The sequence below is a fragment of the Bradyrhizobium sp. 132 genome (genome assembly GCF_023074185.1).
Lineage (GTDB): Bacteria > Pseudomonadota > Alphaproteobacteria > Rhizobiales > Xanthobacteraceae > Bradyrhizobium.
The window spans coordinates 1-41874 of sequence record NZ_JADPKY010000153.1; the positions used below are offsets into that span (position 1 = coordinate 1).

Genomic DNA, 41874 nt, shown 5'->3' on the forward strand with positions numbered 1-41874 from the left:
AAGCTAACCCAGCGGCGCATCCCGCACGCCTATATCCTCGCATGGTCGTCCTGGCGCAGGGCTCATCAGGCCAACGCGCGCAAAGCCCACCTCAAAAAAACTGCAACTGTAATGCTAGTACGGTTGATGCTTTTCCTTTGGGCTGAGGAAGGAACCCCGCCCGATCAACTCGGGCGGGGCATTGGACCGAGCCTCACTCCCCGGTCTTGCGCGGCCGCGACCACAAGAGCGTGTAGCCCTCGCCGCCTTCGTCGTCGAACAGGTTCGCGTAGATCGGCGCGTTGAACGAGGGATCGTCAAGCTTGAGCGAGAGGTAATCGCGGCCCTCCTCGGAGCGCTTGGACCAGGCCGCCCCGATCTCCGCCCGACCCACATAGATGCGGTGGCTGGGAGCGTTGTCGTTGGAGCGGTTGGTCTCGGCGACGATGCGGACGCCCTTGGCCTGCAAACTCAGGGTGACGATCTCGCCCTGGAAATCGTTGCCGACTTTCTTGAAAGAACCGATGTTAGCCATGTCACTTCTCCTGTTGTGTTTCGAGCCCGCGACCACCGCGGCCTCGATGGCGATCTAAAGGCCGAAGACGATCGGCGACGCACCCGCTGGCGGGCCGGAGCGCAGCGGAGGACGCCGTTGGAGCGACTTTCTTGTCTCGCGAGGAATGGGCGCAAGCCCAGGGGAAGAAAGTCGCTCCAACGGCGTTGCGGCTCAGACGATCGAGGCGCAGCCGCTCTTGGGCCAGATCGAGCCATCAAAGAGGCCACGTGCGTCCGCGTGCTGAACCGCAATCTTAAGGAGAAGATTTGGCGAATCTCGGTTGTGCTGAGCAAGAGGTCGGTACGGATCCGCGCAGAAGGAGAAACAATCTGCCGCAAAGGGCGGTATCGTCCCCGCAGAAATGATCGAGCGCGGCGCGCCTCATCGCAGCTATGCGGGCCAGACAGAGATTGGTGGGGCTTGCTTAAAGGGTTCGAGGAGAAACGCGGTTACCTTTCGCTCAATCTCGCCCCCCTCTCGTTCAACCTGGTCTCTGTGCGAGCTTGCTGGACCTGATGGCGACGAAGCCTCATCGCTCGTGCGTGGCGGCGGTAAGAACTGGTCGAGGTGTATTCTCCACCACTCCGGCCGAGTCCGACGGGCGGGTCCTCGCGAAAACGGTCAAACGCGCCCATGCCGTGCCGCCGATGCAAAGCGCACCTACGCAAGCGAAGGCCTCGCGCCAGCCCGGCGAACGCACCCCGATTTGCGACAGGGCAAACACCACTTGATAGCCAGCGATTGCCGCGGGGACCGCGAATACGGTTGCGATCGCGACGCGCAAGGTCGAGGACCGACTAACGGTGAGGGTGAGCTGACCCGCGGCAAGCGTCAGCGCGCCAGAAACAATTCCGATAAGCAGCGCGCCGAAGACGCCCGCGCCATCACGAAATGCCAACATTCCGACGCTGAGTGCGACGAAAAACGGCAAGGCATAGACCGCCAGCACAAAGATCAGCCAGCAGAATAAACCGATGCCGAGCGTGTTCAGGACAAGCCCGAGGGCGAGCATGGCGGTGGCTCCAATGCACAGACGTATTGGTCGCGCCTCCACCACCACCGCGGCGCGGCTTTGCACGTAAAATCGAAACGAGGCGGAGTTGCGGCGCGCAACGCCATCTTGGTCGGCTTGGAGGCGAGTAGACGGCGCTCATGCGCCGCCGAACTTCCAAACGGGAATACCGAGCCGCTTCGCCTTGTCAGCGAGATTGTCCTGAATTCCCGTGCCCGGGAAATGCATGACGCCGAGCGGCAGGAGTTCGAGCATCGCGTCGTTTCGCTTGAACGGCGCCGCCTTGGCGTGCCTGGTCCAGTCGGGCTTGAAGGCGATCTGTGGCACTTTGCGGCTGGTTGCCCATTTGGAGGCGATCAGTTCGGCACCCTTCGGAGAGCCGCCATGCAAGAGGACCATGTCGGGGTGCTTGGCATGAACCTTGTCGAGGCGATCCCAGATGAGGTTGTGGTCATTGAAGTCGAGCCCGCCGGTGAGTGCGATTTTCGGTCCTGGTGGCAACAAGACCTCGGTCTCGGCGCGTCGTTTGGCGGCAATGAAGTCGCGGGAGTCGATCATTGCCGCGGTGAGCGTGCGGTGGTTGACCAACGATCCCGATCGCGGCCGCCAGGATGCGCCGGTGTTGACCTCAAATCGTTCGATGGCCTGGTCGCGAAAGAGCTCCAGGCAGTTGCGGCGCTCGATCAGCGTGATGCCTTCGGCTGTCAGGCGCTCAAGCTCGACCGATCGCACTTCGGAGCCGTTCTGCTCGCGTTGGCTCTTCTGCTGCGCCTGTTCGTTATTATCGAGCTGCCGCTCGATGCGGTCGACGGCACGATGGAACAGGTTGACTGTCGACCAGAGCAGATCGTCAAGATCCGGCTCAAGCCGCGTGTCGCTCAGGGTCGCGACCAGGGCGTCGAATATATCTGCGACGGCGCCGCCAATCATCTTGCCCTCGGGGAGCGGTCTTGGATCGGGCTGGTCGTTGAATGGACGATGGCCGAAGAGCTGTAGTTCGGTGATGACGTGGTCGGTCGGAGAAGAGTTGTGCGGCGGTTCGATGTCGTCATGGTCGGTCATGGGAAGAGGTCCTTGCCGGATCGGCCGCGACCATCGCGGCCTTCGTGGCGATCCTCTGACGGCGGGCGGAGCGTGCCAGAACCCGAAAGGGCCGAAGCGGCAGCGGAGGATGGCGAAGGCCGGCTATTTTGCTTCGCGATGCAAAGCGCGCTAGCCAAACGTACGATGTGTCTTCACATCGCCGGCGCGCGGCGGAAAATAGCCGGACGCAGCCATTGCCGGCCCGCACCCGCTTGCCGTCCCATCGCCCTCTAGAAGGCCGAGGTCGCGTCCTCTTCCGGTATTGGCCTCGCCTATGACTGGCCCATCAACGTCGATTGAAGACCGGGAGCTATTCCGCGGGCACCGTCGAGGAATGCAGGAAGCGAACGACGTCCTCTGGCACGAGCTGGAACCGCAACGCTGCTCGGACGGCATCGAGGCCGAAGACATGGAGATCTTCGTTGAAGTCGCCCAGCCGGGGCGACAGCGCGATTGCTTCAATGCCGGCGTCCGCTGCGCGCTGGCTGAGAGTCGCCTGCACCACATCGCCAGCAGGATCGAGATCGCGGGAGATGTAGAGCCGGCGCAGCCCATTGGGAAGCATCATGGCTGAGAGGTGATTAGCCGAGAGCGCAGCCGCCATGGGCATGCTCGGCAGCACGTAACGTAGCGATAGCATGGTTTCGATTCCCTCGCCGGCAGCGAGCACGTCGTCCACCACGCCGAAGCGAACCGCGTTGCCGAGGAGATCGCCCATCGCGCGTCGTGGGGTATCAATCGGAGCTTTGCCCAGCCGAATGCGATCAAAGCCGTCCGGGTCGAGCCAGGTGCGATGCACGCCAGTGATCCTGCATTCGAGATCCGTGACGCAGGCGATCATCGCCGGCCAGGTCTCGGCTGGCAGGTGTCCGTCGGGCCGATAATAGCAGCGCGGATGGAAGCGCAGACTGCCACCATGGTGCACGTGGGCGATCCCGCGACGCTGCAAATATGTCTCCACGAGCGTCCCCTCGATCGGTTGGGATATCATGAAGAGCCGTCTCGCCGCCTCTTGCGATCCAGCCGGTGCTAATGGACGAACGGGTTTCGGGGCGACCTCCGGTTCACTACGAGCCAGCCTCAGAAAGCGCCTCGCCTCCTCTGCGACGTCCCGGAAATCGCGCAAGCCGCAGGTTTCACGAATGACGTCGAGAAGATCGCCATGCTCGCCGGTTGCGGCGTCGGTCCATTTTCCGGCAGGGCCTTTCGGCAAATCCTTGAGCCGCACAAACAACGAGCGGCCAGGGGTGTTGTGGACATCCCCGACCAGCCAGTACCGGCCCTGCCGCTTGCCGTTGGAGAGATAGTGTCGGCACACCGCCTCGGCCTCGCGCGCGAGGCGGCGTGCCAGTTCGCAAGGCTCGCGACGCATCAGGCGGCCTCCCGCTCACTGGCACGCTCGACCGGATAACGGTCGAGTACCTTGGACAGAATCTCGACACCGCTCCGGTCCGTGGGCACGAACATGCGCAGCTTCCAGGAGATGATTTGTCCAAAGAGGCCGTAAGCCCGCAAGCGATCGCGCATGGTGTCGTTGAAGCCCGCCAGTTCGATGCGGTGTGCGCCCATCACCCGGACACGGCGAAGCTGGAGACCCTCCGCAAGTTCGAGGACGGTCCGCCCCTCCATCAGCGCGGCGAAAGCGGCGTCTGGCGCGAGCGCCGGCGCGTCAGCCGCAAGGACATTCGTGACCCAGGTAACCGAGACCTTGCGGCCGACGATCCGCTCGCCCGCGTCGCTCTGCAGCCGATAGACGCGCGTCGACTCGTTCGGCAGCCGCTTCCAGATCGGCAGCAGCAACCCGGTCACGATGTGGATCGTGCTTTCCGTGAACGCTGGGATCTCGGTAAGCTCCGCCAGCCAGGCCGCGGCGAAGCGTCCGCGGTCCACTTCGACCCAATGGCTTTCCGCCATCATTCTTAAGGGGACGCTATGCTGTTCCACGGGCCGGATCAGGCGGACGCGCCGCTCGATCTCGCCGTCATCAAGCATGAAGCTCGGAGCCGCGACCTGCACCGCTGCTCGTCCCGAGCGCTCATTGATTAACAGGATGGCTCGAGGATCGGAAACATGAGCGAGAGCGTCATCCAGGCTCACAGGATGATTGCGCTGGCGCTGGGTGATCGTGAGAAGCTGCGTCTCGGCGCCAGTGCCCGGATGGACATAGATCGTCCGCCGGTCGGTGACGGCAAAGCTCTCGGCGCTGAGCCTTTCCAGTCCGACGTCATAGCTGCCCGAGGCGACCGCGCCCTCGATCCGGGCGGTCAAGAGCTGCTCGAAGGCGGTGAACAGAACGTTCTGAAGATCGATCGTGAGCGCCAGCAACCTGTTCAGGAAAGTCGTGATCGGAGGCAGGTCATCCTTGAGCCCATTAGCATCCGTGAGCTTCAGGCCGGTCGCATACTGGAACCGCTCGAGCGAGCAGCCGTCGACCTTGCCCCGCGCCAGCAGCGTATAGAGTTGGCGCAACGCGTCGCGGCCGTAATGGCTTTCGAGATTGTCCTCGGGCCGGAACAGGCCCTGCCCTCCGGTCTGGCGTTGGCCACGCGTGATGGCGCCCAACGTATCGAGCCGGCGCGCAATGGTGCTGAGAAAACGCTTTTCGGCCTTCACATCGGTCGCGATGGGACGAAACAGTGGCGGCTGCGCCTGGTTGGTCCGGTTGGTGCGGCCGAGCCCCTGGATCGCGGCGTCCGCCTTCCAGCCGGGCTCGAGCAAATAGTGGACCCGCAGGCGGCGATTCCGCGCCGACAGCTCGGCATGGTAGCTCCTTCCCGTGCCGCCCGCGTCGGAGAAAACGAGAATCCGCTTGACGTCGTCCATGAAGGCCGAGGTCTCGGCGAGGTTGGCCGAACCGGCCCGGTTTTCGACCACCAGCCGGTCGCCCTTGCGAACGATGCGGCGTGAGCGGCCTGTGACCTCAGCGACCATGTTGGTGCCGAAGCGCTGGATCACCTGGTCCAACGCGCCCGGGACCGGAGGCAGCGACGCGAGCTTCTCGATGAGGCGGTCGCGGCGAGCGACGGCCTCCCGGCTCTCGACCGGTTGGCCGTCGCGATAGACGGGCCGGGAGCAGAGATTACCCTCCTGGTCGGTGAAAGGCTCGTAGAGCTGCACCGGAAAGGAGTGGGCGAGATAGTCGAGGACATACTCGCGCGGGGTTATGTCGACCCGGACGTCGCCCCACTCCTCGGTCGGGATCTCGGCGAGCCGGCGCTCCATCAGCGCCTCGCCGGTCGAGACGATCTGGATGACAGCGGCGTGGCCGGCGTCAAGATCGCGTTCGATCGAGCGGATCAGCGACGGCGTCTTCATCGAGGTCAGCAGGTGACCAAAAAAACGCTGCTTGGCGCTCTCGAACGCAGATCGCGCGGCCGATTTGGCTTGGCCGTTCAACGTGCCGGTCTCGCCGGTGATATTCGCGGCCTGCATTGCTGCATCGAGATTGTTATGGATGACGCTGAACGCTCCGGCGTAGGCGTCGTATATCCGAACCTGCTCGGGCGTAAGCTGGTGCTCGACGAGTTCGTACTCGACGCCCTCGTAAGAGAGCGAGCGTGCCGCGTAGAGACCGAGCGCCTTGAGGTCGCGCGCGAGTACCTCCATCGCCGCGACGCCGCCCTGCTCGATGGCCTCGACGAACTCGGCGCGGGTGGCGAACGGGAAATCGTCGCCGCCCCATAAGCCTAACCGCTGGGCGTAGGCGAGATTGTGGACTGTCGTGGCGCCCGTCGCCGAGACATAGACGACGCGCCCATTCGGCAACGCGTGCTGGAGCCTGAGCCCGGCACGCCCCTGCTGGGATGCCGCCTGGTCGCCGCGCTCGCCCTTCTGGCCTGCCGCGTTCTGCATCGCGTGGCTCTCGTCGAAGACGATCACTCCGTCGAAGTCGGAGCCCAACCATTCAACGATCTGCCGCACGCGCGAAAGCTTCTCGCCACGCTCATCGGTGCGCAGCGTAGCGTAGGTGGTGAAAAGGACGCCTTCCGCGAGCCGGATCGGTGCGCCCTGGCGAAACCTTGACAGTGGCGTCACGAGCAACCGCTCCATGCCGAGCGCGGACCAGTCGCGCTGCGCGTCTTCGATCAGCTTGTCGGATTTACTGATCCAGACCGCGCGGCGGCGGCCCTTGAGCCAGTTGTCGAGCAGGATACCGGCGACCTGCCGTCCCTTGCCCGCCCCGGTGCCGTCGCCCAAGAACCAGCCGCGGCGAAAGCGGACGGCATTTTCTGCATCGTCGCGTGCGGCCGCCACAACATCAAAGGTTGGATCTATCGTCCAGGAGCCCGCAAGAAATTCGGAATGCGCTTCTCCGGCATAGATGACGCTCTCAAGCTGGGCGTCGGAGAGGATGCCATCCGCCACGACATTGGCCGGCAGGTGGGGCCGGTAAGACGGCTTCGGCGGCGCGACCGAGGCCATCGCGGCGGACTGCACGAGCTTGGTCGGATGCGCATGCGCGTCCGGAATACGGATCGCATGCAGCGCGTATTCCTCATAAAGCGCGTCGGTCAGTCGAGCGCCTTCCGGAGGCGTCCACTCGACAGTCTCGTAAGTGAGCTCGACGCCCTCGGTCGCGACATTTCCCGAAGTCGACCATGGTCGCGGTGCAAAGGTGCCGACCGGCCACGGCGTCGCGGGGCGCTTGATGACGTCGACCACGACGGGGGTGGCGACCGGCAGCCTTGGAGGCACATGCTGGCTCACCCAGCCGAGCAATGTGGCGATATCGCCCGCCATGCCCAGCGACTCCGGAAAGACCTTCGGATCTGCGGCAGGCTGCTTGTCGATCACGAGCAGCCTTGTGTCGGTCTGCGTTCCGTGTTTCGCGTAGACCGCGCCATCGATGGCGGCAGAAAACACCACTCGCCCGCGCTCCTGGAGTCGAACGAAGGCATCTCGCCATGCCGGATTATCGGGCGTAAGGCTCGCGCCGGTAATGGCGACCAGACGACCGCCGTCGCAAAGACGCGCGAGGGCTGAGGCGATGTGCCGGAAAGCCGCGTCCGCCATCCGTCGATCGACGTTCGCCAATGCCGAGAACGGCGGGTTCATCAGGACGACGCTCGGTACGACACCCGCACCGAGGTGATCATCGATCTGGGTAGCGTCGAATCGCGTGACCTTAACCTTGGCGAACAGTTGCTCGAGCAATGCGGCGCGGGCCTCGGCCAGCTCGTTCAATGCCAAGGCGCCGCCGGCGAGCTCGGCAAAAATGGCGAGCAAGCCGGTCCCCGCGGAGGGCTCCAAAACCCGATCGGACGGCGTGATGCCGGCCGCGGTGCATGCGGCGAGCCCAAGCGGGATCGGCGTCGAGAATTGTTGAAGGGCCTGACTGTCCTCGGAGCGCCGCGTGTGGGTCGGCAGACGGCGCGCGATTCTCGCGAGCATCAGCAGCATGGCGGCCGTCGAGCCGGCCTCGACACGAATTGCGGGACCAAACTTGCGAAGGAACAGAACAGTTGCCGCCTCGCAGACATCATAGGCGGTTTTCCAGTTCCAGACGCCAGTGGCGTCGGAAGCGCCGAAGGCAGCTTCCATGGCGCTACGCACGACAGTGGCATCGATGCGACGGCCGCGCTCGAGGTCAATGGCGAGCTGTCGCGCGGCCCTGACGGCGGCGGAGGTGAGTGTTGCAGCGGCGCGCACCGAGAGCGGCGCGGCGGCAGCGCCGCCGGCGAGAGATTCGGTCATGAGAGGGTTTCTTTCGGAGAGCAGGAAAGGATCGAACCATCAGGCGCTCTCCTTTGACCCCGACGGCTCAAAACCCTTTCCCGGCCCGGCTCTCCCTCTCAGCGCTCGCCCAGAAAAATGGGACCGGCGCTGCACAGCGGTCCCCAAGCACCTACGGACGGCCAGAGCCGTCCAACTCCATGATCTCACTCAGCGGCGTCGAGTTGTTGCGGATCCTCATCCTCGTTCGCGTTCTCCCGATCCTCGTCCTCTCCGAGGAATTCAGGCAGCGGGCCCGCTTCACTCTCCTGCTCCAGTGACGATACGCCGGACTCGACGACACGCAGCGGCTCCGGCAACCAGCCCGAACCATCGAGAAGGCGCTCAGCCTCCTTGGCCATGTCGGCCTTCTTCAGGTGGTCGATCAATTGTGCGGACGATTCGCCTCTTGCTTCCCGCACCGCCTCCAGGATGCGAGGTTTGGTGACCCGGCCGAGATAGTTGTCGACGGAGGGCTTCCAGCCCGCTCGGACCATGTCGAGGCGGACGGCGCGCGCGAGCACATCCGCCTGGTCGAGCCGGGTGCGGTCGCCGTGGGCGGAGACGCGGCCCTGATTGTAGCGGTTGGCCGGCTCAAAGACGGCGTTGACCGCGAATGACGCACAGTGAGCGAACAGGGACGCCTGTGCGCCGCAATCGAGAGCTGCGAGCGCATCCCAAAGATCGTTCTCGCTGTTCGGCAATCGTGCTTTCCAGGACTCATGCCGCGCCTCAACGGCCTTCGCGGACGCGCTTTCCCTCAAGCCAGGCGCTTGAGCCGGAAAGGTCGGCGTGCGAAGGCCGATCTCAAGGCAGCCGCCGGACGATGCGAAGCGGTAAAAGGCCGTCAGCACGAAGTTGTGCAGCACCGCCTGAAACGCGATCGCAGGATTTTCTGCCAGCGCATCCCGCAACGCCAGCGTGCGATGTGCCGTCAGCTCGGTGATCAGCCGATCCGGCAGAGGTTTGGTCGCATGCTCATCATCTTCTTCCACTTCAGGAGCGCCACCCGAAATGGCAATGGCCGTGCGCTGGACGGGATTGCCAGCCGCGTTCCCCTCGATGGACTGCGTGTCGGCGCCCTGCCCGACACCAGGATCGGCTGCGGGCACGTCGTCCTCCGCGCGGACGTAACCCCGATCCACCGAGAGGCGGCCTTCGGAATCGATGCTGACGAAGACGCCGGCGCGGACGATCTCGGCCGGATCGTAAATCATCGGCCGGTCTTCGAGCGCGACCAGTGCCGCCTCGATCTCGCCGAGACGCTGATCAACCTCATCGGGCAACTCGTCAGCATCCTGATAATCGGATTCAAGCTTGGCTTGCTCCGCGTTGAGGGCGTCGATGGTGGCCTGCTCCTCCGGGGAGAGATCGACAGGTTTGCCCTCGATTTCGCGCAGGCCCTCCGTGTGGCCGTAGGGGAAATCGACGGCGAGCGAAATCCACTTCCAGCCTTCGGCTGCAATCGTCTCGGCTTCGGCTTTGAGCTTTTCCGTCACGAGACGATCGAGCAAGGCAGTGTCCTGGAGCCAGCCGCCATCATCGTGCTCGAACAGATCCCGCAAAACGCCGCCACCAGCCTGCTCGTAAGCATCCAGGCCAATGAACTGAACGCGGCGGTCAGACGCGCGTACGGTATTTTCGGTGAGCATTCGCCGGATCTGATAGGGTTCATCATAGCCGGATCGGCTGACATTCTCCCAGACCTGCTCCTGGCGCGTGTGATCCGCCGTGACCGAGAAGGTCATGAGCTGCTCGAGAGTCATGCCGTCCTCGGCATAGACCTCGTGCAGCTTTGGCGACACGGACGCCAGCCGGAGCCGTTGCTTCACGACGGCCGGCGTCACGAAATGGCGGGCAGCGATATCCTCGTCGGATAACCCGGCGCCACTCAAGGTCTGAAAGGCTCGGAACTGATCGAGCGGATGAAGCCCTATCCGCTCGTCATTCTCAGCAAGCGAGTCATCCTCAGCCATGCCACCCTCGCGCACGACACAAGGAACCGCCTGCGTCTTTGCCATGCGCTTCTGCTTGACGAGAAGCTCCAGCGCGCGACAGCGCCGTCCGCCGGCCGGCACCTCGAACATGCCGGTCTCATTGCCTTCAGTGTCCACGACCGCCCGCACGTTGAGACTTTGCAGGAGCGTACGCTGCGCGATGCTTTCGGCGAGTTGCTCGATGGAAATGCCCGCCGTCACATGCCGGACGTTGGACTGGCTCAGCACCAGCTTGTTGAACGGAATATCACGCGAGGGCGACAAGGTGATCTTTTGGACAGCCTTCGTCATGTCGATTCTCCACGACGGGCGGCCGAGAGCCTCTCTCTCGACCTCCAACCCGTCGCGGAAAACGACCCCGCCCTCTCACTCTCGTGCCCGCGGTGACCCGGTGGAGTCTCACGCCGCTTCCTGGTCCGCTTTTTCCGCCTTCATGTCGGAAGCGGGTGCTGGCAAGAATCCAAGGAGATAGTCCGCGACCTTGCTGGCCTGTGAAGCGGCCCGGACAATTGCACGATTGTCCTCGCGCAACACATCGAGCCACGAGCCGATATAATCGGCGTGCCGCACCGTCGGCACGATACCGAGCGACGCGCAACCGAACGCAGAGGCAATTTCCGCGACCAACTCCTCAAAGGCGTACTTCTTGGTGCCAAAGCTGCCCGACAAGTCGCGGTTGAGACGTGACGGATGGCCGCTGGCATGCGCCAGCTCATGCAAGGCCGTTCGATGCCAGTTGATCGGCTCGAAATAGGCTTGCGGTGGCGGCACCTGCACATAATCTTCTGTCGGCGCATAAAAGGCGCGGTTGCCGCCGATGCGGAAGTCGATGCCAGTCGCCTTGATGAGCTTGTCGACCTGCGGCTCGATCAGGTCTGGCGGCGGAGGCGGCGCTGTTGTTGCGATCTCCGGAGGCAAGCCCTCGCATTGATCGATGTTGAAAAGTGTGAAGCGCTTGAGGAACGGAATGGTCTGCGCTTCCTCACCGTTCTCGCTCGCGCGGCGCTGTTCGTCGACCGGCACAAAGCGGTCGGCATAGACGACGGTCGTGCCGCGCTCGCCCTTGCGAACGTGACCACCGAGCGATAGCGCCTGGCGGAATGTGAGCCAGCTCTGACCTGTGAATGCGTGTTCAGTGGCAGCCCCCCAGAGAATTAGTATGTTAACGCCGCTGTATTGGCGGCCGGTCGCGGCGCTTTTCGGCATGGCCAAAGGCGCCTTCGCCGCCGCGGTGCCCCAAGGCTGCACCCACGGCACACGGCCGGCCTCCAGCTCGGCGATGATCTTGTTGGTGATGTCGTCATAAAGGCTCGTCCGGTCCTCACCGGTGCGCGCCCGAGGATGATGTCTGGACATCGCGGATCTCCGCGACGGGCGCCGCGAGCCTCTCTCGCAGCCTGTAACCCGTCACGGCAAAACCGCGCGACACTCTTACTCTCAGCCTCTAATTCAGAATGCGACATTTGCGACCCGGTCCGCCTTCCGTCCCAAGCTTTCAGGGCTAGATACTGAGATGCCTGGGGCCGCAGGCCCGACCGGGCATGCGCCAAGGGCGCATCGCCTCGATGGGAAATGGCACCCGGAGAGCGTGAGCATAGCGACCCGAAGGGGCACGCGGGTCCGAGTGCAGCGACGAGACCGGTTAACAGCGGCACCCGGGAACGGGGCAGTGATAGCGATCGCCGAAGGCGAGCCCCTTTCACGAGTGCCCCCGGCGAGGAGCTCCGCAGCTCTTGCGCGAGGGATTCGAAGCCGCACGGCCGAGACGCCACGCGGCTCGGTTCAACGAGAGCCCGATGCGGCGGAAGCCGCTCGCGCGCAAGCGAAAGAACATCGCCAAGACTCGAGCCGGAGGACCTAGATTTCCTCGCGCGCGTTGGTCTGCGCGTCATAGATCCTGATCTGAAGCACGGGAAAACGCTTCTTTAGTTCTTCGCCACCTGCCCTGGCGCCGTCTCTGGTTGCAAATTCGGCTTTGAACCGGCCGTCCACTTCAAGCGCGTAACCAGAGGCCGGCAATTCACCGGTGGCTGCAACCATTTCATTCCCATGGCGATTGGAAATGATGGGTAGCGTGAGCAGCCCAAACGGCGCCAGAGCCACCTGCCCAAGTGCCGTGATTGGCTAACGCCCGTTCTGGATTGGTGCCTTGCAGGAATCGCATAAAGGATGGGCATTTGCATCGTCCGAACAGGCGGACGGCTTTCCACTTGCGCGGATGCATGCACGATAGAGCCACGGCTCGACATAGCTGCCCTTCCAGAGTCCTCGGCCCGCGCGCTCAGCCTCGCGCTGAGCTTCGTGATACCTGCCCTTCGAGTATTGGGGCCAATCCAGCGCAAGACCGTTGCGTACAAGCCAACCACCGAGATCCTTGCCTGCGACCGAGCAGGTCGCGACCGTGCGGCCATACGGGTCGAGGCTGACTGGAACACAATTGACGGCACTGCGGCCAATGAAGGCATCAAGGTCGTTCGCGGCCTGAGCACCACACCGATATTGCAAGCTGTCGTCGCCACGGCACAGCTGGCTGCTCTCCGGTGCATCGATGCCCCAGAGCCGGATGCGCACTCCATGTATTTCCAATGTGTCGCCGTCGATAACACTGGCCTGGCCGACAAAATCGTCGGCCAACGCTACGCTCGACAGCATGGCGATAATCAATGCGACAGAGGTTCGACGCATTCCAATGACCTTCTAACTACCGCAAATCTCGCGGCTTGAGTTTTGGCCAGTTCTCATGTGGCTTCAGTGCCGGCAGGTTTGCTAGCCGCTCGGGATAATGAAACTCCGTGCGGCGCCGCGAGCGTCCCTCGAAGCGATCCCAGAGTAAAATCGCGTCCATCTGCCAAGTGAATTCATAAACCTTCCAGACGCCGTCATTCTTTATAGCTTCGCCGGTCGCGTTGGTTGCCCGCTGTTCAGCCGGCGAAGCGCGTAAATTCGTCCCAGCGCGCCCCTTTCGGAGGACGCAAGGCGCTGCAGCGCCCTTTACCAGACGAGGGGCTGAACGTCGTCATGCGCGACGCGGACAAGGAAGACAAGATTGCTGCGTGGCCGGTTTTGCACAGGATTGCGGAACACGTGGACAAGCACCTGCCCCGATGATTTGGAATCCCTGCTCTGTGTTAGCAGCCGGAACGAACCGAGGGCTGCAAGGATTCGTCCCTCGCGGAGGAGCGATCTTGATGCTGATGACCAAGGAGAGGCGGACGGCGATCCGCACGGTACGGGGGTGGGCGATAGCCGTGCTGCATGAGGCAGGCGCGATCCGCGAGTGTGTGTACCATGGCTGGATGCAGGACCGCGCAGATCCACACGCCCGTGAGCGGGCGTTCCAAATCGCCCGCCAGGATCCGCCACCGGGCCTTTCGCCCGAGGCGGCCGCCGGGGCTGTGACCGAGGTCCTGGACTCGATCGGCGATACCTGCCCCGAATGCCCGACCGAGGTCTAGGCACGCGCTGAACGATCGACGCCAGCAAAGGTGACTAACGCCCGAGACGCTTCTCGACGCGCTTGCGGCTGTTGCCGACCTTTTTGACAGCCTTTTTGACCGCTGATGCCGACCGCCCGGTCTTCTTGGACTCGTACCCCACCTCATACTTTTGCCCGCGGGCCACACGGGCTCGGTCCTGCTTGCGCCCGCGTGCTGTTTTGTTCTTCGCTGTCGCCATCGGCTCCTCCTGATGGATTGATGATGAAGCAACGCAGCAAAGGATTCACGGGTTCCGGAACGATTCGAACTATGTCAGTTTGAATCAGCTGTTGCGTGGAGTGCTTCAGTGGCGTTTCAGCGTAAAAAAGCGGCCGGCATCGGCGTCAAGGCGCCGTTGCCCGGCTTCATCGAACCGGCCTTGGCAACCTCGATCGAGAGGGTGCCGTCCGGCAGGCGATGGATTCACGAAATCAAGTTTGACGGCTACCGGGTCCAGGTCCACCTGGCCAACGAGGTGGCCAAGATCTTTACCCGGCGCGGCCACGACTGGACTCACCGCTTCAAGAAGGTCGCCCACGACGCCTGGCGCATCAGGGCGAGCTCGGCCCTCATCGACGGCGAGATCGTCGTCCCCGCCGCCGACGGCACGACCGATTTCTCGGTGCTGCAGACCGAGAAGGGTAGGTCGGCCAAGATCGTGCCGGTGGCGTTCGATCTGCTCTATCTGAATGGCCGCGATCTTCGGAAGCTGCCGCTGATCCAGAGGAAAGCCGAGCTACGGAAGATCGTCGATGGCACCGACGTCCAGTTCAGCGAAAGCTTCGAGATCGAGGGACGCGAGATGTTCGCACACGCCTGCAAGCTCGGCCTGGAAGGTGTCGTCTCGAACCCATGCGCGTCCGCGGCATCTTGCGCGTCACGCGTGTAACCGTTCGCGCTGACGAGAATGCCTTGCTGTATGGGAATGCCGACGTCGTTCAAAATCCCGACGAAGTTGTCAACCGCCGATGTCTTGAGGGCTGTGGCTTCGTTCTTACATCCGAGCGCGATTTGAACTTTGTAGCCCGCGACACTGGATGTGATCAGAACGTCAATTTCTCTCTTCCGCTTCGTTTTGCTTCGCACAACGGGCAGCTTCCTTCGTTTCTCCACGCGAACGCCTGGCACCTGGTGCATCATCGCAACCGGGTCTTCGAGGATGTTTCCCTTGATCTTGTTGGACATCGCTTGGCCGCCCCACCCAATAATCTTTCTTTTCGCCTCCGCCAGTGTACGCCGAGTCGCTGGCTTCGCTCTGCTCAGCCGATGCCGCAGGCGCTGGACCGGGATCGAGCGGGTAAATGACTGATCTAAGTCATTGATATTCATTATATTATTGAATCTATTGCACTATTTGTTGAATGACGTCGGGTTTTTGCCTATATTCAATGTCGGGTTTTTGCAAGGAGGACCAATATGCCTCGCAAGCACACATTGCGCGAAAAGATAGAACAGCGGATCGCCCGCAAGAAGGGCGAGGACGTGTTCCTAACGCGTGAATTCAAGACGCTCGGCGGCGAGGATCAGGTCCTGCGCGTCTTGCGCAAGCTCGTGGACGATGGCCGCTTGGTGCGGCTCGGCTATGGCGTCTACGGGCGTGCGACCGTTTCGAGCCTCAGCGGCAAGCCGATGCTCTATAGCCGTGACGGCTTCGCCGGCGTGGCACGTCAGGCGCTCGACAAGCTAGGCGTTAAATGGGAGCCGACCGAAGCCCAACGTGCGTATAATGAGGGCCGCTCGACGCAGGTCCCCGTGAACCCGGTGGTGCGGGTCAAAGGTCGCTTCTCACGTCATCTACGTTACCGCAACGCGGAGCTGGTTCTTGAGCGATAACCCAACCCTCGAACAGCTGCTCGAAGTCCAGGAGTATTTTGGGCTCCCGGGCCCCGCGCTTGTCGAGAAGGATTGGTATGTCGTCAAGGCGTTGGCCGCCATCGCTGCAGTCGATACCGGCGATTTCCGCCTCGTGTTCGGCGGCGGCACGGCGCTAAGCCGCGCCTACAAGCTGACCAAGCGTATGTCGGAAGATGTCGACCTTAAGATCGTCCGCGATAAGGCTCCGACGCGCGGCGAGCTTCGCAAGTTGCGCAAAACAATTACCGATGCTCTGCTGGGCGCGGGCTTTGTCTTCGATCCTGAGAACAAAGACCACCGCGTCACGATGTACGAAGGGCGTTACACCAAATACCAGTTGCCTTACAAAGCCCTCGCCGAGGGCAAGGGCATCTTGCGGCCCAATGTCCAGATTGAAACCTCGGTATGGCCGCTGCGGCGCGAGACCGTGGACAAGTCCGTGATCTCCTTCATCGCAGAAGCCTACGGCCGCGATCCGGAATTACCGAAGATCGCCTGTTCATCCGTTCTGGAAACCGCCGCGGAGAAATTCGTGGCCTTGACATGGCGTGCAGGCTCGGAGCTGGCGGGCCTGCGTGAGGAGCGCGACCCAACGCTGGTCCGGCATATCTATGATATTCACATGATCCGCGACGAATACGATGTGAAGGAGGCCGCCACGCTGGCCCATGAAGTGATGCTCGCAGATGCCGCCACACGCGGCGACAGTTTCCCGGCTTGGAAGAAGGATCCGCTGGGCGAGACGCTGCGTGCGATCGGGGGCATTCCCAACGACAGGGTCTTCGTGGACGGCTTTGCTAATTTCCAGCGTGACATGGTCTATGGCGACAAGCCGGATTTCAGCGTGGCGATGGGCACCTTGAACACGCTGGCGGATCATCTCAAGAAGGTTCCGGCCTGACATGACCGCCGTTCCCTTCACGCGCCCGACGGCATTTCCGCCGTCGCATTCCTGACCAAGATGTACCAAGCGCCGTTCAACCACATGGTCCTGCGCCTCGGCCTCGAAAACGAGATCACCTCCGACACAGCGATCAGCGTCGCGAAGAAAGCGGACCTTCTGGGCCGCATTGTCGTGCAACGACCAGCCGATCCAGTCGAAACGCTGGAAGGCACGCTCGCGCTGGCGGAAGCGGTTATTCGCGAGGCCGTCCAGCTCATGCACCCTGAGCCGGTGAATGATTTGGAGACCGACTTGGCGCGCGGCCTGGCGCGGGACGGGTACGTCGTTGCATTCGATGAGCGAGAACGCCCCGCGCTACGTGCGGCGTTGCCGGAAGAACTCGGCCTATCGGTGGTGGACAATGAAGTGCATGAATTCCTCAAGCAGTTCGGCTTCACGGAACCGCTTGGCCATCTGAGTCAGGGCATCGAGGCGCATGCACGGGGCGATTGGGCGGCGGCAAACGCTCAGTTTCGCACATTCCTTGAAGGGCTGTTTGACGCGATTGCCTTTCACGAAGGTGCGGATCGATCGGCACAACCAACATCGGAGAACCGACGCGCGTGGCTGGCGAATATTGGCTATCTCTCCGAAACCCGCAACGAATGGACGCAAGACGGCAAGAACTACATCAACGGCCTGTTCAAGATGCTTCACACGGACGGCTCGCATCCCGGCCTGTCGGATGAAGATCACAGCACCTTCCGGCTTCACATCGTGCTGGTGACCGCGCGGACCTTTCTGCGCCGTTTGCGCTACAATCAGTAAGTTGGCCGGAACGCGTAAGGTGATGCCGGCAACCTAAGATTCTTTCATGGTGCCGAACCCGGATACGACCATTGGACGCCTGTATGCTCGTTTGACGGATCGGATATCGCTTGCCGAGTTCGAGCAGGCGCTGGCAGACTACTTTAGCGAACCACGGCCAGCGGCCGAGCTGGCGGATTACCGCGCCAAGCGCGGCGCGGTAAAAAAGCTGCGCGATGAGGTGGTGCCTGTTTTGCATCACGTCAAGTTCGTCAAAGCAAAAGGCGATATCCGGTTCGAGCTAGGCAGTGACGTGCCGGATTGCTGGTTGCGCGACAACCCGAACGCCGCGCCACAGGTCTTGAGGTCACGGTGGCGCAATCCCGCGAGCAACAGCGGCTCGGCCAGGAGATGAACGAAAAAAAGGGAGTGGTCCCGGGATATCTCGGCTTACCGGACGACGCCCCGGAAAAGGTTTTCAAGGAACGCTTGGCCCGTTCTCGCATCATGCACAGTGCGGAAGGCGCGTTGACGGTCATCGGCAAGGGCATCAAATCTTGCCTTCGCAAGAAGGATCACCCGAAATACGCAGGGCATGATCTGCTCATCGAAGCGCCCCTGCATAGCTTGCCGAAGGCACGCTGGAGCCGGATTGAGGATGATCTGCGTTCGGCGGCTAGCACATTGCCGTTCCGCGAAATTCACGTCGTCGGCGATCACGATACGTCCCCGTTTGGACTTCGCATCCAAATGAGCCGCCGGAGTTTGCGGCAACGATCCGTACAGCCGGCCGATTAAACGCTGGTCCACAGCGCGTCCAAGCCTGCCTCGTCAGGGCCGATGTCAGGCTCGACATGTTGGGTCGCATCCGGGAACGGAGTTTCAGGTGTAAAAGGCTAGCTGATCTAACGTGAGGAGGGCCTGGAGCGCGCGCACCAGCGTGTACGTTTCGGCTGCTGCTGCACCATGGCCCACGGCATGGCGGGAACTGGCATTGCCCGTGCGTGCTGCGGGATCGAAGTCGGCGAAGGTGTGAGATTTCAGATAATGGGCAAAGGCTGCGGGAAACAACAACGTGTCTGACTGCCCAGCCTTAGCCTCGGCGGAAGCAACCGCAAACTCCAGAAGCTTTTTGATTTTTGCGCCCTTGCCATAAACCTTGCGATAGGCGTCACCCAAAATCCCCTCGATCTCGGTCAAGGCAATTTTGAGCACGGGTATGGCGTCCCCTTCGGCAAAGGACTTCAGCGCCGAGCGCAGGAGCCGTTCCTTGCCCGCAAAGTGTGCCTTCGCCATCCACCGGGTAAACATGCGCTCGATGCGTTCGGCGTCAAACTTCGCGAGGATCGTTGCTTCCGCATCGTCGAGATCGAATCGCGCTTCGCTTGAATTCGCCAGCCCCTGAAACTCAGGCCCGAGAATCTCCACGAACGGAAACCAGCCTGCCGCGATGAGCTGGGAAAAGACGGCTTGATCGGCGATCGCATCGTAGAGATACCGGTACTTCAGCCTACGGTACAGCGTGCCGAGGTCACGCTGCATATCGGAAACGGAGAAGTCGCCACCCGGATTGAAATCGAAGAAAAGGGCAAAGCGCCAGCCTTCCCGGAAGACGCAAACGACACGATCTCTCTTGCGGATGGCGACAAGGGGAAAGCCCATTCCGGTGACGTCGCCGATGTCATTTTCAAACACCACCGTTCCAGCAGCCATGTTTCGCTTAGCCATGATTTGAAGTGCGACGGCCGCCGCGTCTACCCAAAGGTCGCCCGTGTCGTCGGGACGCACGACCAGCAAGGCGACGTCCGCCCGCTTTAGGTTGACGGTCTGTCCGGATTGCCGCGCCATGTGCTCAATATGATTGCTCAGACCTTCCACCACACGGTGAAAAAAGCGGTCGTCCGAAGTCAGGCTTAGCCGTGTCCAGACCTTGACGGTGTCGCCGCCGCGGGCCGCGTCCACAGAGACACCATGCAGTTGCAAACCCGATAGCTTGACGGGTGCGGCCAAGTTTCCGGCAAGAATACCGGGGTTGGGGGCACCGTCTTGTTCGGGCTGAGACTCGGTCATGGCGACATTGTATCACGGCCCAGGAAGCAGGGTCGACGCGGCCCTCGCCCTGCCATCTGTGCCGAAGAGCTCACTGACAAACGATAAGCGCATGAGCGGGCCGGCGTCGGCCGTCTGTGAGCTTACCCGCCTGATGGACCGCATATCGAACCTGCTGGGCGATGAGTTTGGGAGCTTGTGCGGGGCTGGCGGAATGCGGTTCGAAGGGGACCCGGTCTGGCGCGTCCGAACGCAAATGGTGGTATAAAGGGCAGAAATCGACTCACGCCGGACGGGTCGGCTCGCCTAAAGTGCCCTCCCGGCAGCCGGGTTTTTCAATCCCATTTGAGCCAAGCGTGGATTTTTCGAATCAACCTTTGCCGCGGGCAAAGCTGACATTCGAGGTTGTCGACGATCTTGTCGGGGCCCATGCGCGTGGCCGGCTCAACGGGGCGCCGCAGGTTCGTTATGCCGCGACGGACATGTGCCCGCTGATCGAACTGATGATGGAAGCCAGCAACGGCCGGACCGGGCCGCTTCTGCAAACGCCATGGCTCGATTCCATCACGCAACTCGATCTCCGAGCGGCCCTCGCCAGCAACCAGAACCTGGCTCGACGAGACGCGCCGCTGCGGGTTCATGCGCACGACGTTCGATCCACGTGTCGAGGCCGATGACTTTCAGAGGAACCGGTTTCCGATCACGGCGCGGACAGCGGCCGAAGCGGCCGGGCTTCTCAAGCCGGTCGCGCAATGCCTCGCCGCCGCATTGCGCGAAATGGAATCCAACATTCACGAGCATTCCGGTGCTGCCGCAACGGGCATCCTTGCCTTCCAGGCGCGGCCGTCCCTGTTCGAGTTCGTTGCGGCCGATTGCGGCGCGGGCGTGCTGGCGACACTGCGCGAGGACGAGGAGTTCGCCGAGCTTGACGATCATGGTCTAGCAATGCACGCGGCGCTTCAGGAAAATGTGTCGCGGTATGACCGCTTCACAATGGAATAAAGCTCGCTCAAAGAGAGCGTCATACTTTTCCGGCCTAAGTCCAACAATATGGAACAGCCCTGCGCCACCTGCGAAACGCTGTGAGCCACGGGCTTGTTGTCTTTCACGGCCATGGGCCGCATAGAAGCAATTCGCGCAAGCTGCAAGAAAACTTCATCGAGTTTGGCGACCGCGAGGATGCCGAGAGCCCGCTCAATTGGCAGATACTGATCGAAGGCGTGCATCGACTTCGCATTTTTGAAGATCGCAAATGTCGATCCGGGTCCTGAACTGGACCAGGTGCAGGAGGCAAAACACGGAGACATGAGTCTTGCGAGACGTTTTGTGGCGGAAGCAGGAAGCAAATGGAGGCAATTGAGGCAGGGATCGCTTTCGCTCGAGGCCATCGAAGAGTTCTCTGAAAGGCTGATGGTGGTAGGAGAACCCTATTGCTGTGGCCAGCTCTGCAGCTGAGGTCATCCGGGTCAACATCATTTAGTGTGATAGATCAACCAAAGCAGGAGTGTGAAATGCTTGGGTAGTAATCTCTATAGAATGGATTAGCCGACCCAGATTCATCACTTCAAGCCGACACCCGTCGCCAGGCGTTAGGCTTGCTGCAATATGGCGCGCTATATCAAGAGCAGCTTGCCAAGCCGCATTGTCGTCGAGCAACTCTTCCCCGAGGGTGTCCTGAAACGGGTGGCTGCCGCCGACATTGAAGAAATAGCGTGTCATAGGCTCCCTCACGTTTCTCCTGCTCGAATAGCTACTTACAGCTTGAGGCAGGCCCCTGGAGACAAGGCCGCTCCAGGAAGCCATGTTGGCCGAGAACAGCGCGCCACTGTGCAACGTTCGTTTCCGCCGACGATGGCGAAGTTGGGGGCTTTTGCTCCGACAAACAGGGTACGTAACGAACGACCAAATCTCGCTTTCACCTGAGTGTGTCGTCTGGGCTTCAGATTGGAGCGGTTCCTACAAAAAATCCCGCCATTTGACTTTCAACGTGAGCTCCGCTGCTAGAGCCGAACCGACAAGGAGAAGCGACATTCCGAGATTCGCCGAGGTGTTGCTGGACGTGGAGATATGCGCTCTGCGATCGCATGTGTGTTTCCTCTGTACTGACCGTAACCATATTTCAATGTTGATTAATGCAAAGTGCCGCGCCACGATGCTGAAATCCTGCGTTTGACCGCATCTTCTTCGACGGAATTCAACGGCATCTATTATAGGCGGGAGAGCAGCCTGAGGTGGTCGTCTCTCCACTTGATCGTCGATTCGGCGGCTTTGTCGCGGCAAAAACCGCGCGGTGCAGTTTTGTCATCAAACAGCGCACCAACGTTCGACTAGCTTTCGCGAGAAGCACGAACTCGCCTTCTGCGCTACTCGGACATGGTATCCTCCGCCTACCAGATCTGTACAGTGCGAAGCGCTCGCTATAATTCGCAGGCGTCAACCTCCTCGTCCGCGAACTTCTCGGACTCCAGCTCCAGCCTGTTCTTCGCCCCTTCCAGCTCCCCGATTATGCCGCAACTCGCCCGCGAACTGATACTTGCTGACGGTCATTCGCTCGACCAAGCTGCAATCCCCACCGCGCTTAAGCCCATCAGAGACGCAACAATAAGCACTAGACTAAGGTAAAGTAGAAGTTGAACGATCAAGTCACCGTCACGGTCCAACATCATATCTCCCAGCGGCGTTGCCCCATGTTCTGGCTGGGGCACGCTGACTTTGCCAGATCTTGCGCCTTTGCTCCCCAGACATTGTACGCAACTAGTCTCGGTCACATGAGAGCGTTGTCTCGACTTCACATTTGCGTCGTTTCAGCTTCATATTGGAGCACTTCGGACAATCCATCAATGCAACACGTCCCGTTATCGTGCTCAAATCCTGTTGGATCTCCGGCTTCTTCGGTGGATTTCAACGCCTCTACTATTGGCGACCTGCGGTCAGCACTGGTCCTGCCTCGTTGCCATCCTGGGAGCGAGCGCGACGGCAGCAAGATCGAAAATCTGATGCGGACTGACGTCAGGAACTGCAAGCCACCAAGCCGGCTTGCGCTACCGACATGGTCCGTCACTCCCAAGCTTCATTGGTCAGTTCCCAGGAAGCCACGGTTTTCATTAACGCAAGCGTGCTTTGTACCTGACGCCGTTTTTCGGCCTTCTTTCTGAGATGATGAGAACCGCTACCGAGGAGGAGCGCGAGTCCGAACTCGAAAAGCGCGCCTTCAAACCAGCGCATCGGCTGCATCGCCGATTGCAGCGTAGATTTCGTCGAGATCTGCCGCGGTGACGCAATAGGGCGGCATCACGTAGATGGTATTGCCGAGCGGGCGCAGCAGCAGATTTCGGTCGTTAAAGAAAGCCTGAAGCTTCGGACCGATGTCCGCCAAATAGCCGCCATCGCCGGCTTTCAAATCAAGCGCTGTGATGGTCCCGGAACGACGAACGTTTTCAAAGCGCGCGTCGGCGCGGAATGGCTCAATTGCCCGTTCTTGCATGGCGGCGAGCGAAGCGGCGCGCTCGCGGGAGTCCCGATGCCACCAAAGATCCAGGTTCGCTTTTGCAGCGGCACAGGCTACCGGATTCGCCGTATATGAACTCGAATGATAGAACGTACGCATACGATCTTTCGAATAATGCGCGTCGAAAATGTGCGCACGGCAGAGCGTAACCGCGAGTGGGAGCGCCCCTCCCGTGAGACCTTTCGAATAGCAAGCGATATCGGGCGTGACATTGGCCTGCTCGCAAGCAAATAGCGATCCGGTGCGGCCCCAGCCCGTCATGACCTCGTCGGCAATGAACAGGACGTCCGACGCCTCGCAGATCCGCTTCATCGCTGTTAGCACCCAGGCTGGGTACATCAGCATCCCGCCCGCCCCCAATATCAGAGGCTCCACAATAAAGGCGGCTGGCATTTCGTTTCGACACGCGGACTCGAGCGCAGCGAGTGTCGCCTGCTCGCGACCTCTCGCAGGGAACGGGATCGAGGTAACATCGAACAGCAGCGGACCGTACGCCGCGTTGAACACGCCTCTGGCACCAACGGACATCGCCCCAACCGTATCGCCGTGGTAGGAATGTTGCATTACGACAATGCGTCTTCGCTGCTGACCGATATTATGCCAATACCCGAGTGCCATCTTCAAGGCGACTTCGACACTGGTAGAGCCACTGTCGGAGAAGAAGACATAGTCGAGACCACGGGGTGCGAGCTTCAAAAGTTGCGCAGCAAGCTCCTCAGCCTGATCGTGGGTATAGCCGGCAAAGATGATCTGATTGAGCTTACCGGCTTGTTCCTGAATGGCGCTTACAATATGTGGATGGCAGTGACCGTGCGTTACCACCCACCAGGATGAGATTGCATCGATAATACGGCGCCCATCTGCTGTGTGCAGATAAGCACCATCAGCACGCACAACCTTTGTCATTTCGCCTTGAAGCGCGTGTTGCGTGAACGGATGCCAGATCGGCGACTTTGTCTTCGGCATCACGGCTCGAAATCATCAGCACGGAATGAGGCTTGGAATGCGGCCTGCAGCGTGTCTGCCGTGAGGGGAGAAAGCCATGGCAATCGCCCTAGCCAGCGCACCCGCCCCATCTCGCGAATCGCAACCTGAGTCTCAGCATTTCTTTCGCCAATGAAGGCCATCCCAAGAATGCGGATTTCGCGTTTTCGGAGAGCCTCTATCGACAGCAGCGAGTGATTGATGGTGCCCAGCGCAGTGCTTGCGCAAAGCACCACTGGAAGCCGCCATCGCTCGAAGACGTCAATGTAGAGTGTGTCGCCGCTCAGCGGCACCATCAGCCCGCCCGCGCCCTCGATCACCAATGGCCGCTCCCCGGTATCGGGCACATCGAGCAAATCCGCCTCGATGCGAACTCCGTCAAGTTCGGCAGAATGATGGGGAGAAGCGGGGGTCCGAAGGCGGTAGCGTTCCGGCAGGATGCGATCGGCCGAGAGGCCGCCAAGACAAGAGACGACCTCGGTATCGGTTTCTCCCTCGAGGCCAGCCTGAATCGGCTTCCAATAGTCCGCTCCCAGGAGATTGGCGAGCCCCGCGGAAAACACCGTCTTTCCAATTCCGGTACCTGTGCCCGTCACGACGATTTTGACACTCATTGAAGCTCGCCTTTCGTCTCCTCGATCAAGGCTTCGAGCATTGCACGCACGCCGTCCTCCCCCACGTTAAGCGTCAGTGAAATTCGCAACCGGGCCGTGCCCGCCGGGACGGTTGGCGGCCGGATTCCGCGGATATCGAACCCGCGAGCCTGCAATGCAGAGGCGAGCCGCATCGTGCGCGCATTGTCGCCTACGATGCATGGTACGATCTGCGAATCCGAAGGACTTTTCCAGCCGCGCTCTCTCATCTCCCGATGCGAGAACGCGACCAGCTTGGTGAGACGCTGCTGTCGCTCGGGTTCCTGCTGCAGGATCAGAATCGCCTCCCTCACGGCGACAGCCATCAGCGGCGATGGCGCGGTCGCGAAGATGAATGGACGGCAACGATTGACCATAAAGTCTCGCAGCACGCCGGACGCAGTGACGAGCGCGCCGGCCGCGCCCAGCGCCTTGCCGCAGGTATGAACGACCAGCAGATTTTCGCGTCCCTCATAGGGCGCGGTGAGCCCTCGTCCCTGCTCGCCGTAAACGCCTGTTGCGTGGGCCTCATCTACCATCAGGAACGCATCATGCCGGTCGGCGAGCGCGAACATATCCTTGAGAGGCGCAAAGTCGCCGTCCATACTGTAGAGACTTTCGACCACGATCCAGATGCGGCCCATTCCGCCATCGGCCCGCCAACCACGAATCGTGCTTTCGACCGACTCCGGATCGTTATGCGCGCTTGTCCGAAAGTCGGCCCGGCCAGCTCGCGCGCCTTCATGAATACTCGCGTGCACCAGGGAATCGAGAACGAGCAAATCGCCCCGCTGCGGCAGCGTTGTCAGGACAGCGAAATTTGCAACATAACCGCCGCCAAAGAAAAGCGCTGTCTCCGCCGCAAAGAAACTTGCAGCTTCTGCTTCGAGACGTTCGTGCTCCTCGCAATTGCCGCGCAAAAGCCGCGACCCGCCGGCACCGATCGGTGTACCGGCCTCGAGCGCGTCCAAGACAGCCTTTTTCAAGCGCGGCGCGCTTGCCAGCGCGAGATAGTCGTTCGACGCGAAATCGATCCCCGCACGCGGCTTGAGGCCGCGCAGCCGGTCGTCGTCTTTCAGGGCATGCAAGGCTACGACATAATCGGCAACTTTGGTCGCATGGATTGGATTCATTCTTCACTCGGACAGTATGATCGGTGTCTCAAGGGTTCTGATGGCAGGGAAGAACTTCGGGCCCGCGGCTTCAGCCTGGCAAGATGCGATTGTCTCGGTCGACCAGCACAACGTGCGGCTTGAACGTTTTTGCGTCGGCTTCGTCAAAGGAGGCATATGCAACGATAATAACTTTGTCTCCGGGCATGGCGAGACGGGCAGCCGCACCATTCAGACCTATGATACCTGACCCTGTAGGCGCTTCGATCACATAGGTGGCAAACCGCGCTCCAGTGTCGATGTTGTAGATTTCAACGCGTTCGTTGATCAAGAATCCCGCAGCATTCAACAGCGCACGGTCAATCGAAATCGAACCTTCATAGTGCAGGTCGGCTTCGGTGACCGAGGCGCGATGGATTTTGCCTTTCATCAACCTAATCTGCATTTCTCGCCCAAGCTGGATTTGCGCGCGGCCGCGCGCTGCTCTGATTGATTCAGGCCAGGCTGGACGCGATGCCGAGCCGGTCCAGCAAGTTCGCGTCGCGATCGCGCTGCGGGTTCTTCGTGGTCAAGAGCGTGTCGCCGATGAAGATCGAATTCGCGCCGGCAAAAAAGCACAGCGCTTGCAGTTCATCGGTCATATACTGCCGTCCAGCGGACAACCGGACGACGCTCTTCGGCATCATGATCCGAGCGGTCGCCACCAGGCGGACCAGCGCAAAGGGTTCGGGACGCTCCGCGGTGTCGTTCACGGGCACGCCCTCGACCTCGTTCCACATGTTGATTGGAACGCTCTCTGGATGGCTGGGGAGATTGGCGAGCAGCACGAGCATGCCAAGGCGGTCCTCGACGCGCTCGCCCATGCCGACAATGCCGCCGCTGCACACCTTGATGCCGGCCTCTCGAACATGTGCGAGTGTGTCGATGCGATCCTGCAAGGTACGGGTGCTGATGATCTTGCCGTAGAACTCCGGCGAGGTGTCGACGTTGTGATTGTAGAAGTCGAGTCCAGCCTCAAAGAGCTGTATGGCCTGGTTCGGGGTCAGCATGCCGAGCGTGACGCAGGTTTCCATTCCAAGACCTTTGACCGCGCTAACCATATAGCAGACCTGATCGAGATCGCGGTCTTTTGGACTGCGCCAGGCCGCGGCCATGCAGAAGCGGCTCGCGCCGGCATCTTTGGCGCGCTGTGCGCTGGCGACCACATCGGCGCAATCCATCAGGCGGGTCGCTTTCAGACCGGTCTGGTAATGCGCGCTCTGGGAGCAGTAGCCGCAATCTTCCGGACAGCCGCCCGTCTTGATGCTGAGCAGGCTTGCGGTTTGGACGTGGTTTGGATCGAAGTTGTCGCGGTGAACGCTTTGCGCCCGAAACATCAGGTCGGCAAACGGCAGGCTATAGAGCGCTTGGGCCTCGGGGCGCTCCCAGTTACTGCGAACCTGTGCGCCGTTTCTACTGGCGTTCCGCTCTACTCTCCCAGAGGCAATCATTTAGACTTGCGTTCCTTACCATGAAAGATCATAGATAATGCCGACGATTATCTATGATCGTTGGTCATGATCTTGATGCTAATCCACGCCGCCCGCAAACGCACCCACTTTTTTGATAGATAATCTATGATGATCGACGGCGAGAGTACGACTGTTGCCTCGCGCATTGCCGAGTCAATCGGAGAGCGCATCATCAGCGGCGCCATCCAGCCAGATGCCCCGCTGCGGCAGGATCATGTCGCGCGGGAGTTCAAGTCGAGCCACGTCCCGGTACGCGAGGCTTTTCGGCAATTGGAGGCGCAACATCTTGTCGTTGCTGTGCCCCGTCGCGGCGTTCGGGTTGCCCCGCTTGATACCACTTCAGTGAAAGAGATCGCCGAGATGCGTGCCGCGCTCGAAGTGGTCGCATTGCGCAATGCGGCGCCAAAGTTCACATCCACCCATTTGGCACGAATTGAGCTTGCCCTGATTGAAGGAGACAATGCCCAGACGATTCAGGATTTTGAGATGGCCAACCGCGCCTTTCACCAGGCGCTGGTGGCGCCGTGCGCGATGCCGCGCCTGCTCGCCAGTCTCGACGGACTACAGCTTGCAAATTCGCGATTGGTGTTCGCGATGGCGCGCAATGCTGGGGGGCGACCGCGATCCAATCAGGATCACCGCCTGATTCTGCAGGCACTGCGAGCGCGCAACGTCGATCAAGCTTGCAACCTGCTCGCGCGGCACATTCAAACGATTGAGCGGCTTGCCCTTCCCGCGTCCTGACCAGAATGAGATCTGGCGGGCTCCGCTTCAGACGGCGGGCCATCGCAAGAGTGTCAAACCCCTCTGTGTTTGCCGCGCGAGGTGGCATGTGGCGCTAGCGTTGCAGCGGGCTCGATTCCAAGATAGCTATGCGACCTGCTCGCGATTTTAACCTATGGCCAATCATGATCCGTCACATTGTCTTGTTTACCGCCAAAGATAAGGCCCATATCGACCAAATGATCGAAGGCCTATCGCTTCTCACCAGGATCTCGCATGCCCGGCGGCTCGAGATTGCTCGCAATCGCAAGGCCGACCAGTTCGGCAACGATATCGACGTCGTGGTCTATGGTGAGTTCGACAACGAGACGGAACTCGCAGCCTATAAAGCGCATGATCTCTACCAGGAATCGATCAGGCGAGCACGACCACTGCGCGAGCTGCGCCTCGCGGCCGACTATGACGTATCAACAGATGCGCGTTTCGTCTCAGCGGCAGGCGTAGTCCAACTTAGTCCGCGCATCGTATCCCCCGACGGGGCTTAGTCTGACAGTCAATCTCGAGAGCTTGCGGCGCTCCGACCAGCGTCGCTCTCGTTGTGGTCGGGATCATAATCGAAGCGTGTCTAACAGCACGCCAGTCAGCGGTGACTCATAGGCGATGCACGTCCGTGAACTACAGTGGATTGAGCCTATCAAAGCGGTGCAATGTCTCGCGCATCGACCGCACCTCTCGTTTCTCGATAGCGCAGCAACGCATGAGTTGCTCGGGCGTTACTCATATGTGACCTGCGATCCATTCAGCACCTACATAGTCGCGGGTGGACGGGCGAGTTGCGACGGCGAAGATATCGATGGCGATCCATGGGAAGTTCTTCGCACTCTTCTCGCCAACTATCCGCAAGAGCATCGTCCCGATCTCCCGCCATTTCAGGCAGGCGCGGCTGGCTTCTTCGCTTACGATTTGAACAGGACGCTGGAGCGATTGCCGGCGCCGGCAATTCCCGGTCAGCGTTTACCCCATTCCATTCTGCATCTTTACGACGTGGTCGTCAGCTACGACCACCGGAACAACAGATGCTGGATCGTCTCGACCGGATGGCCGGAGCAGGATCCCGCACGTCGCGGCGAGCGCGCACGTCGTCGAGCCGATGAGTTCGCAGCCCTGCTTGCCAACCCAAAGTCGCCGCGGATCGTGCTCCCCGGCAGAGCGGGTGCATGGAATTCAAACTTCAGCCGAGAAGCATACATTGCGGCGGTACAGCGCGTCATCGACTTGATTCTGGCCGGAGACCTCTTCCAAGCCAACATTGCGCAGCGCTTCACGGCCAGGCTGTCGACTATATTCGATCCGCTCACCTTCTATCGTCAACTGCGGTCATTGAACCCGGCACCCTTTGGGGCCCTCCTGCGGTACGGAAAGCTGACCATCGCATCGAGCTCGCCTGAGCGATTCCTGAAGCTCGACGGAACAAAGGTCGAAACACGACCGATCAAAGGCACGATCGCGCGTTCGGCTGACTCCAACGAAGACCAGCGCCGCGCTAACGTGCTCGTTGCGTCCGAAAAGGATCGTGCCGAGAACATTATGATCGTCGACCTCCTGCGCAACGATCTATCACGTGTTTGCACTCCACATTCAGTCGACGTTCCAGCCCTGTGCGATCTCGAGTCCTATGCCTCAGTGCATCACCTCGTCTCCATCGTTACGGGTACACTCGCGGGAGACGAAGATGCGGTCACCCTACTGCGAGCTTGCTTTCCTGGTGGCTCCATTACGGGGGCCCCCAAGGTGCGAGCGATGCAGATAATTACGGAAATCGAGCGTGTGGCGCGCGAGGTCTATTGCGGGGCGATCGGTTTCATCGGCTTCAACGGGCAGATGGATACGAATATCGCGATCCGCACTGTAACGATCGACGACGATATGGCTGTATTTCATGCAGGTAGCGGTATAACGGCGATGTCGGACCCGGCGGCAGAATACGAGGAGACGCTTGCCAAGGCGCAGCGAATCTTTGACGCATTTGGTGCTGAAACATCCGGTGCGCTTTGATTGTCATCATCGACAACTACGACTCCTTCGTCTTCAACATTGCGCGCTATTTCCAGGAGCTTGGTGAAGCAACGGAAGTATTCCGGAACGACGTGGTCAGCGTCAGCGACCTCATTGACCTCAAGCCGCGCGCACTCGTCATCTCCCCCGGTCCGTGCACTCCAATTGAGGCTGGAGTATCTACGGCCCTCGTCCGTGAACTTTCGGGTCGCGTTCCAATTCTCGGCATCTGCCTCGGACACCAGTGTATTGGGAGCGTATTCGGCGGACGGGTGGCGCGTGCACGTTGCCCTATGCACGGTCGGTCCTCGTATGTAACGCATGACGGCCGAGGGCTATTCAGGGAGCTACCGTCGCCACTTTGCGTTGGTCGCTACCATTCTCTTGTTGTTGAGCTCGATGAGTCATGCGCACCGAATCTTACGGTGAGAGCGCGTTCCGACGAGGGCGAGATCATGGCCCTCGCACATCGCTATCAACCAACTTTTGGTGTGCAGTTCCACCCGGAATCGATACTTACCCAAGACGGGCACGTGGTGCTTAAAAACTTCCTGCGACTCGCAGAGACTTATCGCGCAGCAGGATAAGACAACAACGTGAGGTCGTGGGTTGGAGTGGGGCTGTTATCTCGCGAAGCCAACTATTACCCGGCGGCGGCCAGTGCGAGGGCGGTCCGCAGCCCGGAAGGTGGGTGCCGCGCTGCGGAGAACAGCGCGCTACTACGTTCGTTTCCGCCGGCCGGCGGGGGGCGCTCAGCGACTCATGGGGCTGGGCTTCGTGCCTCTGCGCTATTTACAACGTTGCGTAGAACAATTTCAGACAGCTGCACAACCAACTGTTTGAGACGCGCAATCTCTTGCTTGCAGCGTTCAAGCTCGCACTGTTCGTCGCTCATGAGCGACATTTCGCGGCGATCTCTATTTGCTGTAACATGATTCATCTAGATGCACCGGAGTTGACGCTGGTCGTCGAGCATGCCCCAAGAGATCGTATGCATTTTCGCAATGAGTGGCGAGCTCACGCTTAAATCCTGCGTTTGACTGCTATCGTCAGGGATTTCACCGCCTCCATCAGAAGCGGCGGGAGACCGATCGATCTGCGACTAACTTGTTCGGTAGTCGCGGTCTGACCTTGCCCCGCGGATTTAATCCAGTTTGAAGTTCGCTCTGGCCCAGGACACGGACTGGAGCATGAAGCGCAGCCGCTTTTCGGAACAGCGGATCATAGGGATCTGCAGGAGCATGGACGGGCGTATCGGGGCAGAGCTCATAAGCAGCTCGGCGCCGCTACGGGGTAGATACGGTCGAGCAATACGTTGTCGATGAGGTGCGTCGAGCCGATGTAGGCTGCCGCGCACAAGGTGGCAGGCCGATGTAGCGGGCTCTCAACTGGCTCGAGCGTATCGGCGTCGAAGCTCGAGATGTTGCAGGCGGTCGACGGTCTCCAGATATTGTTCGGCGATAACCAGCAGCTCTTTCCCGTCGCGCTCTCTTGCCTGAAACTCAGCGCGCGCCGCGAAGAGGCCACCTCTGATGGCGCCGGCGCGCCGACGTTCTTCCTGGATGAGATACCGGTTGCGACTGCTCATCGCGAGTCCGGTCGGTTTTGCGGATCGTGGGGACTGTGACGATCTCAATTGTGTTTCTTTAGTTATAGGCCGTCACGAATGCATCCCATTCGAGCTTTCGCGAGAGGCGGGATTCCCGCACGGCGAAGACGCTCGATCTTGTCCTGAAAGTTCGTGATATCTCGACCCCGAAGCTCGTGGAGCCGACTGTAGGGGATCCCGCTTGCCTGCCCGAAATAGCCTTCCGTGTCGACGTACATCGTTCTACCTCCGTGTTCTGCCCGGCGCAGTTTGGCTGGGCTCGCGGACGCCAATCGGGGTTTTCGCGCGAAAATCCCAAAGGTGGGTCTTCCGGTGGCATCGACGGCCGGGAACCGACATGTGGGGGCTTCAGAGCCGGCTCACCATGGCGTTCGACCAATGGCGCTAGGTTGTCGCGCCCCTGATTGTCATCGATATTTGATATGACTTTATTATCAATATGGTGCGGTGATAATAATAATTATCGACCTTGAAATTGGAGGCATAGCCATGATATAGCATTCTTATCGAAACGACCCTATGATTAGGATTATATATCACGTCGTATCAAAGCGAAGAGCTTGTCCGGACCGTTCAGGCGAAACGGACGCAAGAGCGTATTAGCCAGCGTGCGTTGGCGGTCCGATCGGGTCTGACCCAGGCGCACATCTCCCAGATAGAGACCGGCCGCGTCGAACCGGGCCTGTCCAGCTTCATCCAGATGGTCCGGGCACTCGACCTCGAGGTCGTACTCGTGCCCAAGAAGCTGCTTCCCGCGGTGGAAGGCGTCCTGCGCTCAAACTTCAACGAATTCTCCCTCCACGAAGGACCGTCAAACCTCTTCGTCAAGGCCGAACGCATCGTTTCCGGACAAAGGAAGCGCCACGGTAGCTCGGCTGCGCTCGACCGCATCGCCGAATACTTGCGCTTTCTGAAGCAGGTCCATCTTTCAAAAACTGACCTGAACCTTGTCAAAGACGTCGTCGATACACTGCGAGGCTATCGCGCCGAACCTATCCCCAACCCAGTGCTGGAAAATTCGGCAGGCGTGTTGCAAGGTCTACGCAACCGGATCGCGCATCCCGTAGAAGCCCCCCGCCCGGCCTACGCTCTCGACGAAGAGGATGACGATGCCTGACGTATCGGTCCTGGACGTACGCCTGCACGACAACCCGATCGCGACCCTCACGCTCATACAGGGCGACCGGTCGCTGCTCGCCTTCAACCAGAGCTACATCGACGACGCCGCACGCCCAACATTGAGCCTGTCCTTCAAGGACACGTTCGGAAATCTGCTCACCTCATTCAAACCGTATCAGCAGGTCGTTCCGCCCTTCTTCTCCAATCTTCTGCCGGAGGGACCGCTGCGTCGCTACCTCGCGGAACGCGCGGGCGTGAAGGAAAAGCGCGAATTCTTTCTTCTCTGGATGCTGGGCCGGGACCTCCCGGGCGCCCTGTCAGTCCATCCGGCGGAAGGAGAAGCGTTGCCTTCCCAAGTCGAGGAGGATCTCACACCGGACGAGCGGCAGAACCTGCTGCGCTTCTCGCTCGCTGGCGTGCAGCTGAAGTTCTCGGCGCTCAAGAACGATCCCAAAAACGCCGGTCTGACCATTCCCGTCCAGGGCGTCGGCGGTTCGTGGATAGTCAAGCTTCCGTCCCATCAGTACCCGGGCGTGCCCGAAAACGAATTCTCCATGATGACCCTGGCGAAGGAGATGGGCATGGAAGTGCCTGAGCTCCAACTGATCGACGTCGAGTCGATCAAGGGGCTTCCGGAAGGACTCGGTGAGCTGAAGGGGCGTGCACTCGCCGTCAAGCGGTTCGACCGCTCCGCCGACGGACCGGTCCACATGGAGGACTTCGCGCAGGTATTCGGCGTGTTTCCGGACGAGAAGTACGACAAGGCCAACTACCGGAGCATCGCGCGCGTTCTCGGCATCGAGACCGGCGAAGCCGGCGTCGCCGAGTTTGTCCGACGGCTCGTGTTCAGCACGCTGATCGGCAACGCGGACATGCATCTGAAGAATTGGTCGTTGATCTACCCCGACCGCCGCACGCCCGTCCTGTCGCCCGCCTACGATTTGCTATCTACGATACCGTATATCGCGGACGACAAGATGGCGCTGAACTACTCGCGCACGAAGAAGATGACCGAATTCTCCAAGGACGAGCTCACCCATTTGGCGGCGAAGGCGAAGATCTCGGAAGCGCTCGCCCTCGACACGGCCGCGGAAATCGTCCAGCGCTTCAAGAAGATATGGTCGGAACGCAAGGGCGATCTCCCGCTGGAAAAGAAAGTCGTCGAAGTCGTCGACGCACATGCCGCTTCGATCCCGATCTACAGCGAGCTCTGAGCCGTGGCTTACTTAGCCGGATCGAAGGGCGGCAGCGCTGACATACAATCCCACGCTGGTCATCGCTGTCTCTCCCGTTCAATCGGATGGGCCCACGCCACGCCTTCAGGATCGTTTTCGGCAAGCCATGCGCTTGCGGCCTGCTAGGTGGCAAAGACCTTTATCCAATCCACATCGCCCGCGCGCTTATGACCATGCTCGTAAATCCAGACAGACTCTTGTCGTTGTTGAGCGCCGCCTCGTTGACCTTCTCACGGTCAAACCGATCCTCAGGCGGAAGGTCCATGACAGCGTGGTACGATTCAGCCGGGGTCGTGCGCCGATCACCCGGAGGCTTTCCCGCCCATTCTCCCCATTGGTCGAACGCATCAGTCATCCCAAAATTTTCCTCAATCCCTTGAAGAGCGGATGCCGCACTTTCCTTCGGCGCTCTTGGTCCCGTACTCGATCTCCGCCAGCAATTGCGGTTCACCCCAAATGCCTCGATGCGCGATGCGCTTCGTGTAGGGTTGTGTCTTGCGCATCAGCGGGTTGAGTTTCTTCTGAAGCTCCTTCGCGTCGGCTGGCGAAAAGCCGTGATCAACTTTGCCCGCGTAGATCAGGTCCTCGCCCTTGCGGCGACCAAGGTAGAGGCCATCCCATTCTTGTGGTTAATCAGATAGCCCTCCCGCTTGAGCAGAGCATGCAGCCGCCGATAACCGAAGCGGCGATGCTCCTGGGCGATCGCCCGCATGCGCTGGCGAAGGCTGGTATCGTCAGCCCGGGTGGTTTGGTATCTCACGGTCATGCGGCAACAGCCGATGGCTTTACACGCCTGCCGTTGGCTCATCCCGAATGCCTCTCGCAAATGGACGACAGGTTCCGCTTCCCCGCGGGCGTTGCGCGCCGTTTACGGAGTTGAGATCAATCCACTAGCTGTCGCTACAATCCACCGGCTGCCCCAACGCACGATCGAATCGATTCGCCCGATGCCGGGAACTGTATCGCCGCGCATTGCCATCCGAACCCCATCGGGCCCTCCGAGAACCGCCGTTCCGCCGCGAACGTCAAGAACGGTCCAACCCTCAATGGTTGCTGGTCTTGTCTCCGGGGCAGGCATGAGAGGCCCGCTGGGCGCTATCGAGCCGGTCGCCGTCATATCTGCTTCGATGCCCTGAGGAACGGTGCTCGAAACGTCCACGGATTGATGAGCCCTGTCGGACCATGTGGCTGTCGGTTCGGCGGAAATGCTCGCTCCATCCGCGGAGAATTGACTTACGCCTGGCGGTGTTCGCAAAGCCAAAGTCGATACCGTCTTTCGCGGGCCTCCGGTCCTGCGGCCTGACTTCGTTTCGGCGCTTCGACGCGAAGGCGTTTCTGTCTGAGTGGTTGAATTGAGCGACGCGAAAGTTATAGGACCGTACCGACCAAAACCGGCAGCCCATCCCAACGCAAAACCAGCGATCACCGCGCCTGCGACCAGCCAATTGGTGCGCTTTCGATCGCCGTCTGCTTTCAATAATGCAAGAACCTCTTCTCGGCTGGCACTCGAGAAATCCCGCGCGCTCAGCGTCACACGCGCCATTGGGTCTTCGCTGGCTTCAGCGACCCTCGCCTCGATCTCTTCCAAGGTATTCGCCTGGCGCAATCGCATGATCGCATCCCTTGTCGCTCCCCAATGATCATGCTGCAAACTGAATCAATCATTAACGGCGAATGAGCCGCCAGATCAATATTGATTAGAACCATTGCGCAGCGGGCGACTAGAGGTGGGGTCACGAATCGCACGGCGGCGATAAGTTCAGCTTTCTTAACAGGGGATCCAGCCCGTCCGAACGGCACCGCTTAGCCTCAGCCTGCTTTAGAGGCTGATCAGCCGCGCCCTTTCTTGGTCCTTTCCCGGTGTCGGCTCTTTTGTTTGCGGCCCTGGCGTTCAGGTCATGGGGATCGTGCCAATGACGAGGCGTAAAGTCGCGACGCGGTGGAAGAGCGACTTGCTTTGGTGCGGATGGCGGTAAATCAGCTTGCTCTTCTTCGCCAGGCTGGACGTACGCAACATCCGCGCGCTCACCGGCAGCTGGCATATCCAGTTTGATTGTGAATGGCAGGCGATCAGCCTTGTTACCGGCTACTATTGGCATGACCACATCGGCCGCGGGCGGCGGCCCGGATTTCTTCGTGGCTGCAGCAATAGCGCCCAGTCCAACCAGGCAAGCCACTCCAAGCACGACGATTCTAATCACGTGGCGGCTCCCGGTGCAGAGCGGCCCAACGGTCATGATCAGTTGGTCCAAAATGAGGCTGCTCGCTTGGTGTGGTTAACCGACGCAGCGTTAAGCTGAAACATGGGCTCGTGGGTTGGAGCAGTAGCTGAGTAAGCTTCGAGCGAGAAAATGCAACGGGCCGAGTTCTTCGATGTTTCGTCCGAGCGTTGGCAAGCCAAGGTCAGCGGAGCTGTCACTCTTGGTGGGATCATAAATCTGCTAAGGCCTCCAATCGTTAGAATGCGGCAGCGGCAGGCTAACTTTCAGTTGACTTGCTTCACCGCTGGCACACGATGGTCGCTCACCAAAAGGAGGAGATCATGCTCAGTCGCTTGCTCGCTTCGGCTTTCGTCCTGGCAGGTGTGAACACAGCCATTGCCGATGATATGAAAATGCCGATTAACTCTGGTGAGCTTAAATGGGAGGCAGCACCACCCACCTTGCCGAAGGGGGCCGACATCGCGGTACTCTCGGGCGACCCGTCCAAAGAAGGGCTGTTCGTTCTCCGCCTAAGAATGCCAAGCGGTTATAAAATTCCCGCCCATAATCATCCAACAGATGAAGGCGCTACCGTCATATCGGGCAACTTTCACATCGGAATGGGCGACAAACTCGATGAGAAGAAAGCGATCGAGCTAACAGCGGGCGGATACGCCGAAGCGCCTGCCAAAATGAACCACTATGGTTGGACAAGTAGTCCTTCCGTTGTTCAAATTCATGGCCAAGGGCCACTCGGGATAACTTACGTCAATCCCGCAGACGATCCGAGTAAGAAGTAGCGAAGCAAACGAATCGTCTCTGTGTCGCAAGGCAAAAGAAAAGCCCGGACGGTGGTCCGGGCACATTTGTTAGTCGTTGTCGTGATGAATGACGGTTTTCTCTCGGCTGCCGTCCTCATTCTCTTTCTTAATGACCGTCGTTCTGTCACTTTCCCTATGCTCAGGCTCCCTGATGACCGTTGTGCGGTCCCGATCAACGGGTCGGTGCTCGTGAGACTCTCCGACTGTGACGCCTCCGCCGACCGGACCGGCCTGAACGCCGACACCGACTTCATCCGCGATTGCGGGTGTCGCGATTGCACTCACGATCGCCGCAGCAAACAAGTACTTGCGCATCCTATTCTCCTTCACTTCGTGAGTTGGAGAATGTCTGCGTGCGACAGTTCGTTCCAGAACAAGGGGTGTCAAGCTGCTCATTGTTCACGCAAGTTCCCGTTGCGGGTGAGGCCCTGGATTGGGCGGAACGATTGAGGTTTATCAAACCGTAGGTCTCTTCCGAGCATTGGTTGCGCCGTCTCTCGGAGTGGCTGAGTGGCATTGGATCTGAAGTTCTGGATGGGCGGGGCAGCATCGCGATGATGGCCCCCGACGCCGACTTTCGCAACGCATGGACGGATGCCAAACGGGAAGCAGGCTCACGGGGCACGCGTTTCGTCGCTAAGCGGATCGCCCAAAGGGCCTCCGGGTCGGGCCGAAGCTGCTGGCCGAGGTCGAGTACCGCGCGAAGTCGGCGGAGAGGAAGGTCCGGCCACCCGATCTTCAAGGCTTGCGGAAAGATTTGTGGCGGGTGCCTATGATCGCGGCAGGAAGCAAGCCCGACGTTAGCGCTCGTTGCGCATGTAGGACTACGCTCGCTGATCTCCCGGTGGGCGGGATCATCATATAGATCGAGGCCTGCGGATGCCCTTGCTTGGCAAACGTATCGAAGCCGGCGCGCTGCTGCCGAATGGCCAGCATGGAGAAGAACACAAACGCCGCCCCAGCGACGGCGATCAACATCCACCAGCTGCGCTTCATGTGCGCCTCCGTCGGAGCTCGCAACACCGATACCGCACTGGCGATCAGCTTGCGATGCTCGTGACGCTCAGGCCTTTCGTCGGATCAGGTTCCTCCCAGAACCGGTTGCTACACCGCAAACGCAGGCCCCTCGGCTGCCCGTGGGCGGCGGTCCTGCGGTTCATGTTTCAATTTTACCTTTTGAAACAAGCGACCAGCGCGGCCGTTTACGGTGCGTAAGAAGAAGGTGGAGGACGGCTTCTTGTGCAACAAGCACCGCTGCCGGTCTGCTAGCCCTCTCCGCGGCGAGTGCCTCGGCCGCCATCGCATGTCAGGGGCTTTGCTGGCGCGTTCATTCCCGCTAATCCCTACTCCCCGTCCCCGACCATCGTCATCAATCCTGATTATTGCAGGCCGCCGACAGCAACCATAGTCATTCACGAGCGCTGGCGTCCGGTCGAGCGCTTCACCCGAGAGTACGTCGTTCGAGACTATGGCGGCTTCGACGATCCAGAATGGTAGCCAGGTCGCACATGGAAATGCGATGGCCCCAGCACGCAAACACTGAGGCCGGTTTAATGATGGGCGACGGAACAGCTTCCGCATTCGCGGCCGATCCGAGTTCCCGACTTGTCCCGCTCCCTCGGCCGGGAGCAAAACCTCCCCAACGGTTGGCGAACTCGGCTGCAGCACTGGTTTTCAATTCGGACCCGGATCTCGTTTCAGGCCCACAATGAATCCATGACGCCGCCAGATTTGAGCCGCATGGCGGCCTAAGTGGCCGCGAAGGGTGGTCCCGGTGAGGGGCGCAACACCGGGAGTTTTCGATGTCCGGTTATTTGCGATTTTGCTTCGCCGGTTTGGTTCTTGTTGGAGGTCTTGCGGCGACACCTGCGGTCTCCGACCCTTTTGCCGACTTGTTCAATGGCGCTCCGCGCGAGCCCGCAGCAACCTCTTTGGCGCAAGCGCAATGCTTGCCGCGACCCGGCAACACGACCGCGGACGGGGCGCATTGGGTCTATCGGTTCGACGGTCACCGTAAATGCTGGTTCCTGACCGAGGGTATCGCGAAGGTGAAGAAGACAGTTCGTCATCGCGGGGCCGAAGATCGCACCGCCGGTTTGGACGAGAATGGGAGTGCGCGGCCCAGGAAGAGCGCGGTGGTTGATGCGCGCGCGGAGTTGCTGCGCTCCGCACCGGCCGAGCCCTCCCAGCCGCCTGCAGCCGAAATCAAGGTGGCTGATGCCGCTTCCGTGCTCGATATGGGCACCACCATGACCTCAGCGGTACCCACCGATCTTCACAGCCGGCTGCCCACGCCTGAGCACGCCGTGCCGGGCCAAGTCGGCCTTGAGCAACTCCTCGCGCCCGCGCTCGCCGGCTCACCTCCAACTATGCCAATGGGCGCGCGCGTTGCAGAGGCGCACGACGAGGCACGCAGCTGGACGGCGACTTGGTCAGGTGTGCTGCTGATGATGCTTGGTGGCTTCTCAATCCTAAGCTCGAACCGCACGCTTCGGCACTCGGTGAGATTACGCCAGTGAGGTAGCGCAATAGGCTAGCACGGACACGCGCCGCTGCGCGATCGGTGAATTCCTAGTATAGCCGAATTGCCACACGTACAAAGGTTCCGCGCACCTCACAGTTAGTTTGCCCACCGCCTTAGACGGACATTCGATTACGATGACGGTCCCCGTTGGGATCGGATTGCGGAATGCGATACAAAGCATTCGTGGTGGACAGCAGCCGGCAAGTGATCTGCGTGGCGAAGCTCGACTGCATTGACGAGCAGGCGGCGCGGCGTCGAGCCGAGCAAATGCATGCCGAGCACGACGTTGAGCTTTGGGAAGGCGATCGATTTGTTGCTGTGTTCCGAGGTGCAACGACGAACGACAATGAGCGCGCGATCCTGAATAGACGGCCGGTCTCGCCGCCGAGTTGACATTCGAACGTTGTGAGTCATGCCTGCCTGGCAGGCTGCCGACATGTCGCAGGGCCAAAGTCGCCGAGCATGCCCATAACACACCTAACTCCGTGTCTTCGGAACCGGGTACAGCTCACTCCTCTCTCATCGAGATAAGGGTTACGCACTGAAGCCTTTTGGATGTGTCTTGGGCAATTCGGAAACAAAAGTCTTGGCCTTGGGAAGAATATTGGTCGGTGTTGTCGACAACAACAATGCCTTTGCGACGCTGTTTCCGGTAGTCCATAAGCCGCGTCGCGCAGTATACGTAATCTTCTTTCCACTGACCGATAAGGTCGGCTACTTGTATGTTGTATGTTGCAGAGGCGGGCCCGAGCCGGGCAAGCGTTTGTTTTTTTGCTACCTCAAAACGGTCCTGGAATAGCTGTTCAAGTAGTGTTTCCCGGTCTGCCTCCATCAAAGAGTCCGTGTCGAGGCTCTTGATGATCCCATCCAAACAAAATCATCGATAAGAGAGTGTTCTTCCGGCGTGGTCAGCAAATTGACAAAAGCAATAATCTCGACTGCCGAATTATCAACCTGTCGCACGATCGGATGGTGAGGCTCCGCAAAGGGGACAATCTCGACCTGGAATTGACAACGATCTCGTGGCGATCGCAGATCAGCGTGATTGTCCTGCCTGTCGCTGGAAGGCGTAGATGGGATTCATACCGCAATATGCGAGGGTGCCGGATGCGGTGGCCGTGCATTGATCGTAGGTTGAGAACTGGCAGTTGCCAGGATATCCCCAGGTACGTCCCTGCAGGCAATAAACGTCCTGCCGAGCTGGGGGGATGTACGAACGACCCCGCGGAGCGGCGGTCGAAGGTGATCCAAAGCAGACGAGCATGGGAAGTGCAAGCACAGCAATATAAAGAAGGTTGCGCATGATCTAGCCTCCGTGAAGTCTTGAGAGGATAGAGAGTGTAGAATCGATGCTTTGATCTTGGTCAATGGCAAAACGCTTCGTAGACGAGGTTTGACCGATCGCTTTCCAAGTAAGTCTAAGCGTCAGGCACTCGGTCGTTTGGAGCAGCTTTCCTGCGAGTTTTGGGGATGGAACGCATTTTTCAAGCGCGGTGGGGGTTAGTGCGTCTGAAAAACCTAGGAGAATAGGCGATCCGAGCTTGAGAACTCCGCGCACGGCAATAGCCGGTTTGGGACAGCCGCAAACCCGCGCACTTATGAAGCACCAAATCGGCGGACTATCGCTACCTCAATTTGTGCCGCTGAGTGTGCAGGGAAGCCACTCAAGATCTCTGCGCCCTACGCGTAGAGCTCGGGTCGCATACCGAATCCATCTTGATCGGGACTTGCAGAAAAGCGGCATGAGCCCAGGATCGAGCATCGTATGGGCTGGGATGGCAAATCTGCTCATTGTCTTCATGACATGAGCCAGCCAGGTTCGCCCTTACTTGCTGCTGCAACGTCCCACGAAGCGGATGTGACCGTGTTGTCGCAAAAAATTGTTGGACCCGAGCACCTGATAGATCGGCGCTCCTCGAACGCTGAGGTGGAATTGCAATGCGATGAGCCGATGGGCGGCTGATGATGACGGTTCCTGGAGGTGCGTGGTACCCTCGCAAAAGGCAACCATCAGCGATCCAACGAGCTTCCCTTCGTCGACTGAAGTCGTCCCCTGCCTCGGGTTGTCACCGCGCCAATATCCATGGCGGCCTTCAAACGAGCCCCGTCCAGCCGTCGCCTGAGCGCTGCAAATCGGCTAGCAGTCTGCTGAAAAACCCCTCGCCAGGGAGGGGACTTGATGATTCACTTTATCATCTCGAATCGGCGGAGACGATCATGCGCGGCAGGTTTACGGATCAGGGCGGCCTGTTTTCGTACATCGCGCCGGATAAGCGAGTGCCAGCGAACCATCCGCTGCGGAAGGTCCGGGAACTTGTCCGGGATGTTTTGAGTGATTTGAACCGCAGCCTTGGAAAGCTATACGCCAGCGAGGGACGTCCTTCGATCCCTCCGGAGCAATTGCTGAGCGCCTTGCTGCTGCAGGTGTTCTA

43 protein-coding genes and 6 pseudogenes are annotated in these 41874 nt (G+C 60.2%); 21 read left to right on the plus strand and 28 right to left on the minus strand.

The features are described from left to right. Positions 1–193: 193 nt before the first annotated feature. The 9 genes from IVA74_RS32450 to IVA74_RS32490 all read right to left on the minus strand — a co-directional run bounded on the left by IVA74_RS32450 (position 194) and on the right by IVA74_RS32490 (position 13024). Positions 194–514 carry a DUF736 domain-containing protein gene (locus IVA74_RS32450; protein WP_018457399.1) on the minus strand — a complete coding sequence of 107 codons (321 nt, stop codon included), beginning with the start codon at positions 512–514 and terminating at the stop codon, positions 194–196. Between the two features lie 550 nt (positions 515–1064). Continuing rightward, complete coding sequence (locus IVA74_RS32455; RefSeq protein ID WP_247351066.1) at positions 1065–1547, minus strand: hypothetical protein; 483 nt, start codon at positions 1545–1547, stop codon at positions 1065–1067. Between the two features lie 138 nt (positions 1548–1685). Beyond that, the gene (locus IVA74_RS32460; RefSeq protein WP_247351068.1) at positions 1686–2609 is read right to left on the minus strand and encodes a DUF2493 domain-containing protein; all 924 of its coding nucleotides are present in this window, start codon (positions 2607–2609) and stop codon (positions 1686–1688) included. Between the two features lie 331 nt (positions 2610–2940). Next, a complete protein-coding gene (locus tag IVA74_RS32465; RefSeq protein ID WP_247351069.1) occupies positions 2941–4002 on the minus strand; it encodes a toprim domain-containing protein in 1062 nt (353 codons plus the stop codon). Next, a complete protein-coding gene (locus tag IVA74_RS32470; RefSeq protein ID WP_247351070.1) occupies positions 4002–8324 on the minus strand; it encodes a strawberry notch-like NTP hydrolase domain-containing protein in 4323 nt (1440 codons plus the stop codon). Before IVA74_RS32470 ends, IVA74_RS32465 begins: the two co-directional genes overlap by 1 nt. A 185-nt stretch (positions 8325–8509) precedes the next feature. After that, entirely contained in the window at positions 8510–10630 is a 2121-nt protein-coding gene (locus IVA74_RS32475; protein ID WP_247351071.1) for a ParB/RepB/Spo0J family partition protein, read from the minus strand. A gap of 108 nt (positions 10631–10738) precedes the next feature. Further along, complete coding sequence (locus IVA74_RS32480) at positions 10739–11695, minus strand: zincin-like metallopeptidase domain-containing protein (RefSeq protein ID WP_247351072.1); 957 nt, start codon at positions 11693–11695, stop codon at positions 10739–10741. A gap of 501 nt (positions 11696–12196) precedes the next feature. Then, the gene (locus tag IVA74_RS32485; protein ID WP_247351073.1) at positions 12197–12379 is read right to left on the minus strand and encodes a hypothetical protein; all 183 of its coding nucleotides are present in this window, start codon (positions 12377–12379) and stop codon (positions 12197–12199) included. A gap of 84 nt (positions 12380–12463) precedes the next feature. Next, positions 12464–13024, minus strand: a complete 561-nt coding sequence (locus IVA74_RS32490) for a thermonuclease family protein (protein ID WP_247351074.1) — start codon at positions 13022–13024, stop codon at positions 12464–12466. Positions 13025–13527: 503 nt separating this feature from the next. Between IVA74_RS32490 and IVA74_RS32495 the strand changes: the two genes are divergently transcribed. Then, positions 13528–13794 (plus strand): hypothetical protein, encoded by a 267-nt coding sequence (locus IVA74_RS32495; RefSeq protein WP_247351075.1) that lies wholly within the window; start codon positions 13528–13530, stop codon positions 13792–13794. 34 nt (positions 13795–13828) lie between these two features. Here the strand turns inward: IVA74_RS32495 and IVA74_RS32500 are convergent, their stop codons facing one another. Next, on the minus strand, positions 13829–14014 hold the full coding sequence (locus IVA74_RS32500; RefSeq protein ID WP_247351076.1) for a DUF3606 domain-containing protein: 186 nt from the start codon (positions 14012–14014) through the stop codon (positions 13829–13831). A gap of 108 nt (positions 14015–14122) precedes the next feature. On the opposite strand from IVA74_RS32500, the pseudogene IVA74_RS32505 reads away from it, so the two are divergent. The 7 genes and pseudogenes from IVA74_RS32505 to IVA74_RS32535 all read left to right on the plus strand — a co-directional run. Continuing rightward, positions 14123–14662 (plus strand): annotated as a pseudogene (locus IVA74_RS32505) (DNA ligase); the annotation flags it as partial. Between the two features lie 65 nt (positions 14663–14727). Then, positions 14728–15120: a hypothetical protein gene (locus IVA74_RS32510; RefSeq protein WP_247351077.1), complete on the plus strand. Its 393-nt coding sequence runs from the start codon at positions 14728–14730 to the stop codon at positions 15118–15120. A 111-nt stretch (positions 15121–15231) separates the two neighbouring features. After that, the gene (locus IVA74_RS32515; RefSeq protein ID WP_247300127.1) at positions 15232–15648 is read left to right on the plus strand and encodes a DUF6088 family protein; all 417 of its coding nucleotides are present in this window, start codon (positions 15232–15234) and stop codon (positions 15646–15648) included. Further along, entirely contained in the window at positions 15638–16570 is a 933-nt protein-coding gene (locus tag IVA74_RS32520) for a nucleotidyl transferase AbiEii/AbiGii toxin family protein (RefSeq protein WP_247351078.1), read from the plus strand. Before IVA74_RS32515 ends, IVA74_RS32520 begins: the two co-directional genes overlap by 11 nt. 60 nt (positions 16571–16630) lie before the next feature. Then, a complete protein-coding gene (locus tag IVA74_RS32525) occupies positions 16631–17380 on the plus strand; it encodes a hypothetical protein (RefSeq protein WP_247351079.1) in 750 nt (249 codons plus the stop codon). A gap of 46 nt (positions 17381–17426) precedes the next feature. Then, positions 17427–17774: a hypothetical protein gene (locus tag IVA74_RS32530; RefSeq protein ID WP_247351080.1), complete on the plus strand. Its 348-nt coding sequence runs from the start codon at positions 17427–17429 to the stop codon at positions 17772–17774. Next, the gene (locus tag IVA74_RS32535; protein WP_247351082.1) at positions 17732–18157 is read left to right on the plus strand and encodes a hypothetical protein; all 426 of its coding nucleotides are present in this window, start codon (positions 17732–17734) and stop codon (positions 18155–18157) included. The genes IVA74_RS32530 and IVA74_RS32535 overlap by 43 nt, the downstream gene beginning before the upstream one ends. A gap of 84 nt (positions 18158–18241) precedes the next feature. On the opposite strand, the gene IVA74_RS32540 is transcribed toward IVA74_RS32535, so the two are convergent. Together IVA74_RS32540 and IVA74_RS32545 are read right to left on the minus strand one after the other, a co-directional pair. After that, on the minus strand, positions 18242–19429 hold the full coding sequence (locus tag IVA74_RS32540; protein WP_247351085.1) for a hypothetical protein: 1188 nt from the start codon (positions 19427–19429) through the stop codon (positions 18242–18244). A gap of 314 nt (positions 19430–19743) precedes the next feature. After that, positions 19744–20055 carry a hypothetical protein gene (locus IVA74_RS32545; protein ID WP_247351087.1) on the minus strand — a complete coding sequence of 104 codons (312 nt, stop codon included), beginning with the start codon at positions 20053–20055 and terminating at the stop codon, positions 19744–19746. On the opposite strand from IVA74_RS32545, the gene IVA74_RS32550 reads away from it, so the two are divergent. Then, positions 20048–20410: a hypothetical protein gene (locus IVA74_RS32550; RefSeq protein WP_247351089.1), complete on the plus strand. Its 363-nt coding sequence runs from the start codon at positions 20048–20050 to the stop codon at positions 20408–20410. The genes IVA74_RS32545 and IVA74_RS32550 overlap by 8 nt on opposite strands. Here IVA74_RS32550 and IVA74_RS32555 read toward each other — a convergent pair. The 8 genes from IVA74_RS32555 to bioB all read right to left on the minus strand — a co-directional run bounded on the left by IVA74_RS32555 (position 20368) and on the right by bioB (position 27134). Beyond that, complete coding sequence (locus IVA74_RS32555) at positions 20368–20634, minus strand: hypothetical protein (RefSeq protein ID WP_247351090.1); 267 nt, start codon at positions 20632–20634, stop codon at positions 20368–20370. The two genes, IVA74_RS32550 and IVA74_RS32555, sit on opposite strands and share 43 nt — an antisense overlap. Positions 20635–20884: 250 nt before the next feature. Continuing rightward, the gene (locus IVA74_RS32560) at positions 20885–21127 is read right to left on the minus strand and encodes a tRNA 5-methylaminomethyl-2-thiouridine synthase (protein WP_247300110.1); all 243 of its coding nucleotides are present in this window, start codon (positions 21125–21127) and stop codon (positions 20885–20887) included. 1338 nt (positions 21128–22465) lie between these two features. Beyond that, a complete protein-coding gene (locus tag IVA74_RS32565; protein WP_247351091.1) occupies positions 22466–22633 on the minus strand; it encodes a hypothetical protein in 168 nt (55 codons plus the stop codon). Next, positions 22620–23882, minus strand: a complete 1263-nt coding sequence (locus tag IVA74_RS32570) for an adenosylmethionine--8-amino-7-oxononanoate transaminase (RefSeq protein ID WP_247351092.1) — start codon at positions 23880–23882, stop codon at positions 22620–22622. The genes IVA74_RS32565 and IVA74_RS32570 overlap by 14 nt, the downstream gene beginning before the upstream one ends. Further along, on the minus strand, positions 23882–24514 hold the full coding sequence (gene bioD, locus IVA74_RS32575; RefSeq protein ID WP_247351093.1) for a dethiobiotin synthase: 633 nt from the start codon (positions 24512–24514) through the stop codon (positions 23882–23884). The genes IVA74_RS32570 and bioD overlap by 1 nt, the downstream gene beginning before the upstream one ends. Continuing rightward, positions 24511–25665 carry an 8-amino-7-oxononanoate synthase gene (locus tag IVA74_RS32580; RefSeq protein ID WP_247351094.1) on the minus strand — a complete coding sequence of 385 codons (1155 nt, stop codon included), beginning with the start codon at positions 25663–25665 and terminating at the stop codon, positions 24511–24513. Before IVA74_RS32580 ends, bioD begins: the two co-directional genes overlap by 4 nt. 70 nt (positions 25666–25735) lie before the next feature. After that, complete coding sequence (panD, locus tag IVA74_RS32585) at positions 25736–26089, minus strand: aspartate 1-decarboxylase (RefSeq protein WP_247351095.1); 354 nt, start codon at positions 26087–26089, stop codon at positions 25736–25738. Positions 26090–26138: 49 nt separating this feature from the next. Beyond that, positions 26139–27134, minus strand: coding sequence for a biotin synthase BioB (gene bioB / locus IVA74_RS32590; protein ID WP_247351098.1), 996 nt, complete (start codon positions 27132–27134; stop codon positions 26139–26141). Positions 27135–27260: 126 nt separating this feature from the next. On the opposite strand from bioB, the gene IVA74_RS32595 reads away from it, so the two are divergent. The 4 genes from IVA74_RS32595 to IVA74_RS32610 all read left to right on the plus strand — a co-directional run bounded on the left by IVA74_RS32595 (position 27261) and on the right by IVA74_RS32610 (position 30520). Then, positions 27261–27899 carry a GntR family transcriptional regulator gene (locus IVA74_RS32595; RefSeq protein ID WP_247351100.1) on the plus strand — a complete coding sequence of 213 codons (639 nt, stop codon included), beginning with the start codon at positions 27261–27263 and terminating at the stop codon, positions 27897–27899. A gap of 164 nt (positions 27900–28063) precedes the next feature. Next, positions 28064–28423 (plus strand): Dabb family protein, encoded by a 360-nt coding sequence (locus tag IVA74_RS32600; protein ID WP_247351102.1) that lies wholly within the window; start codon positions 28064–28066, stop codon positions 28421–28423. A 115-nt stretch (positions 28424–28538) separates the two neighbouring features. After that, positions 28539–29933 carry an aminodeoxychorismate synthase component I gene (gene pabB, locus IVA74_RS32605; RefSeq protein ID WP_247351104.1) on the plus strand — a complete coding sequence of 465 codons (1395 nt, stop codon included), beginning with the start codon at positions 28539–28541 and terminating at the stop codon, positions 29931–29933. Beyond that, the gene (locus IVA74_RS32610; protein WP_247351106.1) at positions 29930–30520 is read left to right on the plus strand and encodes an aminodeoxychorismate/anthranilate synthase component II; all 591 of its coding nucleotides are present in this window, start codon (positions 29930–29932) and stop codon (positions 30518–30520) included. Before pabB ends, IVA74_RS32610 begins: the two co-directional genes overlap by 4 nt. A 679-nt stretch (positions 30521–31199) precedes the next feature. Here the strand turns inward: IVA74_RS32610 and IVA74_RS32615 are convergent. Then, positions 31200–31570: pseudogene (locus IVA74_RS32615) on the minus strand (pantoate--beta-alanine ligase); the annotation flags it as partial. A 507-nt stretch (positions 31571–32077) separates the two neighbouring features. Here IVA74_RS32615 and IVA74_RS32620 point away from each other — a divergent pair. Next, positions 32078–32659, plus strand: coding sequence for a helix-turn-helix transcriptional regulator (locus tag IVA74_RS32620; protein WP_346730995.1), 582 nt, complete (start codon positions 32078–32080; stop codon positions 32657–32659). Then, positions 32652–33875 carry a type II toxin-antitoxin system HipA family toxin gene (locus IVA74_RS32625; protein ID WP_247351110.1) on the plus strand — a complete coding sequence of 408 codons (1224 nt, stop codon included), beginning with the start codon at positions 32652–32654 and terminating at the stop codon, positions 33873–33875. Before IVA74_RS32620 ends, IVA74_RS32625 begins: the two co-directional genes overlap by 8 nt. Before the next feature lie 160 nt (positions 33876–34035). Here the strand turns inward: IVA74_RS32625 and IVA74_RS32630 are convergent, their stop codons facing one another. From IVA74_RS32630 to IVA74_RS32640, 3 genes and pseudogenes are all read right to left on the minus strand, one after another. Then, positions 34036–34251, minus strand: a complete 216-nt coding sequence (locus IVA74_RS32630; protein ID WP_247351112.1) for a hypothetical protein — start codon at positions 34249–34251, stop codon at positions 34036–34038. Further along, positions 34248–34519: pseudogene (locus tag IVA74_RS32635) on the minus strand (DNA ligase); the annotation flags it as partial. The gene IVA74_RS32630 and the pseudogene IVA74_RS32635, both read right to left, overlap by 4 nt. After that, positions 34519–34731: pseudogene (locus IVA74_RS32640) on the minus strand (IS3 family transposase); the annotation flags it as partial. The pseudogenes IVA74_RS32640 and IVA74_RS32635, both read right to left, overlap by 1 nt. Positions 34732–35878: 1147 nt before the next feature. Here IVA74_RS32640 and IVA74_RS32645 point away from each other — a divergent pair. After that, a complete protein-coding gene (locus IVA74_RS32645) occupies positions 35879–36196 on the plus strand; it encodes a hypothetical protein (RefSeq protein ID WP_247351117.1) in 318 nt (105 codons plus the stop codon). Between the two features lie 242 nt (positions 36197–36438). Next, complete coding sequence (locus tag IVA74_RS32650; protein ID WP_051113032.1) at positions 36439–36897, plus strand: cupin domain-containing protein; 459 nt, start codon at positions 36439–36441, stop codon at positions 36895–36897. Positions 36898–36966: 69 nt separating this feature from the next. On the opposite strand, the gene IVA74_RS32655 is transcribed toward IVA74_RS32650, so the two are convergent. Beyond that, entirely contained in the window at positions 36967–37233 is a 267-nt protein-coding gene (locus IVA74_RS32655; protein ID WP_247351119.1) for a hypothetical protein, read from the minus strand. Positions 37234–37570: 337 nt separating this feature from the next. Here IVA74_RS32655 and IVA74_RS32660 point away from each other — a divergent pair. Continuing rightward, positions 37571–37678, plus strand: a pseudogene (locus IVA74_RS32660) (DNA ligase); the annotation flags it as partial. On the opposite strand, the gene IVA74_RS32665 reads toward IVA74_RS32660, so the two are convergent. Beyond that, a complete protein-coding gene (locus IVA74_RS32665) occupies positions 37657–37914 on the minus strand; it encodes a hypothetical protein (protein ID WP_247351121.1) in 258 nt (85 codons plus the stop codon). The pseudogene IVA74_RS32660 and the gene IVA74_RS32665 sit on opposite strands and share 22 nt — an antisense overlap. Positions 37915–38720: 806 nt before the next feature. Here IVA74_RS32665 and IVA74_RS32670 point away from each other — a divergent pair. Then, positions 38721–39437 (plus strand): hypothetical protein, encoded by a 717-nt coding sequence (locus IVA74_RS32670; protein WP_247351123.1) that lies wholly within the window; start codon positions 38721–38723, stop codon positions 39435–39437. A gap of 218 nt (positions 39438–39655) precedes the next feature. Next, the gene (locus tag IVA74_RS32675; protein WP_247351125.1) at positions 39656–39835 is read left to right on the plus strand and encodes a hypothetical protein; all 180 of its coding nucleotides are present in this window, start codon (positions 39656–39658) and stop codon (positions 39833–39835) included. 115 nt (positions 39836–39950) lie between these two features. On the opposite strand, the gene IVA74_RS32680 is transcribed toward IVA74_RS32675, so the two are convergent. Beyond that, positions 39951–40313 (minus strand): hypothetical protein, encoded by a 363-nt coding sequence (locus IVA74_RS32680; RefSeq protein ID WP_247351128.1) that lies wholly within the window; start codon positions 40311–40313, stop codon positions 39951–39953. 165 nt (positions 40314–40478) lie between these two features. Continuing rightward, on the minus strand, positions 40479–40745 hold the full coding sequence (locus IVA74_RS32685) for a DUF3551 domain-containing protein (RefSeq protein ID WP_247351129.1): 267 nt from the start codon (positions 40743–40745) through the stop codon (positions 40479–40481). A gap of 914 nt (positions 40746–41659) precedes the next feature. Here IVA74_RS32685 and IVA74_RS32690 point away from each other — a divergent pair. Further along, positions 41660–41874, plus strand: a pseudogene (locus IVA74_RS32690) (IS5/IS1182 family transposase); the annotation flags it as partial.

Coding starts and splice junctions, on each gene's coding strand:
- IVA74_RS32455 (WP_247351066.1), bottom strand. CDS start 1,547: ATGCTCGCCCTCGGGCTTGTCCTGAACACGCTCGGCATCGGTTTATTC.
- IVA74_RS32600 (WP_247351102.1), top strand. CDS start 28,064: ATGATCCGTCACATTGTCTTGTTTACCGCCAAAGATAAGGCCCATATC.
- IVA74_RS32490 (WP_247351074.1), bottom strand. CDS start 13,024: ATGCGTCGAACCTCTGTCGCATTGATTATCGCCATGCTGTCGAGCGTA.
- IVA74_RS32450 (WP_018457399.1), bottom strand. CDS start 514: ATGGCTAACATCGGTTCTTTCAAGAAAGTCGGCAACGATTTCCAGGGC.
- pabB (WP_247351104.1), top strand. CDS start 28,539: ATGCACGTCCGTGAACTACAGTGGATTGAGCCTATCAAAGCGGTGCAA.
- IVA74_RS32655 (WP_247351119.1), bottom strand. CDS start 37,233: ATGCGCAAGTACTTGTTTGCTGCGGCGATCGTGAGTGCAATCGCGACA.
- IVA74_RS32485 (WP_247351073.1), bottom strand. CDS start 12,379: ATGGTTGCAGCCACCGGTGAATTGCCGGCCTCTGGTTACGCGCTTGAA.
- IVA74_RS32540 (WP_247351085.1), bottom strand. CDS start 19,429: ATGACCGAGTCTCAGCCCGAACAAGACGGTGCCCCCAACCCCGGTATT.
- IVA74_RS32685 (WP_247351129.1), bottom strand. CDS start 40,745: ATGCGCAACCTTCTTTATATTGCTGTGCTTGCACTTCCCATGCTCGTC.
- IVA74_RS32525 (WP_247351079.1), top strand. CDS start 16,631: ATGTACCAAGCGCCGTTCAACCACATGGTCCTGCGCCTCGGCCTCGAA.
- IVA74_RS32460 (WP_247351068.1), bottom strand. CDS start 2,609: ATGACCGACCATGACGACATCGAACCGCCGCACAACTCTTCTCCGACC.
- IVA74_RS32475 (WP_247351071.1), bottom strand. CDS start 10,630: ATGACGAAGGCTGTCCAAAAGATCACCTTGTCGCCCTCGCGTGATATT.
- IVA74_RS32565 (WP_247351091.1), bottom strand. CDS start 22,633: ATGCGCTGGTTTGAAGGCGCGCTTTTCGAGTTCGGACTCGCGCTCCTC.
- IVA74_RS32530 (WP_247351080.1), top strand. CDS start 17,427: ATGGTGCCGAACCCGGATACGACCATTGGACGCCTGTATGCTCGTTTG.
- IVA74_RS32550 (WP_247351089.1), top strand. CDS start 20,048: ATGCGCACGACGTTCGATCCACGTGTCGAGGCCGATGACTTTCAGAGG.
- IVA74_RS32670 (WP_247351123.1), top strand. CDS start 38,721: ATGTCCGGTTATTTGCGATTTTGCTTCGCCGGTTTGGTTCTTGTTGGA.
- IVA74_RS32560 (WP_247300110.1), bottom strand. CDS start 21,127: ATGACACGCTATTTCTTCAATGTCGGCGGCAGCCACCCGTTTCAGGAC.
- IVA74_RS32665 (WP_247351121.1), bottom strand. CDS start 37,914: ATGAAGCGCAGCTGGTGGATGTTGATCGCCGTCGCTGGGGCGGCGTTT.
- bioB (WP_247351098.1), bottom strand. CDS start 27,134: ATGATTGCCTCTGGGAGAGTAGAGCGGAACGCCAGTAGAAACGGCGCA.
- IVA74_RS32500 (WP_247351076.1), bottom strand. CDS start 14,014: ATGGCGACAGCGAAGAACAAAACAGCACGCGGGCGCAAGCAGGACCGA.
- IVA74_RS32625 (WP_247351110.1), top strand. CDS start 32,652: ATGCCTGACGTATCGGTCCTGGACGTACGCCTGCACGACAACCCGATC.
- panD (WP_247351095.1), bottom strand. CDS start 26,089: ATGCAGATTAGGTTGATGAAAGGCAAAATCCATCGCGCCTCGGTCACC.
- IVA74_RS32570 (WP_247351092.1), bottom strand. CDS start 23,882: ATGCCGAAGACAAAGTCGCCGATCTGGCATCCGTTCACGCAACACGCG.
- IVA74_RS32595 (WP_247351100.1), top strand. CDS start 27,261: ATGATGATCGACGGCGAGAGTACGACTGTTGCCTCGCGCATTGCCGAG.
- IVA74_RS32650 (WP_051113032.1), top strand. CDS start 36,439: ATGCTCAGTCGCTTGCTCGCTTCGGCTTTCGTCCTGGCAGGTGTGAAC.
- IVA74_RS32470 (WP_247351070.1), bottom strand. CDS start 8,324: ATGACCGAATCTCTCGCCGGCGGCGCTGCCGCCGCGCCGCTCTCGGTG.
- IVA74_RS32515 (WP_247300127.1), top strand. CDS start 15,232: ATGCCTCGCAAGCACACATTGCGCGAAAAGATAGAACAGCGGATCGCC.
- IVA74_RS32480 (WP_247351072.1), bottom strand. CDS start 11,695: ATGTCCAGACATCATCCTCGGGCGCGCACCGGTGAGGACCGGACGAGC.
- IVA74_RS32630 (WP_247351112.1), bottom strand. CDS start 34,251: ATGACTGATGCGTTCGACCAATGGGGAGAATGGGCGGGAAAGCCTCCG.
- IVA74_RS32555 (WP_247351090.1), bottom strand. CDS start 20,634: ATGCACGCCTTCGATCAGTATCTGCCAATTGAGCGGGCTCTCGGCATC.
- IVA74_RS32465 (WP_247351069.1), bottom strand. CDS start 4,002: ATGCGTCGCGAGCCTTGCGAACTGGCACGCCGCCTCGCGCGCGAGGCC.
- IVA74_RS32495 (WP_247351075.1), top strand. CDS start 13,528: ATGCTGATGACCAAGGAGAGGCGGACGGCGATCCGCACGGTACGGGGG.
- IVA74_RS32580 (WP_247351094.1), bottom strand. CDS start 25,665: ATGAATCCAATCCATGCGACCAAAGTTGCCGATTATGTCGTAGCCTTG.
- bioD (WP_247351093.1), bottom strand. CDS start 24,514: ATGAGTGTCAAAATCGTCGTGACGGGCACAGGTACCGGAATTGGAAAG.